Here is a 41,912-nt window from a genome sequence, read left to right as displayed (position 1 = left end):
CACTCCGCCAACAAGCCGTTCTGCGATGGCAGCCACAAGCGCGTGGGGTTTGTCGGGTAATTGCCAAGGTTGCGATCCGTCACACCCCCCTCTGTCCTGCCGGACATCTCCCCCTCAAGGGGGGAGATTGGCAGCTTCGCCGGCGGCCACCCTGTTTGCAGCGTTGAAAATTTGCGAGAGCGTGGGTGACACCCAATCTCCCCCCTTGAGAGGGAGATGTCCGGCAGGACAGAGGGGGGTGCTGTCCCGCCGGCATTGGGCGAGCCTGCAGCGTGTTCGCCCGTGGCCCAGCCATCGCGGCTTTATCGATCGGCCGGTATCCGCTAAGGGGCGGAGACGAATTCTCCGGACCCGCCAATGACCGCCAAGCTCAAACCCTCCCCCCTGTTCCTCGGCATAGACACCGGCGGCACCTACACCGACGCGGTGCTGTGGTCGGAGGCCGGCGGCCCCGGCGGAAAAGTTCTGGCCAAGGCCAAGGCGCTAACCACCCGTCACGACCTGGCGGTCGGCATATCGGGCGCGGTCGATGCGGTGCTGCAAAAAGCCGGCACCGACCCGGCGGCGATTAAGCTGGTGTCGATGTCGACGACGCTTGCCACCAATGCGCTGGTCGAGGGCCAGGGCGGCCGCGTAGCACTTGTGATGATCGGTTTTGCCGAGGGCGACCTTGCCCGCGACGGGCTGAAGGCGGCGCTCGGCACCGATCCGGTGGTGTTCTGCCCCGGCGGCCACGATGTCCACGGCAATGCGGCGAGCCTCGATCTGTCCGGGCTGGATGCAGCTTTGCCGGAATTGGAAAAGTCGGTGTCCGGCTTTGCCGTCTGCGCCTATTTTGCTACCCGCAACCCGGCGCACGAGCTTGCCGCCCGCGACCTGATCCGCGACATAACAGGCCTGCCGGTCACCGCCAGCCACGAGCTGTCGGCCAAGCTCGGCGGCCCGCGCCGGGCACTGACGACCTTGCTCAACGCCCGGCTGATCTCGATGATCGACCGGCTGGTCGCGGCAACCGAAGGTTTTTTGGCCGCGCGCAAGATCGCCGCCCCGCTGATGGTGGTGCGCGGCGACGGCGCGCTGGTCTCGGCCGCCTTTGCCCGCCAGCGGCCGATCGAGACGATCCTGTCCGGCCCGGCCGCCAGCCTTGTCGGCGCCCGCCACATGACCGGCCTCGACAATGCCGTGGTCTCCGATATCGGCGGCACCACCACCGACGTCGCGGTGTTGGACAAGGGCCGGCCGCGGCTCGATCCGGAAGGCGCCACCGTCGGCGGCTTCCGCACCATGGTCGAGGCCGTCGCCATGCGCACTTTTGGCCTCGGCGGCGATTCCGAAGTGGCGCTGGAGGACGGCGCGCTCAACCCGAAGATCCTGCTCGGGCCGCGCCGCCTGGTGCCGCTGGCGCTGGCCGGCATGATGCATGGCGACGCGGTCACATCAGAACTGGAACGCCAGCTGCGCGCACCCAATCCCGGCCGCATGGATGGCCGCCTCGCGGTGCGCACCGGCGTGCCGGAGCGGCTCGCGGCCGGACTGACCGGTGCCGAAGCCAAGCTTTACGAGCTGATCGGTGCCGTGCCGCAGGCTCTCGACAGATTGCTGACTTCGAATGCCCAGAACGCCACCTTGAACCGGCTGGTGTCGCGCGGGCTGGTGCATGTCGCCGGCTTCACGCCGTCGGATGCCGCGCATGTGCTGGGCAGGCAGGCCAATTGGGATCTGGCTGCGGCGCGTCTGGGTGCCGAGCTGTTCGCGCGCAGGCGTGACGGCCGCGGCCAGTTCATCGCCGCCTCGCCGGAGGCGATCTCGGAACGGGTGCTGACCACGCTGACCCGCCTGTCGGCGGAAGTCATCCTCGAGACCGCCTTCGCCGAGGATGGGCTGGATGGCGCGGCGACCGTCGCCCACGCGCTGGTCCAGCGCGCCGTCGACGCCCATCCCGGCATCGCCCGGCTCAGCGTCGCGCTCGACCGTCCGGTCATCGGCCTCGGCGCCTCGGCGCCGTTGCACTATGCCGGCCTGGCCGAGCTGGTCGGCAATGACTGCGTGGTGCCTGAGGATACCGATGTGGCCAATGCGCTCGGCGCCGTCGTCGGCCAGGTCCGGGTTTCGGCCGAGGCGCGGGTCAGCCAGCCCAAGGAAGGGCTGTTCCGTGTCGCCTCAGGCGAAAGCGTGCGCGATTTCAACGACGAGGCGGCGGCGATCGCCGCGGCGGAGAGAGATGTGCGCGCTATTGCCGCCGGGCGGGCGAAGGACGCCGGCACCGACAGCGCCGAGATCGAAATCGCCAGCGAGTTCCGCGTCTCCACCGTCGAGGGCCAGCGCATGTTCATCGAGGCGCATGTCGTGGCGGTCGCGTCGGGCAGGCCAAGGATGGCGGTGTGATTAGCCGATCTCCCCCCTCGAGGGGGAGATGTCCGGCAGGACAGAGGGGGGCGCTGTCCCGCCAACGTCTCAGTCTTTCGCGGTAACACCTCAGACTTGCGGCTGGTCGTAAATGGCAAGGTCGGCGATCCTTCACGCCCCCCTCTGCCCTGCCGGGCATCTCCCCCACAAGTGGGGAGATTGGCAGCTCCTGCAACGGCGAAAACGCCCTACCTTCACCTATGCCGAATTGACCCTGCAACCGCGACATGCCAAAGGCCCGGCCTAGCCTTTCGTCTGGAGAAGCCCTGATGATCGATCGCGTCGAGATCGCCGGATTGCGGATTGCCCGCGAGCTTCATGATTTTGTCGTGAACGAGGCGTTGCCGGGCACCGGCATTGAAGCGGAGGCATTCTGGAGCGGTTTTTCGGCGATCGTCCATGATCTCTCGCCAAAAAACCGGGCGCTGCTCGAAAAACGCGATGCCATGCAGAACAAGCTCGACCACTGGTACCGCGACAATGGCGCGCCCGTCGACATGGAGGCCTACAAGAGCTTCCTCCGCGAGATCGGCTATCTCCTGCCCGAGGGGCCGGCCTTCAGCGTGACGACCGAAAATGTCGACCCGGAAATCGCGCTGGTCGCCGGGCCGCAGTTGGTGGTGCCGGTGATGAATGCGCGTTATGCGCTGAATGCCGCCAATGCGCGCTGGGGCTCACTGTATGATGCGCTCTACGGCACCGACGCCATCCCGGAGACGGACGGCGCCGAGCGAGGCAACAAATTCAATCCGGCGCGCGGCGCCAAGGTCGTCGCCTGGGCGAAAAGCTTCTTCGACGAGGCGGTGCCGCTCACGACAGGCAAATGGGCCGGCGTGAACGGGCTTTCGGTCGCCAACGGCATGTTGCGGCTGGGCGAGGGCGGCGGCGCCACCACGCTTGCCGACCCCAAGCAGTTTGCCGGCTATCGCGGCGATGCCGCCGACCCCGAAGCCGTCTTGCTGGTCAGGAATGGCTTGCACATCGAAATCGCCATCGACCGCAACAACCAGATCGGCCGCACCGATCCGGCCGGCATTGCCGATGTCGTGCTGGAATCGGCGCTGACAACCATCCAGGACTGCGAGGATTCGGTGGCGGCCGTCGATGCCGAGGATAAGGTGCTGGTCTACCGCAACTGGCTCGGCCTGATGAAGGGCGACCTGGCTGAAGAGATCACCAAGGCCGGCAAGAGCTTTGTCCGAAGGCTCAACCCCGACCGCACCTATACCGCGCCCGATGGCGGCACGCTGACCGTGCCCGGCCGCTCGCTGATGCTGGTCAGGAACGTCGGCCACCTCATGACCAATCCGGCGATATCGGACCGCGACGGCAATGAGGTGCCGGAAGGCATCATGGATGCGGCGCTGACGGCGCTGATCGCGCTGCACGATGTTGGCCCCAACGGGCGCCGCGCCAATTCTCGCGCCGGCTCGATGTATATCGTAAAACCCAAGATGCATGGGCCGGAGGAAATTGCCTTTGCCGTCGAGATTTTCGACCGCGTCGAGGCGCTGCTCGGCATGGCGAAAAACACCATCAAGATGGGCATCATGGACGAGGAGCGGCGCACCACCGTCAACCTCAAGGAGGCGATCCGCGCCGCCAGGGACCGCGTCGTCTTCATCAACACCGGCTTCCTCGACCGCACCGGCGACGAGATACATACCTCGATGGAAGCCGGCCCGATGATCCGCAAGGGCGACATGAAGCAGGCCGCCTGGATTGCCGCCTATGAAGCCTGGAACGTCGATACCGGGCTCGAATGCGGGCTGGCCGGCCACGCCCAGATCGGCAAGGGCATGTGGGCGATGCCCGACCTGATGGCGGCGATGCTGGCCGAGAAAATCGCGCACCCTAAGGCCGGCGCCAACACCGCCTGGGTGCCGTCGCCGACGGCGGCAACCCTGCACGCCACGCACTACCACAAGGTCGATGTCCACGCCGTGCAGCAGGCGCTGAAAAGCCGGCCCAGGGCGAAGCTGGATGACATATTGTCGGTGCCGGTCGCAGTGCGGCCGAACTGGTCGCCTGAAGACATCCAGAAGGAACTCGACAACAACGCACAAGGCATTCTGGGCTACGTCGTGCGCTGGATCGACCAGGGCGTCGGCTGTTCGAAAGTGCCAGATATAAACAACGTCGGCCTGATGGAGGACCGTGCTACGCTGCGCATCTCTTCGCAGCACATCGCCAACTGGCTGCATCACGGCGTCTGCACGCCCGACCAGGTGATGGAAACGATGAAACGCATGGCGGCAATCGTCGACCGCCAAAACCATGGCGATCCGCTCTACCGGCTGATGGCGCCGGACTTCGACAAGTCCATCGCCTTCCTCGCCGCCTGCGACCTCGTCTTCAAAGGCCGCATCCAGCCCAACGGCTACACCGAGCCGGTCCTTCACGCGCGGCGGCTGGAACTGAAGGCGCGAGAGCGGAAGGGATAAAACCCTACGACAGTCGGGCTATGACCGGTCGCGCATCCTCAGGCATTAAATATTTGACCAATGTACTGTAGGGTGGGGGTGAGCGTGATTGGATACTGCCACGACAACGTGCGACGAATTTCTCAGGGGCCAAATGAGCAACAACAGGTCTGAACTAACCGTCAGAAAATTCTTTGCATCGATAATAGTCATTTGGGAAGCATTGCTATTCAATTCGCTGCCGACCCAGGCTGCAGAAGAGGTGCCGTTAGCTGTTCCTCTGATAAAATTGGAGTACCCGGGAAATCCACCCAATATCCGGATGTTGTATGTTAAGGTGCTGTCCCTCGGTAACAGAAAAATAAATCAACCGCTCTTATTGGATACCGGATCCAGTGGCATGACGATCGGCTGTGCTTCTGTGCTTCCCAAGAAGCTGTGTTCCGTCGAAGGAATAAAAATCACGAAAGATCTGGAACTGGATGGGATAACCGTTACCACCCAAAAAGCCGTCATGAATTACGGAACCTACGATGAGTACGGAAATGTTGCGTTGGCCCGGGTGACTTTCGGCTCCCGAGGCTCTTCCGTCTCCACCGAGGCATCCATCCCCTTCCTTGTTCGCTATAAGGAGGTCAGACGCAGCACAGGTGAAATCGTCGGCGGCCGGCTCTGGCCAAAAGGGATTTTTGGCATTTCCCCTATTGGGGGTGGTGGACCAAATCAAATGCTGAAATCCCCAATGGATGCCGTGAGTCCCAGAAATGGCTTGCGAAAGGGGTATTATCTTTCTCCGATAGGAACCGATTGGAGAGCTTGCACGAACGAGGAGGCGAATTGCCCGGCAGTTAAGGCACTTCACATTGGGATATCGGACAGCGTGAAAAGCGGCTTCAATATGGATAAGTGGAAAACCGCTAGCGAGCGCTATAACTTCCCAACCATAGGTTCATGTATCCTATTGAAAGAAAAAACAACTTGCCGGCCGACGCTTTACGACACGGGAAACTCCACGATCGTAATAGCGGACAGCCCGCCAAAAGATTCGGGCGGATCAATGGACGTCGGGACCAGAGTGGCGGTAAAAATCGCGATGCTGGGGGAGTGGAAGTTCGACACGTCATACGGGTCCGAGTTGGAATTCTCTCCAACGATCGGCCACAACATCATTGGCATACGATATTTTGAAACGAATAGTTTACTAGTTGACCTCGAAGCGAAAGAGATCGGAATCCGCATCGGGAATTGACCAGAACTCTTCATCGTGTTCGGCCGTAGGACGGGACGCTCCTACGCCGCCTGCGCCATCCGCTCCGAGCTCATGCGGTAGGAAATCGCTTCGGCCAGATGGATGCGGCCGACCGTCTCGCTGGCCTCGAGATCGGCCAGTGTCCGCGCCACCTTCAAGACGCGGTGGTAGGCTCGTGCGGAAAAGCCGAGCTTTTCGCTGGCATCCCTCAGCAGCGACAGGCCGGCGGCATCCGGCATGGCGATCTCCTCGATGAACGACGGCGAGCAATGCGCGTTGGTGGTGGCGGACGTTGCGCCGAGTCGTTCGAAACGCTCACGCTGGATCGTACGCGCACGCGCCACGCGTAGTGCTACCGCCGCGCTTTTCTCCGCCCGGTCCGGCCGGATCAGATCGCTGGCCGAGACCGCCGGCACCTCGATCCTGAGATCGATGCGATCGAGCAGCGGGCCGGAAATGCGCGCCTGGTAGTCGGTGCGGCAGCGGTCGCCGCGCAGGCAGCGATAGCCCGGCTCGCCGGCCATGCCGCAGCGGCACGGGTTCATCGCCGCGACCAGCTGGATGCGCGCCGGATAGGTGACGCGATGGTTGGCGCGCGCGATCATGCAGTCGCCGGTCTCCAGCGGCTGGCGCAGCGCATCGAGCGCCTGCGGCGAAAATTCCGGAAACTCGTCGAGGAACAGCACGCCGTGATGGGCAAGCGAGGCCTCGCCCGGCCGCACGCGCAGGCCGCCACCGACCATCGCCGCCATCGAGGCCGAATGGTGTGGTGCCCGGAACGGCCTCCGGTCGGTCAGCTTGCCTTCGCCGAGCTCGCCGGCCACCGAGGCGATCATCGAGACTTCGAGCAATTCCCTGGGCGCCAGCGGCGGCAGGATCGACGGCAGCCGCTGCGCCAGCATCGACTTTCCCGACCCCGGCGGCCCGACCATCAGCAGATTGTGGCCGCCGGCCGCCGCCACTTCCAGCGCCCGCTTGGCGGTCTCCTGGCCCTTGATGTCGGCAAGGTCGGGCAGGTCGCGCGCCGAGGCGTGGATGCCGGCTTCCGGCCGCGACAGAACCTGCGTGCCGCGAAAATGATTGGCGATGGCGATCAGGCTGCGCGGCGCCAATATGTCGAAATCCTTGCCGGCCCACGCCGCTTCCGGCCCGCAGGCAAACGGGCAGATCAGGCCCTTGCCTTCGGCATTGGCGCCGATCGCCGCCGGCAGCGCTCCGGCCACCGCGGCAATGGTGCCGTCAAGCGACAATTCGCCAAGCACGACATAGCCGGCCAGCATGTCGCCCGGAATGGCGCCGAGTGCTGCCATCAAACCGAGCGCGATCGGCAGATCGTAATGGCTGCCCTCCTTGGGCAGGTCGGCAGGCGCCAGATTGACGGTGACCTTCTTCGACGGCATCGACAGGCCGGATGCATGCAGCGCCGCCTGCACCCGCTCGCGGCTTTCGGCTACAGCCTTGTCGGCCAGGCCGACGATGTGCATGTTGACCTTGCCCGGCGCGATCATCACCTGCACGTCGACCGGCACGGCCTCGATGCCCTGGAAAGCAACCGTGCGAACCCGCGCCACCATGTCTTCACCCCGGCTGCAGGCTTGCCCCAAGCCCTTGCGATCATGCCGCGAACGGCGTCACCGGAGACAACCACAGATTTCCGGCGAGGGCAAGAACATTTGGGGAACGGCTGAACGCAGCGGCTCCAATGGGTTGCAACGCGGCCGCTCCGAAGCGAGACTAGTTACGCTTGCCCTCCACCGCATCCCAGAACAGGCTGGCGATGTCGGCGCCGCCGAAGCGCTTCACTTCGCGTATGCCGGTCGGTGAGGTCACGTTGATCTCGGTCATGTAGTCGCCGATGACGTCGATGCCGACGAGGATGAAGCCGCGCTCCCTCAGCCACGGGCCGATGCGGCCACATATCTCGCGTTCGCGCTCTGTCAGCTCGGTCTTTTCGGCGCGGCCGCCGACATGCATGTTGGAGCGCGAATCGTGCTCGGCCGGCACGCGGTTGATGGCGCCGACCGGCTCGCCGTCAATCAGGATGATGCGTTTGTCGCCGGCGCGCACCTCCTTGAGGTAGCGCTGCACGATGTAGGGTTCGCGGAACATCTGGCCGAACATTTCGAGCAGCGAGGCGAGGTTGCGGTCGGCCTCGTGCAGGTGGAAGATGCCGGCGCCGCCATTGCCGTAGAGCGGCTTGACGATGATGTCGCCAAACTCCTTGCGGAAGGCGGCGACTTCGAGCGGATCCTTGGTGATCAGCGTGTCCGGCATCAGGTCGGGAAATTCGGTGACGAAGATCTTTTCCGGGCTGTTGCGCACCCAGGCCGGGTCGTTGACCACCAGCGTCTTCGGATGGATGCGCTCGAGGATATGCGTGGTGGTGATGTAGTTCATGTCGAAGGGCGGATCCTGCCGCAAAAGGATGACGTCCATCTCCGAAAGATCGGTACGGATTTCTTCGCCCAGTGAATAATGGCTGCCCTTCTCGTCGCGGACCTGCATCGCCTCGATGCGGGCAAACACCTTGCCGTCGCGCAGCGACAGCCGGTCGGGCGTGTAGTGGAACAGCTGGTGGCCGCGCCGCTGCGCTTCCAGCGACAGCGCAAACGACGTGTCGCCGGCAATCGACACGGTGGAGATGTGGTCCATCTGGACGGCGACTTTCAGGGGCATGGCAGCTCTCCGGCGCACTTGCAGCGATCCACTTGGATGCACAAAGTACGCTCCAACACTTTTGAATCCATGCATCGTGCTGTCCGAAAATCGATTCCGATTTTCGCGCCGATGCATCGACGACAGCGATATAAGGAAATCGGCGGCTTCTGCCAATCGGCCAAGGTCATGATGAGGCTGCGCTTCGTTTGGCGCAGATCCCAATGCGATGTGCCGTCAGTGATCGAAGACCAGCTTGGAATAGCCGAGGAAGGACAGCGCCATGGCAATCAGCGAGGCGACCGCAAGGGCGATGAGCGGCGACACCGTCGGCAGCGCGAACAGGATGGCGCAATAGACGAGATAATTGACGACGCTGGTGGCAATGCCGACGCCGCCATAGCGTGCGCCCTCTTGCGCGATGCCGCGGCTGGAAGGCGAAAACGTCAGATGGCGGTTGATCAACCAGGTGACGGACAGGGCAAAACCGATCGAAATGATGCGAGCCGCGAATGGTCCGAGCGGCGCTATCGTCAGCACCAGCCAAAGCGCCGCCGCATCGGCGACGAAGCCGACGCCGCCGGCGAAAATGAAGCGGGCGAGGCGTCCCATTCAGGCTCTAGGCCGCGCGCGGGGTCTTGCCCGGTCCGGCCTTCAAAGTCGCGAGGGCGCTTGCACGTTCACGTTCGACGCGACCGGAAGGCATCGACAGATAGAAGATGCGCTTCTGCTCGGCCCGGCCGCGCGACACCGAATCGAGGATTACCCCGGTCACCGCCGCCAGCATCGACAGCAGCAGCAGCCCGACCGACAGCACCCAGGTCGGCATGCGCGGCACAAGCCCGGTTTCGGCGAACTCGATCAGCACCGGCGCCATCAGGAACAGGCTCGATGCCAGGAAGAACACCGAAAAAGCGCCGAAGAAACGCAGCGGCTGTGTCTCCTTCATCAGCATGGCGAACATCCACAGGATCTTCGCGCCGTCGCGAAAGGTCGACAGCTTCGACGAGGAGCCTTCCGGCCGGCGGCCATAGTCGAGCCCGATCTCGCTCACCGGCAATTTGAGCTGCGAGGCGTGCACCGACATTTCGGTCTCGATCTCGAAACCGCCGGAAACGGCGGGAAAGCTCTTGACGAAGCGCCTGGTGAAGGCGCGGTACCCCGAGAAGATATCGGTAAAGTCCGAGCCGAACAGCCGCTTGTAGAGGCTGTTGAAGATGCGGTTGCCGAAGGCATGGCCAGTCCTGCCGGCATCGTCGGCGACGCCGCGCCTGGTGCCCACCACCATGTCGGAGCGCTCGGTCAGCAGCGTGTTGATCAGTTGCGGCGCGTCCTCCGGCGCATAGGTGCCGTCGCCGTCGGCCATCAGATAGATGTCGGCCTCGATGTCGGCGAACATGCGGCGCACGACATTGCCTTTGCCCTGGCGCGGCTCGCGCACCACGATGGCGCCGGCGGCGCGGGCTCGGAGCGCCGTCAGATCGCGCGAATTGTTGTCGTAGACATATATCGCGGCGGCAGGCAGCGTCTCGCGAAAGCGCCGCACCACTTCGCCGATCGTCAGCTCCTCATTGTAGCAAGGCAGGAGCACGGCGATGCTCGGCTCATGGCGCACTTCTTGTGGCATTTTCGTCTCCGGATGCCCTGTGAGGTCCCTGACCGCTCAAACGCCGGCCTCGCTCGGGCGGCTTTACTATTTATTGAAGCTGTTAAGGCTAGGTTTAAACCGCCCCGTATTCCTTCCAAAGGTCCTGATATGAGCACAGCCGACGATGGCGCCTCCATTTGGAGGTCCGATATCGCGCTGGCGCTGCTTGCCACGCTGCTGGCGCTTGCCGTCAATGCCTTTGCCGGTTTCCCGGAACTGACCAATGCCGGCGGCGACAACGACAATCTGCTGCGCCTTGTCGAAGTTCGCGACATGCTGGCCGGCCAAAGCTGGTTCGATCTGCACCAGTACAGGATGGGCCTGGAAGGCGGCTTCGTCATGCACTGGTCGCGGCTGGTCGATGCGCCGATCGCCGCCATCACGGCCGTGTCGGCCCTGACCGGGAGCACGGTCTTTGCCGAGAATTTTGCGCAAGTGCTGTGGCCGGCGCTGCTCTTTTGCCTGACCGTATTTTTCACCGCTCGCACCGCGCGCAGCTTTGCTGGTGACGGCGCCGTGCTGCCCGCTGTCGTCGTCGGCGCCGCCGCACTGCACTTCCTCGGCATTTTTTCGCCTGGCGCGCTCGATCACCACAATGTCCAGCTGATGCTGAGCATGGCCAGCCTGAGCCTTCTGCTTGAAGCGCCCTTGCGCGGGCCGGCGGCACTACTCTCCGGCCTGTGCGCCGGATTGATGCTGGCCGTCGGCATGGAAACCGCGCCTTATGTCGCCACCATCGGCGCCTCTGTCGCCACGCTGTTTGCCCTCGACGCCGATGGCGAGAGGCCGATTGCCAGGGATTTCGGCCTCGGCTTTGCCGGCGTGTCCGCTCTCGTCTTTGTCGCCACCATCGCACCGTCCGCCTGGGGTCAGGCGCAATGCGACGCCTTCTCGACCGTGCAGTTCGTCGTCGCAGCGATTGCCGGAACCGGCCTTGCGGCGATAGCGTCGGTCGAGCCCGCTGGCCGCACGCGCCAACGGCGCATCGCCTCGCTTGGCCTGCTTGCCCTGATATTGGCCGCAGTCGTCGTCTTTTTGTTCCCGCAATGCCTGGCAGCGCCCTATGCCAACCTCGATCCGCGCCTCAAGGAGCTATGGCTTGATCACATCGACGAGGCGCAATCGCTGTTCAAGCTTCTCGCTGAAGATCCGGCCGGGGTGGTGGCGCGCTATGCTACGCCGCTCATCGCGCTCGTGCTGATGGCGCTTCGCCTTGGCCGTGGCGGCTGGCGGCGGCAGGACAGCCTTGTCGGCACGCTGCTTGTCGTGGCCTTCATCGTCAGTGCCTGGCAGGTGCGCGGTTCGACATTCTCGATCGCCTTCGCCGTCATCCCGCTTGCTGCCTGGATTGCCAAATGGCGTCAACGGGCCGAGGCCAGCCCGTCGCGCGGCGTGGCGCTGCGCATGGCCGCCGTCTGGCTGGTTTCGGTGAATGCCGTCTGGACTGGGGCTGCCGCGGCGACCTCGGTCGCCTTCGAGGACAGCAATACCGCCGCCGATAATGGCGACGGCGCCGATGTCGCTTGCCAGCGCATGGCCTCCTTTGCGGCGCTTGGCCGCCTGCCCGGCACCACGGTGCTGGCAATTTCCAATCTCGGATCGCCGATCCTGGCCTATTCCGGACACCGCGTCTTCGCCGGGCCTTATCATCGCAACGTCGCCGGCAACCTGCTGGCGCTCGATGCCTTCCTTGGGTCCGATGCCGATGCCAGGACAATCCTGGCGGATCATCACGTCGGCCTCGTCGCATTGTGCCCCGGCAGCCCCGAAAGCAAGCTCCTCGCCGCCAAGGCGCCGGCAGGTTTTCTCGCCGGGTTGATGCGCGGCAGCGTACCGGAATGGCTTGAGCCGGTTGCCGGGACCAGCGGAGCCGCCGTCGAATTGTACCACGTCCGGCTGGGCGGCTGATCGATCGGGGGCGCGTGCGGCCTTTTGTCGGACATAAGTCCCGACTATCCACTCTTTCGCCCTTGCCCGCCCGACATGGCTGGATAGGATGCGCGCCGGTCAGACCGAGATCGTTGGACCGGGAGAGAATTCATGATGCCATCGGCACACTTTGCCGACCTCGAAGGCGCTTCGGTGCTGATCACCGGTGGCGGCTCCGGCATTGGAGCCGCCTTGACCGAGGGATTTATCCGCCAGGGGGCAAAGGTCGCCTTTATCGATATCGCCGACCGTCCGAGCCTGGCGCTGGCCGATCGGTTAGACAAGGAGCTCGGCCGGCGGCCGCTCTATCTCAAGACCGATATACGCGATATCGAGGCATTGCGGTTATCAGTTGCCAAAGCCGCCGAGGCGCATGGCGACGTGACCGTGCTGGTCAACAATGCCGCGCAGGATGACCGTCATGCCGTCGAAGACGTCACGGTCGAGTTCTGGGACAACAATCATGCCATCAACCTGCGCCCGCATTTCTTCAGCGCACAGGCGGTGGCGCCGGGCATGAAGCGGGCCGGTGGCGGCTCGATCATCAATTTCACCTCGACCTCGTTTCTCATCAACCATCCCGATATGCCGGCCTATACCGCCGCCAAGGCCGGCATCGTCGGCCTCACCAAGGGTCTTGCCGGCAAGCTCGGCGTCGACGGCATTCGCGTCAACGCAATCGCGCCCGGCTGGGTGATCACCGAGCGACAGAGAAAGCTCTGGGTCACCGAACAGGCGCTCGCCGCCCACGTCGCCAAGCAGTGCATCAAAGAGGTGATGCAGCCGGAAGACCTTGTCGGCACCGTGCTGTTCCTGGCGTCGGATGCTTCACGCATGCTGACCGCGCAGATGCTGATCGTCGACGGGGGGTTCCTGTGATCTCATCGAGCAAGGCCCCTTCTGTCGCGGCCGTCGACTGGGGCACCACCCGGATGAGGGTGTGGCTGCTCGACGGCGCCGGCAAGGTTCTCGCCGAGCGGCGCGGCGATGACGGGCTGATCACCGCCCAGGCTAAAGGATTTTCGTCCGTTCTCGAAGGGCATCTGGCTGCCATGGGTGCCCCCGAGGCGCTGCCGGTCATCATTTGCGGGATGGCCGGTTCGCGCCAGGGCTGGCTGGAGGCGCCCTATGTCAGCGTGCCGGCGCCGATCGGCGCTATCCTCGCCGGCGCTGCCCGCATCCCCGGCCAGCGCCGCGACATCCGCATCGTGCCCGGCCTTGCCCAACGCCTTGCCGATGCGCCTGACGTCATGCGCGGCGAGGAAACGCAGCTTGCCGGCGCCGGTTTGCCGGCACAGGGACGCCACCTCGTCTGCATGCCCGGCACCCATTCGAAATGGGTGCTGGTCGAGGACGGTTCCATTGCCGGCTTCGGCACCTGGCCGACCGGCGAGCTGTTTTCGGTGCTGGCTGCGCACTCGATCCTGCGCCATTCGCTGGGCGAGCCGCCGCAGCCGGTTGCCGCCGAAAGTCCGTTTTTCCGGGACTGGTGCCTGAAGGCGTTGGCCGAGGGCGGTGACATCGTTTCAAGACTGTTCTCGATCCGCGCCGCCAGCCTGTTGCAGGACCTGAAGCCCGAAGATGCCGCAGCCTCTCTGTCCGGCCTGCTGATCGGCGGCGAGATCGCTTCGGCAAATAGCCGCTATGGGGCAAGCGCCGTGCCCGTCGTGCTGATCGCATCGGGCGCACTCGGCAGGCTCTATGCCGAGGCGCTCGGCCTTGCCGGGCTCGCTTTCAGGGCGGTCGACGCCGATGAGGCGGTGCGTGCCGGCCTTGCCGAAGCCGCGCGCGAAAATGGCATGATCGCCAAAAATGGAGTTGCCGCATGACCGAAACCGCACCTTTTCCAAAGCTCAAGCGGGGTCTGGTCGCGATCCTGCGTGGCCTCAAGCCAAGCGAGGCGGTGGCGATCGGCCAGGCGATCTTCGGCGCCGGCATCGAAGCAATCGAGGTGCCGCTCAACTCGCCCGAGCCTTTTGTTTCCATCGCCAGTATTGTCGAAGCGCTTCCTCCGACGGCGCTGGTCGGCGCCGGCACGGTGCTCACCGCCGCCGATGTCGACGGTCTGCACAAGGCCGGCGGGCGGCTGCTGGTCAGCCCCAATATCGATGCCGAGGTCATGGGCCGTGCCATGCAGTACGGCATGGTGACGATGCCCGGCGTGTTCACGCCGACCGAGGCATTTCAAGCAATCCGGCTCGGCGCCTCGGCATTGAAATTCTTCCCGGCGAGCGTGCTTGGCGCGGCGGGCATTTCGGCGATGCGCGCGGTGCTGCCAGCCAGTGTGCTGGTCGGCGCCGTCGGCGGCGTTTCGGACAAGGACTTTGCCGGCTACAAAGCGGCCGGCGTCACCGTCTTCGGTCTTGGCTCCAGCCTGTTCAAGCCGGGCATGAGCATCGACGAAGTGGCAGCACGGGCGAAGGCTGCGGTCGTGGCCTGGGACGCGGCGTTTGGAGCGGCATGATGAGCGAGACCATCGTTTCGGTTTTTTCCGACCATGTCTGCCAACTCGGCGAGGGGCCAAGCTATGACCCTGCCACGGACACGCTCTATTGGTTCGACATCGTCAACGGCCAGCTCCTGGAACAGCGCTTGTCCGGCGGTGCGGTCAAAATCCACGAGCTCGGTCAGATGGCCAGCGCCATCGCCATCGTCGACGACCAACGCCAGCTGATCGCCACCGAGACCGGCCTGCATGTCCGCGATGTCGCGACCGGCAAGCTGACGCTGCACACGCCGATCGAGGCCGATAATACGGTCACCCGCTCGAACGATTCCCGCGTTCACCCTTGCGGCGCCCTCTGGGTCGGCACCATGGGTAAGGGCGAGGAGAAGGCCGCCGGTTCTATCTACTGGTTCTTCAAGGGCGAGCTGCGCCGGCTCTATGCGGATCTCACGGTGCCCAATTCGATCTGCTTTTCCGAAGATGGGACCATCGCCCATTATACCGACACCAGCACCGGGCTGTTGATGCGCGTCGGCTGCGATCCTGCGACCGGCCTGCCGGTTGGCGAACCGAAGGTCTTCGTCGATCACCGTTCGGCCAAGGGCTATATCGATGGTTCGGTGCTCGACCGCGACGGCATATTGTGGAACGCTTGCTGGGGCGGCAGCGTCGTCGAAGCCTATGGACCCGACGGCAAGCTTGTCCGTTCGGTGGCGATGCCGGCGACGCAGCCGTCCTGTCCGGCTTTTGTCGGCAGGAATGCCGACCGGATCGCGGTCACCTCCGCCTGGTCCGGCAAGAGCGAGAAGCAGCGCCTGCTCGACCCGCAAGCCGGCATGACGTTTATGCTCGACATTCCAGTCAATGGTCGCTTCGAGCCGCGCGTGCTGATTGGCTAGACCATGGTCCCGAACCTTTGGTACGGAAAAGATCATGGTCAAACAAGAAGATGGTGCGCTTGCTGTCGTGCAGGCGTCCGATCAACGTCGGTTCCGCGCAAGCCGAATGCGTTCCCCGTGCGATGGTAGGCAATCGTGCTGCCAGGAGCCGTTCCACCCATGTCAAGCCGCAAGCCGAAGCTGATCCTTGTCTACGAGCCGGAAAAGGCCTGCTTCGATCGGCTGGTCGCCGATAACCACGTGCCGGAGCGTGCCGTCGAAATCGCCTCCTATCTGGCGCAATCGACCGACATCGCTGCTGAATTCGACGCACTTGCCGCCGCTTGCCAGAAGCGCGGCTTGTCGTTTGCGCCGGTGACACTCGACGACGCCGCAAGCGTTCTCGCCGGCGAGGACCCGAAGACCACGCTCGTCTGGACGCTGACCGACGGCATCGCCTATTTCCGCGGCGGCGCGGCACCAGCTCTGGCACGGCTGAACGGCCTGAAGGCGATCGGCGCCGACGATGCGCTTTTTGCGCTCTGTCAGGATAAGTTCCGTTCCGGCGCCGTGCTCGGCGCGCTTGGCTTGCCGGTGCCGCGGGCGGGCCTTGCCCGTGACGGAGCCTGGCTGGTCGCGCCGCCGGACTCGCCCGCCGGCTGGTTCGTCAAGCCGAACCGGCTCGGCGCCAAGATCGGCATCTGGCCGGATTCGCGCTGCCACGATCTCGGCCACGCGCTGGAGCTTAGCCGGCGCGTCTTCGCCGCCTATCGCGACGATGTCGTGGTCCAGCCCTATGTCGCCGGCCGCAACGCGCGCGCCAGTTTTCTCGGATTGAAGCCGGATACCGGCGCCGAGGCGCTCGGCATCGCCCTTGTCGATTCGGGCAGCGATTTCCAGACCATGCAGGACAGCCTGGCGCTTTACGGCGATACCGGTGTAGCGGCGAAAGCCGCGGGAAATTACGCTGAGCCGTTGCTGCTTCCCGTTGGCGCCAGCCAGCCTCGAGCCGATGCAAGAATCCGTCGCATCGCCGAAAGCCTGATGGTCGGGCTTGGCCTGCGGGATGTGTTTTCCATCGACTTCCGGGTCGAAGCCGACGACAGCGTACACCTCATCGAGTTCGAGGTCTGCCCCGGCCTGCCCTGCTTCGATTTCCGCGATTACTGTCGCCGGCAATGGGGCCTGAGCCTCGCCGATGCGATGGCTGAAACCGCGACGAACCGGATTCTCGCCTAAATCCCCTCGACCAGAACGATTTCGCCGTCAGCCACCTTCTGGCGGATCGCGACCGCGCGCTGGTATTCGGGCGAGTGGTAGCAGTCATGCGCCGCCGCAAGCGACGGAAACTCGATGATCACATTGCGGTCGCGGCCCGGCCCCTCGGCCTTCTCATGCGCGCCGCCGCGCGCCAGGAACTTGGCGCCGAAGCGGTCGAAGGCCAGCTTGGCGGCTGCGACATAGTCCTTGTAGCCTTCCGCATCGCGCACGTCGACGCGAGCGATCCAGTATCCCTTGGGCATCGGTTTCTCCTGGTTTTTGGTCCTTATGCCGAGCGCATTTCATCGAGGATGGCTTCAGCTGCCGCCCGCCGGTCGGCCGCGCCGACGATCGGCCGGCCGACCACGAGGTGGCTGGAGCCGTTGCGGATCGCCTGCGCCGGCGTCACCACCCGCTTCTGGTCGCCATGGTCGCTGCCCGTGGGCCGGATCCCCGGCGTCACGACGGCCAGGTCGGGGCCGACGATGCGGCGCACCGCCTCCGCTTCCTCGGCCGAGCAGACGATGCCGCCCATGCCGGCATGTAGCGCCTGCTCGGAGCGCCTCAGCACCAGCGTATGCGGATCATATTCATAGCCGGCGTCGATCACGTCCTGCTCGTCCATCGAGGTCAGCACGGTGACCCCGAGCAGGCAAAGGTCGCTGCCCTTCGCAGCCTCGACCGCCGCCTTCATCGTCTTCGGATAGGCATGGATGGTCAGCATGCTCATGCCCATCCTGACGATGTTGTCGACCCCCTTGGCCACCGTGTTGTCGATGTCGAGCAGCTTCATGTCGAGAAAGATCCTGGTGCCGCCGCTGGCCAGCTCGCGGGCGAAGTCGAGCCCGCCGGCAAAGGCGAGCTGGTAACCGATCTTGTAGAAGGAGACGATCCCGTCGAGCTCGCGCACCGCTTTCTCGGCTTCCTTCAGCGTCGGCAGGTCGAGGCCGACGATCAGCCTTTCCTGCATCGTGTCGGCATGCGCGGCGTCCGGGATCATGCCTCGATCCGCGTCGACAGCATGCGCGAGGTTTCGATCAGCGTTCGGCATAGGTGCTCCATCGATTGGCGTAGCCTCTCGTCCCTGAAGTTGCCCTCGTCGTCGAAGGCGTTGCCGCCCTCCGGCACCGAGCATTCCGGTGTCACCACCTCCATCCGGCAGCGCACCAGAACGGCGCGCAGATGGTTGATGCAGCGTATCCCGCCGAAGGGTCCGTTGGAAGACGAGCAGAGGCCGGCAACCTTGCCGGCAAGCGGCCTGAACGTCCGGCCGCCATCCTTGCGCAGCTGGCTTACCCAGTCGATGGTGTTCTTGAGCAGCGGTGGAATGGAGCCGTTATATTCGGGCGTCGCGATCAGCAGCCCGTCATGGGCGGCGATCATCCGGCCGAGCTTGACGGCGTTTTCGGGAATGCCTTCTTCCTTTTCCAGATCCTGGTCGAGGATCGGCAACGGATAGTCGGCGAGCGAGATGCGGGTCACCTCCGCGCCCTGCATGGCAAGTTCCTTCTGCGCCACGTCGGCGGTCCTGCCGCTATAGGCGCCGCTGCGCACCGAACCGGCGACGACGAGAATTTTCGGGATCACAGCCATGGGGTCTGCCTTGTCACCCGATGGATATAAGACAAGTGCTATTCAAACCCAACGCTGCAATTCAGGCGGCCCCGCGTCGGTAGATCCAAAGCTGCGTCGGCGGAATGTTGCGGATGACGAAATGGAAATGCTCGACCGTATAGTCGCCGCGGCCCGGCGGGATCGGCGACAGCGGCCCGTAAGTCAGCTGCACGATCGGCCGGCCCGCCGGGATGCGGTCGAGCAGGCTCTCGACATAGGCGATGCGCTGGGCGACCGGGAAGTTGAGCAGCGGCACGCCCGATATCACCGAATCGAAGACCAGATCGCGCTTGTCACCGAGCGTCGCGTCGAGATTGAAGGCGTCGCCCTCGATGACGTTGACGCCTGGATAAAGCTGGCGCAGATGGCGCACGAAATCAGTGGAATATTCGACCGCGTAGAGATTTTCAGGCTTTATGCCCTGAGCGAGGATGGCGCGCGTGATGACGCCTGTGCCGGGCCCGACCTCGAGCACCGGCAGGCCGGATTTCGGATCGACGATCGAGGCCATCTTGCGCGCGGTGATGGAACTGGTCGGGACGATCGAACCGACCGCCTTCGGCTTGTCGATCCAGCCCTTGAAGAACTTCAGCTCGTCATCGAACTTTTCCGCCAGCGTCTTTCGCAGTCCGGGACTACGCGTCATCGAAAGTCCTCCTCAACGCTCCCTCGCATGCTACTTATCAGCTACGAGGTGCAAGACAAGGCGAATCCCCGGATAAGGTGTTGATGACGCTCGGGAAGCGTTTCCAGGGATGAGCTTCAATGCTCGCCGAACGTTTCGAAAAAGTCCTTCATGCGGGCGAAAAATCCGCTCGATTGGGGCGAATTGTCCTTTGAGGAAAGCTGTTCGAATTCCTCCAGCAATTCGCGCTGGCGGCGCGAAAGGTTCTGCGGCGTCTCGACTACGGTCTGGATGTAGAGGTCGCCGATATTAGGTTGGCGCAGCACCGGCATGCCCTTGCCCTTGAGGCGGAACTGGCGGCCGTTCTGAGTGCCTTCCGGCACCTTCACCTTCGTCTGGGTACCGTCCAATGTCGTCACCTCGAAGGAGCCGCCAAGCGCTGCGGTCGTCATCGAGATCGGCACCTTGCAATAAAGATCGGCGCCGTCGCGCTGGAAGAACTCGTGCGGCTTGACCGCGAGGAAGATGTAGAGATCGCCCGATGGGCCGCCGCGCAGGCCGGCCTCGCCCTCATTGGCAAGCCGGATGCGGGTGCCGTCCTCGATGCCGGCCGGGATGTTCACCGACAGCGAGCGCTCCTCGGTGACGCGGCCCTGGCCGGCGCATTTCGGGCATGGGTCCTTGATGGTCTGGCCGCGCCCCTGGCATTGCGGGCAGGTGCGCTCGATCGAGAAGAATCCTTGCGTGGCGCGCACCTTGCCGTGGCCGTTGCACATCGAGCAGGTGACGGGCTGGGTCCCGGGCTTGGCGCCGCTGCCCGAGCATTCCGAGCAGGAGATCGAGGCCGGCACGCGGATCTGCGCGGTCTTGCCGGAAAATGCCTCTTCCAGCGTGATTTCCATATTATAGCGCAGGTCGGCGCCGCGCTCGCGGCCGCCGGACGAGCGGCGCTGGCGCCCGCCCATCATGTCGCCGAAAATGTCCTCGAAAATGTCGGCGAAGCCGCCGGCGCCAAAGCCTTGCGCCCCGCCATTCATGCCGCCGTGCTCGAAGGCGGCGTGGCCGAAGCGATCGTAGGCGGCGCGCTTCTGTGGGTCCTTCAGCGTTTCGTAGGCTTCGTTGATTTCCTTGAATTTGTGCTCGCAGGCATGGTCGCCTGGGTTGCGGTCGGGATGGAACTGCATGGCCAGCTTGCGGAAAGCGCTCTTGAGCTCCTTCTCGTCGGCGCCTTTTTGCACGCCCAGCGTTTCGTAAAAATCAGCTTTCATGTTTTCCCGCAGTCCGGATAGTCAACGTCTTGAAGTATCGTTGCGTCGTTTGCCGGCACGCTGTTCCGATTTAGGTGTGATGGAGCCGGGATGCCAGTGTCTACGAGGCTTTGTCCGCATTTTTTCGGGTAGCTCGGCGTTTTTCCGGCAAAGGGTTGCAAAAAAGCCCGGCTGTGCGCCGGGCTTTTTGCTTACCTGTACCGTCAGGCGGTTCAGGCCGACTTCTTCTTCTCGTCGTCTTCGTCGATTTCCTCGAAATCGGCATCGACCACATCGCTGTCCTTGGCGGCATCAGCCTTGGCGTCGGCCTCGGCGGCTTCTTTCTGCGAAGCCTCGTACATCGCCTGGCCGAGCTTCATCGAGACTTCGGCGAGCGTCTGCGTCTTGGCCTCGATCTCGGTCACATCATCGCCTTCGGCAGCGGTCTTCAACGCCGCGATCGCATCGGCAATCGCCGTGCGGTCGGTCTCCGAGACCTTATCGCCATAGTCCTTCAGCGACTTCTCCGAGGAATGCACCAGAGCCTCGGCCTGGTTGCGGGCCTCGACCAGTGCGCGACGTTTCTTGTCGACTTCGGCATTGGCCTCGGCATCCTTGACCATCTTCTCGATGTCAGCGTCCGAAAGGCCGCCAGACGCCTGGATGCGGATCTGGTGCTCCTTGCCGGTGCCCTTATCCTTGGCCGAAACGTTGACGATGCCGTTCGCGTCGATGTCGAACGTGACCTCGATCTGCGGCACGCCACGCGGCGCAGGCGGGATGCCGACCAGGTCGAACTGGCCGAGCGCCTTGTTGTCGGCGGCCATTTCACGCTCACCCTGGAAGACGCGGATGGTCACCGCCGACTGCGAATCCTCAGCCGTCGAGAACACCTGGCTCTTCTTCGTCGGAATCGTCGTGTTGCGCTCGATCAGCCGCGTGAATACGCCGCCCAGCGTCTCGATGCCGAGCGACAGCGGCGTCACGTCGAGCAACAGCACGTCCTTGACGTCGCCCTGCAGCACGCCGGCCTGGATGGCAGCGCCAAGTGCGACGACCTCATCCGGGTTGACGCCCTTGTGCGGTTCCTTGCCGAAGAACTGCTTCACGATCTCCTGTATCTTGGGCATACGGGTCATGCCGCCGACCAGAACGACCTCGTCGATCTCAGCGGCCTTGAGGCCGGCATCCTTGAGCGCCGCCTTGCAGGGCTCGATGGTGCGCTGGACGAGATCTTCGACAAGGCTCTCGAACTTCGCACGCGTCAGCTTTAGCGTCAGGTGCTTAGGGCCGCTGGCATCGGCGGTGATGAAGGGCAGGTTGATCTCGGTCTGCGTGGTGGACGACAGCTCGATCTTGGCCTTTTCAGCCGCTTCCTTGAGGCGCTGCAGGGCGAGCTTGTCGTTCCGCAGGTCGATACCCTGTTCCTTCTTGAACTCGGCCGCCAGATATTCGACCAAACGCATGTCGAAATCCTCGCCGCCGAGGAAGGTGTCGCCATTGGTCGACTTCACTTCGAACACGCCGTCGCCGATTTCGAGCACCGAAATGTCGAACGTGCCGCCGCCAAGGTCATAGACGGCAATCGTCTTGCCTTCCTTCTTGTCCAAGCCATAGGCAAGTGCTGCCGCCGTCGGCTCGTTGATGATGCGCAGCACTTCCAGGCCGGCGATCTTGCCTGCATCCTTGGTGGCTTGGCGCTGGGCGTCGTTGAAATAGGCCGGAACGGTAATGACCGCCTTCTCGACCTTTTCGCCGAGATAGGCTTCCGCCGTTTCCTTCATCTTCTGCAGGATCATCGCCGAGATCTGGCTGGGCGACTGGTTCTTGCCGCCGGCCTCGACCCAGGCATCGCCATTGTCGCCCTTGACGATCTTGTAGGGGACAAGCTTCTTGTCCTTCTCCGTCACCGGATCGTCATAGCGGCGGCCGATCAGGCGCTTGACCGCGAAAATAGTGTTTTCAGGATTGGTGACCGCCTGGCGCTTGGCCGGCTGGCCGACGAGGCGCTCGCCGTCGCTGTTGATGGCGACGATCGAAGGGGTCGTGCGCGCGCCTTCCGCATTCTCGATGACCTTGGATTCCTTGCCGTCCATGATGGCGACACAGGAGTTGGTTGTTCCCAGATCGATACCGATTACTTTTGCCATTTCTCTAATCTCTCCGCTAAGCAGGCTCTCAGGACCCGTACAGGCGTTCCGACGAAAGCCCCTGTTCACAAGAAATTCCGCTCCGGCAACCGGCATTCGGCGCTGGACGGCTTGGCGCGTATATAAGAACAGGCTGCGTGGCGCGCAAGCATTCTGCGCAAGGCGTTCACCATTCATCGCGGTTGATCGGATTCGGGACCGGCAGGCCCGTATTTTCCGGCCGTGATCCAGCCGGCCCGGCCCCGGTCCATGAACCTTTCCGCCTCACCTCGCGACTGACGCTCAGGTGCCGCGTGGTGCGGCCCCGGAAAGGAAAGCCCCATGACCACAGATCCAGAGGCTCGATGGTCTCCGGGAACAGCAGGAACTCAGCGCGACAGTCGCCTTCGGGACCGGGTCGATGCGCTGGGCTTTCCGCTGGTTCCGTTGACCCTGCGCGGACGCCGGCGTATCATGACGGTGAGGAAAGCAGACAATTCGATCAGGGATGAACGTGCCGGAACGCCGCGCCTTGCCCTGATTTGCGCGCCGAGACCGGATGTTTCTCCCATGACCTGTGGGGGGAGATCCATGTCTTGCGACCATGGCGCGTCCGTGCGCTCTCGTGCCGGCCATTTGCGCCGCGCAATCCAGGCTGCCAGCGGATTATCGGCCTTGGCACTCGCCGCTGGGCTCTGGCTCGGCGGCTCGGCACAGGCCCAGGAAACCCAGATCATCTATCCCGGCTCGATGGCAGTGACCGGATTCTCTGGCACCATCATCCCCAATTTCGAGGAAGGCCTGCCGCCGGGCGTCGATCCGGTCGACGAGACCTTCATCGACACGGCGCGCGCAACCTTGCGCGTCTTCGACGTTTCAAGGCTGGGCGGGCCGGCGTCTGGCCAATTGGTCTTCACCCCGCCACCCTTCGAGGTCACGGCCGAGCAAATCGGCCAGGTGTTCGGCATCACTTATGACGACGGCGTGCGCGACGGCGTTCCCTCGGCCATTCCAAACCTCTATGCCGGCGTCACCTCGCTGCACGGCATCCGCATCGTCACACCAGACGGCGATGCCGACGGCCGGCCGGAGCGGCAGCGCCGCGGCACGGCTGACGCGGTCTTCATGGACGGCCAGTTCGGCACCGAAAACGGCGGCGGCCCCGGAACGATCTGGAAGATCGATGGCATCACCGGCGCCGTCTCGAAATTCGCCGATATCGACGCCAATAGCGGTCCCGGCATCGGCGACGTCACTTTCGACAATATCCACCGCCAGTTCTTCGCCAGCGATCTTGACACCGGCCTTATCCACCGCATCGACGCCAATGGCGCGCTAGTCGACACGTTCGAGCACGGCGTCGCCGGCCGCCCGGCGCACGGGCTGCCCCCAGTCGCCGACGACGGCTCGGTGATGGACATCCAGGGTGCTGCCTTCGACAGCGAGGACCCCGATAGCTGGGGCTACACACAGGACGAGCGCCGCGTCTGGTCGGTCGCCTATCGTGGCGGCCGGCTCTATTACTCGGTCGGGGAAAAGGCGGAGATCTGGTCGGTGGGCATTGCCGGCGACGGCAGCTTCGGCGACCCGCGCTGGGAGCTGACCGTCAAGGCCGACAAGGATTACGCGGTCACCGACATCGCCTTTGACAACAAGGGCTTCATGTATCTGGCTCAGCGCGGCCCGGTGGAAAACCGCTACGACTACAGCCAGTTCGCCGATTCCGGCAAGGGTGAGGTCATCCGCTACTGGCGCGAAAATCCGGACGATCCGGCAACGGAATCGGTCTGGGTGGAAGTGCCGCAGGAATATGCGGTCGGCTTCCCGCAAGACAACCGGCAGTCGGCCGGCGGCCTCGACCTGCAATATGGCTACGATTCCGAAGGCAATCTCGATACCGGCATCTGCACCGACACGCTGGTCGATACCGGCGACAAGTTGCGCGACAACCCGGCGCTCGCCGAACAGCTCGCAGCCGGGGGGCCGCTTGCCGTGCACGGCGTGCAGATCACGCCGACGGCGCTGGTCAGGCCGGCCAACGTGCCGCCTTTCGGCTCGTGGTTCGTCGATTTCGACACTTATTTCGAAGACCCGGAAGTGGAAGGCCATGTCGGCGACGTCGAGGTCTGGCGCCCCTGCGAAGGCCGTGCCGGCTATTACGAGCAGGTGCCGGGCGGCTATCTGCCACCGTTCTATCCGCCGGACTTCCCGCCCCCCGGCAATCTGCCTCCTTGCCTTGATGTCGAGGATGTCGAGTATTTCTGCACGCCCTCCGGCCTCGAGGCCGATCTCTATCTTCATGACCATACCGGCTTCGGCGGCGATTCGATCAAGGCTCTGTCCAGGACGCCTGGCGTCGGGGTGACTTCGCCCCTGTCGCATGCGCCCGGCGCGCCATTCACGATCGGTATCACCGGCCATTATCCTGGCGACAGGGTCGATGTCGGGCTCTGCTTCTACAGGCAGTCCGACCGCGACAAGGGTGGCTACTACCCTTGCTGCAAGATGACCTTGCCGCTCAGAACCCCAGCCGTCAGCTGCGAACCGTGAGAAGGGGAAGATGAGCAATCTTGCACAGTCCCCGCTTGCGACGAGCAGCCAATCAACCGGCAAACAATCATTCGTCATGGAGACCATCATGAAACCCCTGTCACTCGCCAGGCGCGGCGCGCGCTGGCTGATGGCGGCCGGTATCGCGGTCGCCATGCTGAGCCCGCTGCAAGGCTTCGCTGAAGACCTTGCTCCGGCCAAGGCCAAGCCTGCCGATGCAGGCACTGTCATTCCAGATCCCAAGCTCGATTTCGACAATCCTCGCATCGTCAACCCGGAGCCGGGCCGGATCGTGCCCTTCTTCACCAAGAAAGGCGGCCAGAGAGGCTGCGACTATGTCGTATACTCGCTGAGCTTTGGCTTGCGCGGCAATCCGCAGGGTTTTGCCGGCCCGGGCCTCGCGGCCATGCTGAAAAAGGTCAGGCTCGACTTCAGGGACCAACTCCCGCACGGCCTGCGGATTGTCGGCGTGCATGTGACCGGCGACGGCACCGACGCATCCGGCGGACCGCTGCCCGGCGCTGCGATCAGCAGTTCGGCTGGCCCGGACGATACGGCGACGGTGTCCGATTTCCGGATTTCCGCCAGCGACCTCGACGGCATCGGCGCTGCGAACGAGCGCGCCATCACCTTCCAGATCACCGCCAAGATCGACCATGCGGCGTTTCCGTCGCCGGCAATCGTCGATAACCAGGGGCTGATCAAGGTGAGCCGCGGCGACCGCGGTGCTGGCGTCGAAATTCCGTCGCAGGACCCGGGCAAGCCGGACGACGGCAACTATCTCACGGGTGCAAAGACGTCGATCAAGATCGACGTCACCGAGTGCAACCCACCGCCTCCACCTCCTGGCAATCGTGAATGCTTCAAGGTGGAGCGAGGCACGGTCGATTGCGTGCCCGGCGGCGGCGCCTTCATCTACCATATGCCGGTCGGCCCAGAGATGGCTGGCAAATGGGTGCAGCTTTCGACGACGACACCCGGCATCACAATCATTCCCGACACCCAATTGGTGCCGGCCGGCGGCGGTGTGCTCAACTGGAAGATCGTCGGTGCTTCACCCGGCGACGTTATCCACATCATCGTCACCGGTATCGAAACCTATGCCGGCCCGAAGGAGGGCTGGGGCCTGTGCTGCACGCAGACCGTCGACATCGTCATCCCGCGTGATCAGCGCTGCCCGCCGAAGGACAAGGAACCGGATCTGAAAGTCGAAAAGCGCGCCGACGTGCAACGTTGCACGATGGGCGGCGGCTGCGACTTCACCATCAGGGTCACCAATGTCGGCGATGCGCCCTACCACGGCAAGATCGTGCTCGACGAAGTCACCCTGCCGGCCGGCTCCACCCTCGGTTCAGGGCCGAACCCGCCCTGGGTCTGCGCGCCTGGAATCACCCCGACGATTTGCACCCATCCGGTGACCACGCTCAATCCGGGTGCCTCTGTCGACCTCAAGCTCGGCTTCAAGCCGGCCGCAGGCTGGCAAGGCAGCGTTTTGCGCAACTGCGCCACCTACAATTACGGCGCCAGCGGCAAGCCGCTTTTCGGCAGCCAGCTAAACGACCGCGGCTGTGCGTCGATCCCGGTCTGCCGCCGTGGCGATCGTGACCGCGACTGCCGGCCACCGGTGGAGAAGAAGGTCGACCTGATCCTGAAGAAGCGCGCCCGCACCGAATTCTGTTCGGCCGATGGCGTCTGCACCTTCGTGATCGACATCATCAACAATGGCAGCGTCCCCTACAATGGGCCGCTGACGGTCGTCGATAGCTATCCGGGCGGCGCGCCGGCATCCTCGACCTTCGGCCCGACGCCGCCATGGACGTGCGGACCGAACGGTTCCGGCAAGTTCCGCTGCGACAATCCCGGCATCGCGCTTATGCCGGGCGCCTCGACGCCGATCTTCGTCAGGGCGGTGATGCCGGCCAACTTCCGGCCCGATAGTGTCGAGAACTGCGCCGAGGTGAAGGCCATTCCCGGTGAGAACGACATCACCAACAACAGGGCCTGCGCCAAGGAACGCATCCGTCATCCGAATGGCGGGCAGCCGGCCATGCGCATCACCAAGGTGTGCAATGGCTCGCTGGCCGGTGCTGCGGTCGTTTCCTGCCGCATTACCGTCATCAGCCTCGGCGCCACAGCCCCGACCGGTCCGGTGCGGGTCAACGATGCCGCGACGCTGATAGCCGGCGGAGCGCCGGTCCAGATCCAGAGCGTCACCCCAGACGGCGCGGAATGGGCTTGCGGACCGGTTCCGGCCAATGCGCTGTCGTGCCAGATTCCCGGCGCCGTTATGACGCCTGGAACCAGCCGCCATTTCGACGTGACGGTTGCCGCGAACGGCGAATTCGAGAACTGCGCACGCGGCTCCTACGGCCCGGCTCCGGGAGACGATATCGTCTATCCGATCGGCCAGGCCTGCGCCAAGGGCGGCGGCGCCTCGACCATCCGCGTCGAGAAGACTGGCGACGCCGAGTGCAAGCCCGGCCAGCCCTGCTCGTTCAAGATCACCATCACGAACGATGGGACGAGCGCCTTCTCCGGTCCGGTTCGCATCGGCGATGCGATCGGCGTCGAAGGCCTCGGCCGGCTGGAAGGCGTTGCGATCACCTCGATCGATCCGCCCTTCGGCTGCTCGCAGGAGCCGGCAACCTTGCCTCTGTCCTGCATCGCCCAACTGACGCTCGGCGCCGGGGAAAGCCATGTGCACAATGTGACCGTGATCATTCCCGACGATGGCCGTCTGACCAATCTGCAGGGCACTGTCAACGGCCAGAACTGCGTCGGCGTGCTGTCTCCGAAGACGCCGGTGCAAGGCGGTGGCGACGTGTTGTCTCGTGGTGCCGCCAATGTGCAGGGCGATCGCGGCAAGGCCTATGCCTGCCATCCCTTCATCATCACGCATGAGGTGAAGAAGGAATGCTTGCAAGGCTTCGTCATGAACGACGCCGGCAACTGCGTCTGCCCGCCAGGCACGACCTTCCGTAACGGCCAATGCTCGTCCGGCGGAGGCACGGTCATCGTGCCGAAGCCAAAACCTTGCGTCCTGCTCAAAGGCCAGATCCGTACCGATGACGGACGCTGCGTCTGCCCGCGCGGGACCGAGCTGGAGAACGGCGCTTGCGTGGGCAACAAGCCGCAGCCCGAGCAATGCATCATTCGGGGTCAGATCCACAACGCCGCTGGCGATTGCGTCTGCCCGAGAGGTACGGAAGTCAGGGGCAATGCCTGCCGGCCAATCCAGCCAAAGCCCGAACAGTGCACCATTCGGGGCCAGATCCATAACGCCGCTGGCGATTGCATCTGCCCGAGGGGCACGGAAGTCAGGGGCAATGCCTGCCGGCCAATTCGGCCGCAGCCCAAGCAGTGCACGATCCGTGGTCAGATCCACGACGCCAACGGCGATTGCGTCTGCCCCCGGGGCACGGAACTGCAGGGCAATGCCTGCAGGCGCAAGAAGCCGGTTGTGGTGGAGTGCCCGATACCTGGCCAGATCCACAACAAGCGCGGCGCCTGCGTCTGTCCGCGTGGGACAGAGCTGCGCGACGGCGCCTGCCGCAAACCACGGCTGGAATGCGCACCGGGCGCGCGGCCGATCAATGGCCAGTGCCAGCCGATCATCAAGCGGCGCTGCCCTATCGGAACGGTCGGACGATATCCGGACTGCGTCCCGGTCCGCAGGAAATCGACGCTTGAGCCGAACCTGCTGCTGAATCCGAATGTTCCTCAGCAGGTCGTGCCAAGGCGCAAGCCGCAGCCGGAGCAATAGGATACGGCGCGGGAAATCCAGAACTTCAAACAGTGACCGTACTCGTCACCCAATACCCGCCGGAGCGATCCGGCGGGGTTTTTCTTCAGCGGGCAGATGAGAAGGCAGCGCAAACCTGAAGCCGCTGCATCGGCGGAAGGACAAACCGGCTTCCACTTTCCGGACTCATGGTCTAGGCAGTCGATACAGACAGAGGGTCCGCAAACCGGGGCGTACGGGAAGGCCGCATCATGAGCAAAAAAACCCTGATCGCGCCATCGGTGCTTGCTTCCGATTTCTCGAAGCTCGGCGACGAGGTCGAGGCGGTGACGGCCGCCGGCGCCGACTGGATCCACCTCGACGTCATGGACGGGCATTTCGTCCCGAACATCACGTTTGGGCCACCGGTGATCAAGGCGATCCGCAACCGCACCGAGGCGTTTTTCGACTGCCATCTGATGATCGCGCCGGCCGACCCCTATCTGGCCGCCTTCGCCGAGGCCGGCTGCGACGGCATCACGGTGCACGCCGAAGCCGGGCCACATCTCGACCGCTCGCTGCAGACGATCAAAAACCTTGGCAAGAAGGCCGGCGTGTCACTCAACCCGGCGACACCGGAAACGATGATCGAATACGTGCTCGACCGGCTTGATCTGGTCCTGATCATGACGGTCAATCCGGGGTTCGGCGGCCAGGCTTTCATTCCAGCGATCGTCGACAAGGTGAAGCGGGTGAAGGCGCTGATCGGCAACCGGCCGATCCGGATCGAGATCGACGGCGGCATTTCGCCTGAAACTGCGCCCCTTGTCACCGCGGCCGGCGCCAGCGTGCTGGTCGCCGGCGCGGCTATCTTCAAGGGCGGCAGCGTCGACGCCTACCGGGCAAACATCGAGGCAATCAGGGCAGCGGCGGACAAGGCGGCCGGCTGACCGCTGCCGTCCGGCCGGACCAGCCGCTCGGGGGGAAATATGAGCAACCATCTGTTCGATGCTTTCCGTGCCCGGATGCCCGCGCCCGAACGCCTTTTGATGGAGACAGAGGATGGGCGCTCGATCAGCTATGGCGAGACGCTGGCGCGCTCCGCTCAACTGGCGCATGCGCTGTCGCAGCTGGGCGTCGAAGCCGGCGACCGCGTCGCCGTTCAGGTCGAGAAGAGCCCGGAGGCCATTTTCCTTTATCTCGCCTGCCTGCGTGCCGGCGCGATCTTCCTGCCGCTCAATACCGCCTATACGCTGACCGAGCTCGACTATTTCTTCAGGGATGCCGAGCCGCGACTGGTCGTCTGCGACCCGGCGCGAGCGGGCGAGATCGGCGCTTTGGCGCAGACCTCGGGCGCTGCGGTCGCGACACTCGGCAGCAAGGGCGAGGGTTCGTTGACTGATCGAGCCTCTGAGGCGGCCGTGGACTTCCACGATGTGGCGCGCGGACCGGACGACCTTGCCGCGATCCTCTACACGTCCGGCACCACCGGCCGTTCGAAAGGCGCCATGCTCAGCCACGAAAACCTCGCCTCGAATGCGCGGGTGCTGGTCGACCTCTGGCGCTTCACTGCCGCAGACGTGCTGATTCACGCGCTGCCGGTTTTCCACACGCATGGCCTTTTCGTCGCCACCAATGTCGTCCTGATGGCCGGCGCCTCGATGCTGTTCGAAACCAAATTCGACCCGACCCGCATCGTCTCGCTACTGCCGCGCGCCACCGCGCTGATGGGCGTGCCGACCTTCTACGTCCGCCTGCTGCAGCAGGACGGTTTGAACCGGCAAGCGGCGAAAAACATCCGGGTGTTCATTTCCGGCTCGGCACCGCTTTTGGCCGAGACGCACAGAGCGTGGCGCGAGCGCACCGGCCACGCCATCCTCGAGCGCTACGGCATGACCGAGACCAACATGAACACGTCGAACCCGTACGAGGGCGAGCGGCGTGCCGGCACGGTCGGCTTCCCTTTGCCCGGCGTCTGCCTGCGCATCTCCGATCCCGATGGCGGCGAAACACTTGCCCGGGGCGAGGTCGGCATGATCGAGGTCAAGGGCCCGAACGTCTTTTGCGGCTACTGGCGCATGCCGGAAAAGACCAGGGCGGAATTCCGCGACGACGGCTACTTCATCACCGGCGATCTCGGGCTGATCGATGCCGACGGCTATGTCCACATCGTCGGCCGCGGCAAGGACCTGATCATTTCCGGCGGCTACAATATCTACCCGAAGGAAGTGGAGAGCGAGATCGACGCTCTTGCCGGTGTTGCCGAAAGCGCTGTCATCGGCGTTGTCCATCCGGATTTCGGCGAGGGTGTCACGGCGATCGTGGTGAGGGCGCCGGGCTCGACGATCAGCGCCGCCGCGATCATCGAGGCCATCGCTGGGCACCTCGCCAGGTACAAGCATCCGAAACAGGTGATCTTCGTCGACGAACTGCCGCGCAACACGATGGGCAAGGTGCAGAAGAACCTGCTGCGCGAAGCCTACAAAGACCTCTATACGTCCAAAGCCGGCTAACCCTAACAAGCAGGGCTGGCTGCAAAAACCCTGGCGCCGTCGATCCAGACGCTTTTCATGTCCAGATCGTCCGACAACGAAACGATGTTGGCGGCGGTTCCCCTGGCGAAGCGCCCGAGCCGGTGCGACTGGCCGATCGCCTGCGCCGGATAGAGCGAGGCCATGCGCAAGGCTTCGTCGAGGTCGAGACCGACCACGCGATGCACGAAGCGCACCGCGGAAATCATGTCGAGATCCGCGCCCGCCAGCGTGCCGTCGGCAAGTGTCAGCCTGCCATCCTTGCGGTGGATGGTGCGACCGTTCAGCGTGAACGAGGTCATGTCGGTGCCGATCGTCGCCATGGCGTCGGTGACGAGCAGGATCTTGCCCGGCCCCTGCTTGGCGCGCAAGGCGATGGCCATGGTGGCCGGATCGACATGGATACCGTCGGCGATGATGCCGGCATAGAATGTGCCGGTATCGATTGCCGCGCCCGCCAGCCCCGGCTCGCGATTGCCGATCTGGCTCATCGCGTTGAAAAGATGGGTGACCACCGTTGCGCCGGCCTCGGAAAAGGTGCGGGCCGTGGCATAGTCGGTATCGGAATGGCCGATGCTGACGATGACGCCGGCATTGCTGAGCGCCGATACCTGGTCGGGCTCGACGGATTCGGGCGCCACCGTAGTCAGCAGCACCGGCAGGTTTTTCCGCGTCGCGATCAGCATCGCCTGGTCGGGATCTAGCATCGGCCGGATCAAGGCCGGGTCATGTGCGCCCTTGCGGGCGATCGACAGATGCGGGCCTTCGAGATGCAGGCCTAGGAAGCCCGGCACCTTCCGTTGTGCGGCCTCTGCTCCGGCGGCAACCGCCGCGGCGGTGATCTCGGACGTGTCGGTGATCAGCGTCGGCAATAGCGCCGTCGTGCCGAAGGGCGCGTGCGCCCGGCAGATGGTCTCGATCGAGGGGACGTCGGGATGGTCGTTGAGCATGACGCCGCCACCGCCATTGACCTGCAAATCCACGAAACCCGGAACCAGCATACCGCCGCCGGTCTCGATAGGCGCAACACCGGATGGGACGGCGCCGGCGGCAACGATGGCCTCGACGAGGCCGTCGCGCACGACAAGCGCCGCATTGTCGTGCCAGTCATCGCCATCGAATATCCGGGCGCCGGTCAGCGCAAAGCGATCGCTCATAGCGTTTCCGTCACCTTGCGCAGATTGGGCGGCGTGTCTGGGTCGAGGCCGCGATGGCGGGCAAAAGCCTCGACGAAACCATAGAACGACACGATCAGTGTCAGCGGGTCGGTCAGCGGATGACCGGTGGCGACATGCGGCAGAGGCTGCGCCTTCTTTGCCTTGTCCGAAGTCACAAAGACAGCGGCGCCCTTGCCGGCCAGGCTGTCGGCGGCCTCGGCGACGGATGGTTCGGACGCATCGCGGGCAGCCAGCGCCAGCACTGGGAAGCCGGGACCGACTAGCGCCAGCGGGCCGTGCATGACTTCGGCGGCACTATAGGCTTCCGCATGCATGGCGCAGGTTTCCTTGAATTTCAGCGCCGCCTCGTTGGCGATCGCCGCCGACGGGCCCCGGCCAAGGATGAACAGCGAGTTCGGCGTCTCGAGTGCCCCGGCCAGCGCCATCCAGTCGCAAGCGATCGCCTTCCGAAAATGCTCCGGCAAGCGGGCAAGTGCTGCCAGAAGTTTGTCGTCGCCGGTGCAATGCGCCATCAGAGCGAGCCCTGCGACCGCCGAATTGACGAAGGTCTTCGTCGCTGCGACGCTGCGCTCCGGTCCGGCAAGGATGTCGATCGCGTAGTCCGAAGCCCGCGCGAGCGGCGAATCGGCGGTGTTGGTGATGGCGACGGTCAGCGAACCGCCGGCCCGCGCCGCTCGCGCCATCGCAACGATGTCCGGGCTCTTGCCCGACTGCGAGATCGCCAGGCAGGCCGAGCCGCCCAGCTTCAGCTTGGCGCCATAGATCGAGGCGATCGACGGGCCGACCGATGCGACCGCCAGCCCGGCGGTCAGCTCCACGGCATATTTCATGAAGGTCGCGGCATGGTCGGACGAGCCGCGCGCCACTGTGACGATGAAATTCGGATCGCGCTCGCGAATGCCGCGCCCGGCTTCCGTCAGCACCGCGGCCGAGCCGTCGAGCAGGCGGGCGGTGGCCTCGGGGATCTCCTCGATCTCGCGCCGCATATGGGTCATTGTTGCGGTCATGGCCTGCCCTCTTCGCCCGGCCCGCTCAGCCGGAGTTCGGCGACAAAATCATAAGCGTCGCCCCTGTAGATGGAGCGGGTGAACTCGATCACCTTGCCGCTCGCCAGATAGGAGATACGCTCGATGTGCAGGCCGGCAATGCCCGGCGGCACTTCCAGCAGATGCGCGTCGCCATCGCCGAGATTGGTGGCGGAAATGCGCTGCACCGCCCGCACCGGCCTGTTGCCGGTCTTTTCCAGCGCCGCGTAGAGCGACGAACCGATCGCCGCCGGATCGGGCAGCACGCTTGTCGATAGTGAGGCGCGCTCGATCGCCAGCGGCGTGTCGTTGGCAATGCGCAGGCGCGCGACGCGCGCCACCAATTCGTTCGACGCCAGGCCGAGCACCATCATCTCGTCGGGCGATGGCGGATAGAGGCCGCGGTCGAGCCAGGCCGAACGCACCGCCATGCCGCGCCGTGCCATGTCCTCGGTAAACGAGGTCAGCATCGACAGGGACTGCTCGACGCGCTCCATGCGCGGCGCAACGAAGGTGCCGGAACCATGACGCTGGACGAGGATGCCGCCCTTGACCAGGTCCTGCACCGCCTTGCGCACGGTGACGCGCGAAATATCGGCCTTGCTGGCGATGTCGCGCTCGGAAGGCAGCGCATCGCCCGGTCCGATCAGCCCGCGTTTGACGGCGTCCTCGATGCTTTTCCTCAGCTGCAGATAGAGTGGCGCCCCACTCTGCGACGATTGTCTCAGCGCCGCGAAAATCTGGTCGGCGGCGTCGCTCATCGCGCCGCCTCCGCCGCCTTCGTAAAAATCCGAACCGCCATCTGAACCGCGCCGCCCAGCGCGTCGTCGAGCGGCGGCTTCAGCAGCGCCCGGTAGCGCGCCGACAGGCGCGGCGCGTAAAGCGGCGCCAGGCCGCCGAGCAGGCAAAGCGGATCGTCGCCACCAAGGTCGAGCACGCCAAGTGCTGCCTCGACATCGGCCACCGCCTTGTCGAGGATCCAGATAGCGACGACGTCGCCTTTTTCGGCATGTTCGAACACCTTGGGTGCGAAGCCGCCGAAATCGCCGGGCTTGGCATTGGTGGTGAATTCGACCACATCCTCGGGATTGTTGCGGAAGATGGCGAGCATGGCCTGCGTCAGTGGCGATCCTTCGCGGATGCCGTCATAGGCGAGCAGCGTCTGCTCGAGCAGGTCGCGGCCGATGCGGGCGCCGCTGCCCTGGTCGCCGACCTGGAACCCCCAGCCGCCGATGGCACGCGATCGGCCGTTCTTGCGCGCCATATAGGCGGTGCCGGTGCCGAGTATGGCCATGGCGCCGTCACCAGAGCCGACCGCGCCTTCCAGCGCGATCTCGGCGTCGGTCTCGACACGGCTGATGCGGAACGGCAAGATCGCTTCGAGCTGCTGCCTGTAGGTGCCGACATTGGCGCCGGCTAGGCCGAGAATGGCCGGAGTTTGCGGGATCAGTCCGGGATCTCTGCCCGCGGCGACAAAGGCCTGCTGCGCCGCGTCGACGATGTTGGCCCTGGCGCCGGTGAGATCGGTTCGGATGTTGGCGGCGCCGCTTTTGGCGCGGCCGAGGACGCTGCCATCGGCCGTCGCAAGGGCCGCCCTGCAGCTGGTGCCGCCGCCATCGATGCCGAGCACGAATTTCACGCGATTTCTCCTCCAGACGGATAATACCAATAAAATACCAATAGCCAAGGATTAATTTCCGTTTCAAAAAAGTTAAGGCGTAGTTTGTTGGAAAATCAGCTGATTTCGTCCGCAAGCCTGCGCCACCGCAAGGATTTGATTAATGCGTGTGGACAAGTGGTATTTTTTTGGTATGGTTTTCTCGATTGGAGGAAAGCGGATGGCCGAAACGCGCACCGAAGCGCTTCACCACAATGCCGAGGGACTGGATATCCAGGCCCCGGAAGCCGTCCTTTCCTCTTTGGCCAACGCGCAGATCGAGGCCGCCAAGGCCGTTCACGGCGCCATTCCTGCCATTGCCGCGGCAGCCGAAATCATCGCAAGCAGACTGAAAAGCGGCGGCAAGCTCGCCTATGCGGCCGCCGGCAGCTCGGGCCTGATGGCATTGGCCGATGCGCTGGAGCTGCCGGGCACTTTCGGCATCCAGCGCGACCGTATCGCCATCCTGATCGCTGGCGGCGACGAAGCTTTCAAGACACTGGCCGGCGGGCCGGAGGATGACACTGACGAAGCTTCGGCAGCGGTCGCCGCCGCCGGCGTTGGCAAGGGCGACTGCCTGATCGCCGTCTCGGCCAGCGGCTCGACGCCTTATGCTGTCAGGGCGATCGAGGATGCCAGGCGCCGCGGCGCGGCGACCATTGCTGTCGCCAACAACGGGGATGCGCTGCTGCTGCGGCTGGCCGACATCGCCATCCTGCTCGAAACGCCGCCCGAGCTGATTGCCGGCTCGACGCGCATGGGTGCCGGTACCGCCCAGAAGATCGCACTCAACATGCTGTCGACGCTGGCAGCCATCCATCTCGGCCATGTCCATGATGGCTACATGGTCAACCTCACGGCCGACAACATCAAGCTGCGCGACCGCGCCGCACGCATCGTTGCCGCCGTCAGCGGGCGCGACAAGGACGAGGCGGCGCGCCTGCTCGATAAGAGCGGCGGCGTCGTCAAGACCGCTATTCTGCTCGCCGCCGGCGCCGCCAGCGCCGATGCGGCCGAGAAGATACTGGAAGGGACCGGCCACAAGCTGCGGCCAGCCCTTTCCGCGATCGAGGGGAGCAAGGGGCGCAATGCCTCCGTTCTCATCAAAACCGAACCTGAAAAAGGTCAACAGGGAGACTGAGCATGACAACGAAGCTACTGACGGCACTTCTTCTCGGCACCAGCATTCTCGGCACCGCCGGGGTGGCTTATGCCGACGACGTAACGCTCAACATCGAAAGCTGGCGCGGCGACGACCTTGCCATCTGGAAGGACAAGCTGATCCCGGCTTTCGAGGCCAAGAACCCCGGCATCAAGGTGGTGTTCGCACCGTCGGCGCCGACCGAATATGACGCCGCCCTCGGCGCCAAGCTCGCCGCCGGCTCGGCCGGCGACCTGATCACCTGCCGCCCGTTCGACAAATCGCTGGAACTCTTCAAGAAGGGCAATCTCGCCGATATCTCGACGCTGCCCGGCATGGAGAACTTCTCCGATGTTGCCAAGGCCGCCTGGCAGACCGACGACGGCAAGTCGAGCTTCTGCGTGCCGATGGCCTCGGTCATCCATGGCTTCATCTACAACAAGGACGCCTTCGACAAGCTCGGCATCAAGGTGCCGACGACCAATGAGGAGTTCTACGCCGCGCTCGACAAGATCAAGGCCGACGGCACCTACATCCCGATGGCGATGGGCACCAAGGATCTCTGGGAAGCCGCGACCATGGGCTACCAGAACATCGGCCCGAATTACTGGAAGGGCGAGGAAGGCCGCCTGGCGCTGATCAAGGGCGAGCAGAAGCTGACCGATCCGCAGTGGGTCGAGCCCTACAAGGAACTGGCCAAGTGGAAGGACTATCTCGGCGACGGCTTCGAGGCGCAGACCTATCCGGACAGCCAGAACCTGTTCACGCTCGGCCGCGCCGCCATCTACCCGGCCGGCTCGTGGGAAATTGGCCTGTTCAACACGCAGGCGCAATTCAAGATGGGCGCCTTCCCGCCGCCGGTGCAGAAGGCCGGCGACACCTGCTACATCTCCGACCACACCGATATCGGCATGGGCCTCAATGCGGCCTCGAAGAACGCGGATGCGGCCAAGACCTTCCTGTCCTGGGTGGCCTCGCCGGATTTCGCTACCATCTACGCCAACGCGCTGCCCGGCTTCTTCAGCCTGAACAACACGCCGGTGAAGATGGAAGACCCGCTGGCCCAGGAATTCGTCTCTTGGCGCGGCAAGTGCAAGTCGACGATCCGCTCGACCTACCAGATCCTGTCGCGCGGCACGCCGAACCTCGAAAACGAGACGTGGGTTGAATCGGCCAACGTCATCAACGGCACCGACACGCCGGAAGCTGCCGCCAAGAAGCTGCAGGACGGCCTCGACAGCTGGTACAAGCCGGCGAAGTAAGGCGCGGCGAAGCGATATCTCCCCCCTTGAAGGGGAGATGTCGCCAAAGGCGACAGAGGGGGTCGGTCGAGGCAGGCGGCAGCTTGATCGTTGCTGGAAAGCACGGTCGAACGACGATGGCGCGCTGCCTCGGCCGACCCCACCCGCCTCGCTTCGCGAGGCACCCTCCCCTCGAGGGGGAGGGAGGCGCCGTGGCTTTTGACGGCAATAGCAAGACCTGATCGGCGGGGACCGAACGCATGGCCGCAGCACCGAAAAGACCGTTCCGCTGGCATATCGGCGTTTTCCTGGCACCGGCGTTGCTGGTCTACACGGCGATCATGATCTTGCCGCTGGCCGGCACGCTGCAGCTGTCGCTGTTCCGCAACATCAACCAGTCGCAGGTGTTCGTCGGACTGGAAAATTTCCGCATGCTGTTCGGTGATCCCAACTGGTCGGTCAATTTCTGGAACGCGCTGCGGAACAATGTCTGGTTCTTCATCATCCACATGCTGGTGCAGAACCCGATCGGCGTCCTTTTGGCAGCACTTCTGTCCAGCCCCCGATTGCGGTTTTCCGCCTTCTACCGCACGGCAATCTTCGTGCCGACGATCCTGTCCTTCGTTATCGTCGGCTTCGCCTGGAAGCTGATACTGTCGCCGCTATGGGGCGTGGCGCCGCATATGATGGACCTTGTCGGCCTGAAAAGCCTGTTCACGCCCTGGCTCGGCAAGGCGCAATATGCACTGACCGCGCTCAGCCTGATCTCAGTGTGGCAGTTCGTCGGCATCCCGATGATGCTGATCTATGCGGCACTGCTGTCCATCCCCGAAGAGGTGATCGAGGCCGCCGAATGCGACGGCATCACCGGCATGGCGCAATTCTGGAAGATCAAGCTGCCGCTCATCCTGCCGTCGATCGGCATTATCTCGATCCTGACCTTTGTCGGCAATTTCAACGCTTTCGACCTGATCTACACGGCGCAAGGCGCCTTGGCCGGGCCGAACTATTCGACCGATATCCTCGGCACCTTCCTCTACCGCGCCTTCTTCGGTTTCCAGCTGCAGGTCGGCGACCCCAATATGGGCGCGGCGATCGCCACGATGATGTTCCTGATCATCCTCGGCGGCGTCTGCGTCTACCTATTCCTCGTGCAGACGCGCTTGCGTCGCTACCAGTTTTAGGGGAGCGTGACCATGAGCACCGCAACCCGTTCGCTGCCCCGCACCATCGGCGCGCATGCGATCCTTCTGACCTACACCGCGATCGCGCTGTTTCCGGTGATCCTCGTGATCATGAATTCGTTCAAATCACGTGCCGGTATCTTCGGCGCGCCGCTGACGCCGCCGACGCCAGGGACCTTCGACTTGATCGGCTACACCACGGTGATCGGCCAGGGCGACTTCATCCACTATTTCCAGAATAGCCTTGTCGTCACCGTCGCCTCGCTGTTCTTCGTGCTTCTGTTCGGCGCCATGGCGGCTTTCGCGCTGTCGGAATACCGCTTCCGCGGCAATTCGCTGATGGGGCTTTACCTGGCGCTCGGCATCATGATCCCGATCCGCCTCGGCACCGTCGCCATCCTGCAGCTGATGGTGGCGAGCGGGCTGGTCAACACGCTGACGGCGCTGATCCTGGTCTACACGGCGCAAGGCCTGCCGCTCGCCGTCTTCATCCTGTCGGAATTCATGAAGCAAGTCTCCGACGATCTGAAGAATGCCGGCAGGATCGACGGCCTGTCCGAATACACCATCTTCTTCCGGCTGGTGCTGCCGCTTGTGCGGCCATCGATGGCGACGGTCGCGGTCTTCACCATGATCCCGATCTGGAACGACCTGTGGTTCCCGCTGATCCTGGCGCCGTCGGAGGAGACCAAGACGGTGACGCTCGGCGCGCAGCTGTTCCTCGGCCAGTTTGTCACCAACTGGAACGCCATTCTGGCCGCACTGTCGCTGGCGATCATGCCGGTGCTGATCCTCTACGTCATCTTCTCGCGGCAGCTGATCCGCGGCATCACTTCGGGAGCGGTCAAGTGAGTTCGCAAACACCCCTTCGCGTCGTCGTCGCCGGGCTCGGCAATATGGGGCGCAGCCATGCGCTGGCCTATCACACCAACCCGGGCTTCCAGATTACCGCACTGGTCAACCGCTCGGATGTGCCGCTGCCGGAAGGGCTTTCGAGCTATGGCATCCGGCGTTCATTCGACGAGGCGCTGCGTGACGAACGGCCTGACGTCGCCTGCATCGCCACCTATTCCGACAGCCATGCCGATTATTCGGTCAAGGCATTCGAGGCTGGCTGCCACGTCTTTGTCGAAAAGCCGCTGGCAACGACGGTCGCGGACGCAGAACGCGTCGTAGCCGCGGCCAAGGCCAACGGCAAGAAACTGGTGATCGGCTACATCCTGCGCCACCACCCGTCCTGGATCAGGCTGATCGCCGAGGCGCGGAAGCTCGGCGGCCCGTACGTGTTCCGCATGAATCTCAACCAGCAATCCTCCGGACACAGCTGGGAGACGCACAAGCAGCTGATGCAAACGACGTCGCCGATCGTCGACTGCGGCGTGCATTATCTCGACGTGATGCTGCAGATCACCGACGCCAGGCCGGTCGAGGTGCGCGGTATGGGGCTGCGGCTGAGCGACGAGATTGCGCCCACGATGTACAATTACGGCCACCTGCAGGTGCTGTTCGACGACGGTTCGGTCGGCTGGTACGAGGCCGGCTGGGGGCCGATGATTTCGGAGACGGCTTTCTTCGTCAAAGACGTGATCTCGCCCAACGGCTGCGTGTCGATCGTCATGAAGGAGGGCGTCAGGTCCGACGACATCGACACCCACACCAAGACCTCGACCATCCGCCTGCACAGTGCTGCAACCGGCGCGGACGGCAAGTTCGCCAAACCGGACGAGATGCTGTCGATGGAAGGCGAGCCCGGCCATCAGGACCTCTGTGACCTCGAACAGGCGTTTGTGCTGAAGGCGATCCGCGAGGACCTCGATCTTGGCCGCCACATGGACGACGCGGTGAAGTCGCTCGCCGTCTGCCTTGCCGCCGACGAGAGCGTGCGCAGCGGCCTCGCCGTGAAACTCTAGAACAGGGACGAAGCCGTGGGCTCGCTGAACATCGAGAACGTGAAAAAGGCCTTTGGGCCGGTCGAGGTGCTGAAGGGCATCAACCTCGAGGTGACGGATGGCGAGTTCGTCGTCTTCGTCGGTCCATCCGGCTGCGGAAAGTCGACGCTGCTCAGGGTCATTGCCGGGCTGGAGGACTCGACCTCGGGCCGCGTGGTCATCGACGGGGCGGACGTTTCCGCCACGCCGCCGGCCAAGCGCGGCATCGCCATGGTGTTCCAGACCTATGCGCTCTACCCGCATCTGACGGTGAAGAACAATATGGGCCTCGGCCTCAAGCAGGCGGGCACGCCGGCGGCCGAGATCGACCGCCGCATCGGCATCGCCTCGTCGATGCTGTCGCTGGAGCCCTACCTCGAAAGGCGCCCGGCCGAATTGTCCGGCGGCCAGCGTCAACGCGTCGCCATCGGCCGCGCCGTGGTGCGCGAACCCAAGCTTTTTCTGTTCGACGAGCCGCTGTCGAACCTCGATGCCGCACTGCGCGTCAACACCAGGCTGGAGATCGCCCAGCTGCACCGTCGGCTGAAGGCGACGATGATCTATGTCACCCACGACCAGGTCGAGGCGATGACGCTGGCCGACAAGATTGTGGTCCTCAACGCAGGCAAGATCGAGCAGATCGGCGGCCCGATGGAGCTTTACAATTCGCCGGCAAATGAATTCGTCGCCGGCTTCATCGGCTCACCGAAGATGAATTTCGTCGACGGCACCAGGCTTGGCGAAACGGCAAAGACCATCGGCGTCCGGCCCGAACATTTGACCGTCGATCCCAAATCCGGCGCCTGGAAAGGCACGGTCGTGCATGCCGAGCACCTCGGCGCCGACACCAACCTCTATCTCGACTGCGAGAAGGCCGGCTTGATCACCGTGCGCATTTTTGGCGTCTACAATGCCGAACCCGGCACCACGCTCTATGCGACGCCGGATCCGGTAAAGACCTATCGGTTTGGAGCGGATGGCAAGGTGATGAAGTAGCGCCCCTCTTCCTTCTCCCCTTGCGGGAGAAGGTGGCCGAGCGAAGCTCGGTCAGATGAGAGGTGCTAGACGGAATGAGGCGTTGGAGTTCCTTCCAACACCCCTCAATCGTCTCGGCGCTGCGCGCCGATCCACCTTCTCCCACAAGGGGCCTGTTGCGTAATTCGCTGATTGTGATTCTCTGAGGTGGACGGTCTGAGGGAATCGCGATGGCAGTGAAGCAGACGGGCCAGTTGAGCTTGGCGGAGGCT

The 41,912-nt window shown here is 64.0% G+C and carries 33 protein-coding genes; 19 read left to right on the top strand and 14 right to left on the bottom strand.

What is annotated here, in order from left to right; all coding sequences use genetic code 11:
• Positions 1–357: 357 nt before the first annotated feature.
• The 3 genes from NKI22_RS30210 to NKI22_RS30200 all read left to right on the top strand — a co-directional run bounded on the left by NKI22_RS30210 (position 358) and on the right by NKI22_RS30200 (position 6,078).
• Positions 358–2,385: a hydantoinase/oxoprolinase N-terminal domain-containing protein gene (locus tag NKI22_RS30210; RefSeq protein ID WP_352815859.1), complete on the top strand. Its 2,028-nt coding sequence runs from the start codon at positions 358–360 to the stop codon at positions 2,383–2,385.
• Between the two features lie 290 nt (positions 2,386–2,675).
• A complete protein-coding gene (locus tag NKI22_RS30205) occupies positions 2,676–4,850 on the top strand; it encodes a malate synthase G (protein WP_023718896.1) in 2,175 nt (724 codons plus the stop codon).
• Between the two features lie 133 nt (positions 4,851–4,983).
• The gene (locus NKI22_RS30200; RefSeq protein WP_023718897.1) at positions 4,984–6,078 is read left to right on the top strand and encodes a hypothetical protein; all 1,095 of its coding nucleotides are present in this window, start codon (positions 4,984–4,986) and stop codon (positions 6,076–6,078) included.
• 41 nt (positions 6,079–6,119) lie between these two features.
• Here the strand turns inward: NKI22_RS30200 and NKI22_RS30195 are convergent, their stop codons facing one another.
• The 4 genes from NKI22_RS30195 to NKI22_RS30180 form a co-directional block, all read right to left on the bottom strand.
• Entirely contained in the window at positions 6,120–7,652 is a 1,533-nt protein-coding gene (locus tag NKI22_RS30195) for a YifB family Mg chelatase-like AAA ATPase (RefSeq protein WP_023718898.1), read from the bottom strand.
• A 160-nt stretch (positions 7,653–7,812) separates the two neighbouring features.
• The gene (gene gshB, locus NKI22_RS30190) at positions 7,813–8,754 is read right to left on the bottom strand and encodes a glutathione synthase (protein ID WP_023718899.1); all 942 of its coding nucleotides are present in this window, start codon (positions 8,752–8,754) and stop codon (positions 7,813–7,815) included.
• Between the two features lie 216 nt (positions 8,755–8,970).
• Positions 8,971–9,345, bottom strand: a complete 375-nt coding sequence (locus tag NKI22_RS30185) for a GtrA family protein (RefSeq protein WP_023718900.1) — start codon at positions 9,343–9,345, stop codon at positions 8,971–8,973.
• Between the two features lie 7 nt (positions 9,346–9,352).
• The gene (locus NKI22_RS30180) at positions 9,353–10,360 is read right to left on the bottom strand and encodes a glycosyltransferase (RefSeq protein WP_023718901.1); all 1,008 of its coding nucleotides are present in this window, start codon (positions 10,358–10,360) and stop codon (positions 9,353–9,355) included.
• A 129-nt stretch (positions 10,361–10,489) separates the two neighbouring features.
• On the opposite strand from NKI22_RS30180, the gene NKI22_RS30175 reads away from it, so the two are divergent.
• From NKI22_RS30175 to NKI22_RS30150, 6 genes are all read left to right on the top strand, one after another.
• Entirely contained in the window at positions 10,490–12,289 is a 1,800-nt protein-coding gene (locus NKI22_RS30175; RefSeq protein WP_352815855.1) for a GtrA family protein, read from the top strand.
• Positions 12,290–12,421: 132 nt separating this feature from the next.
• Positions 12,422–13,189 carry an SDR family NAD(P)-dependent oxidoreductase gene (locus tag NKI22_RS30170; RefSeq protein ID WP_023718903.1) on the top strand — a complete coding sequence of 256 codons (768 nt, stop codon included), beginning with the start codon at positions 12,422–12,424 and terminating at the stop codon, positions 13,187–13,189.
• A complete protein-coding gene (locus NKI22_RS30165; RefSeq protein WP_031193988.1) occupies positions 13,189–14,139 on the top strand; it encodes a 2-dehydro-3-deoxygalactonokinase in 951 nt (316 codons plus the stop codon). The genes NKI22_RS30170 and NKI22_RS30165 overlap by 1 nt, the downstream gene beginning before the upstream one ends.
• On the top strand, positions 14,136–14,774 hold the full coding sequence (locus tag NKI22_RS30160) for a 2-dehydro-3-deoxy-6-phosphogalactonate aldolase (RefSeq protein ID WP_023718905.1): 639 nt from the start codon (positions 14,136–14,138) through the stop codon (positions 14,772–14,774). The genes NKI22_RS30165 and NKI22_RS30160 overlap by 4 nt, the downstream gene beginning before the upstream one ends.
• Positions 14,774–15,655, top strand: a complete 882-nt coding sequence (locus tag NKI22_RS30155) for an SMP-30/gluconolactonase/LRE family protein (protein ID WP_352481401.1) — start codon at positions 14,774–14,776, stop codon at positions 15,653–15,655. The genes NKI22_RS30160 and NKI22_RS30155 overlap by 1 nt, the downstream gene beginning before the upstream one ends.
• A gap of 159 nt (positions 15,656–15,814) precedes the next feature.
• On the top strand, positions 15,815–16,873 hold the full coding sequence (locus tag NKI22_RS30150; RefSeq protein WP_352549618.1) for a D-alanine--D-alanine ligase family protein: 1,059 nt from the start codon (positions 15,815–15,817) through the stop codon (positions 16,871–16,873).
• Here NKI22_RS30150 and NKI22_RS30145 read toward each other — a convergent pair.
• The 6 genes from NKI22_RS30145 to dnaK form a co-directional block, all read right to left on the bottom strand.
• The gene (locus NKI22_RS30145) at positions 16,870–17,157 is read right to left on the bottom strand and encodes a DUF1330 domain-containing protein (RefSeq protein WP_023718908.1); all 288 of its coding nucleotides are present in this window, start codon (positions 17,155–17,157) and stop codon (positions 16,870–16,872) included. The two genes, NKI22_RS30150 and NKI22_RS30145, sit on opposite strands and share 4 nt — an antisense overlap.
• Before the next feature lie 23 nt (positions 17,158–17,180).
• Entirely contained in the window at positions 17,181–17,894 is a 714-nt protein-coding gene (pyrF, locus tag NKI22_RS30140; RefSeq protein WP_023718909.1) for an orotidine-5'-phosphate decarboxylase, read from the bottom strand.
• Positions 17,891–18,487, bottom strand: coding sequence for an NADPH-dependent FMN reductase (locus tag NKI22_RS30135; RefSeq protein ID WP_023718910.1), 597 nt, complete (start codon positions 18,485–18,487; stop codon positions 17,891–17,893). The genes pyrF and NKI22_RS30135 overlap by 4 nt, the downstream gene beginning before the upstream one ends.
• 61 nt (positions 18,488–18,548) lie before the next feature.
• The gene (gene pmtA / locus NKI22_RS30130; RefSeq protein WP_023718911.1) at positions 18,549–19,154 is read right to left on the bottom strand and encodes a phospholipid N-methyltransferase PmtA; all 606 of its coding nucleotides are present in this window, start codon (positions 19,152–19,154) and stop codon (positions 18,549–18,551) included.
• Positions 19,155–19,270: 116 nt separating this feature from the next.
• A complete protein-coding gene (dnaJ, locus tag NKI22_RS30125; RefSeq protein ID WP_023679852.1) occupies positions 19,271–20,401 on the bottom strand; it encodes a molecular chaperone DnaJ in 1,131 nt (376 codons plus the stop codon).
• Positions 20,402–20,613: 212 nt separating this feature from the next.
• Positions 20,614–22,530: a molecular chaperone DnaK gene (gene dnaK / locus NKI22_RS30120; protein WP_023718912.1), complete on the bottom strand. Its 1,917-nt coding sequence runs from the start codon at positions 22,528–22,530 to the stop codon at positions 20,614–20,616.
• A 321-nt stretch (positions 22,531–22,851) separates the two neighbouring features.
• Here dnaK and NKI22_RS30115 point away from each other — a divergent pair, with 321 nt between their 5' ends.
• The 4 genes from NKI22_RS30115 to NKI22_RS30100 all read left to right on the top strand — a co-directional run bounded on the left by NKI22_RS30115 (position 22,852) and on the right by NKI22_RS30100 (position 31,293).
• Entirely contained in the window at positions 22,852–25,059 is a 2,208-nt protein-coding gene (locus NKI22_RS30115; protein ID WP_502897727.1) for a hypothetical protein, read from the top strand.
• A gap of 10 nt (positions 25,060–25,069) precedes the next feature.
• Complete coding sequence (locus tag NKI22_RS30110) at positions 25,070–28,822, top strand: DUF7929 domain-containing protein (RefSeq protein WP_352851463.1); 3,753 nt, start codon at positions 25,070–25,072, stop codon at positions 28,820–28,822.
• 230 nt (positions 28,823–29,052) lie between these two features.
• Positions 29,053–29,730, top strand: a complete 678-nt coding sequence (rpe, locus tag NKI22_RS30105) for a ribulose-phosphate 3-epimerase (RefSeq protein ID WP_023718915.1) — start codon at positions 29,053–29,055, stop codon at positions 29,728–29,730.
• 39 nt (positions 29,731–29,769) lie between these two features.
• Positions 29,770–31,293: a malonate--CoA ligase gene (locus NKI22_RS30100; RefSeq protein WP_352549622.1), complete on the top strand. Its 1,524-nt coding sequence runs from the start codon at positions 29,770–29,772 to the stop codon at positions 31,291–31,293.
• 2 nt (positions 31,294–31,295) lie between these two features.
• Here the strand turns inward: NKI22_RS30100 and nagA are convergent, their stop codons facing one another.
• From nagA to NKI22_RS30080, 4 genes are read right to left on the bottom strand one after another with little or no spacing between them, the layout of a single operon-like run.
• Positions 31,296–32,468, bottom strand: a complete 1,173-nt coding sequence (gene nagA, locus NKI22_RS30095) for an N-acetylglucosamine-6-phosphate deacetylase (protein WP_023718916.1) — start codon at positions 32,466–32,468, stop codon at positions 31,296–31,298.
• On the bottom strand, positions 32,465–33,496 hold the full coding sequence (locus NKI22_RS30090; protein WP_352495468.1) for an SIS domain-containing protein: 1,032 nt from the start codon (positions 33,494–33,496) through the stop codon (positions 32,465–32,467). The genes nagA and NKI22_RS30090 overlap by 4 nt, the downstream gene beginning before the upstream one ends.
• Positions 33,493–34,275, bottom strand: coding sequence for a GntR family transcriptional regulator (locus NKI22_RS30085; protein ID WP_023718918.1), 783 nt, complete (start codon positions 34,273–34,275; stop codon positions 33,493–33,495). The genes NKI22_RS30090 and NKI22_RS30085 overlap by 4 nt, the downstream gene beginning before the upstream one ends.
• On the bottom strand, positions 34,272–35,153 hold the full coding sequence (locus NKI22_RS30080; RefSeq protein ID WP_023718919.1) for a glucosamine kinase nucleotide-binding domain-containing protein: 882 nt from the start codon (positions 35,151–35,153) through the stop codon (positions 34,272–34,274). Before NKI22_RS30080 ends, NKI22_RS30085 begins: the two co-directional genes overlap by 4 nt.
• Before the next feature lie 199 nt (positions 35,154–35,352).
• On the opposite strand from NKI22_RS30080, the gene NKI22_RS30075 reads away from it, so the two are divergent.
• From NKI22_RS30075 to NKI22_RS30050, 6 genes are all read left to right on the top strand, one after another.
• On the top strand, positions 35,353–36,312 hold the full coding sequence (locus NKI22_RS30075) for an N-acetylmuramic acid 6-phosphate etherase (protein WP_023718920.1): 960 nt from the start codon (positions 35,353–35,355) through the stop codon (positions 36,310–36,312).
• A gap of 2 nt (positions 36,313–36,314) precedes the next feature.
• On the top strand, positions 36,315–37,574 hold the full coding sequence (locus NKI22_RS30070) for an ABC transporter substrate-binding protein (RefSeq protein ID WP_023718921.1): 1,260 nt from the start codon (positions 36,315–36,317) through the stop codon (positions 37,572–37,574).
• A gap of 239 nt (positions 37,575–37,813) precedes the next feature.
• A complete protein-coding gene (locus NKI22_RS30065) occupies positions 37,814–38,737 on the top strand; it encodes a carbohydrate ABC transporter permease (protein ID WP_023718922.1) in 924 nt (307 codons plus the stop codon).
• Between the two features lie 12 nt (positions 38,738–38,749).
• Complete coding sequence (locus NKI22_RS30060) at positions 38,750–39,589, top strand: carbohydrate ABC transporter permease (protein WP_023718923.1); 840 nt, start codon at positions 38,750–38,752, stop codon at positions 39,587–39,589.
• Entirely contained in the window at positions 39,586–40,647 is a 1,062-nt protein-coding gene (locus NKI22_RS30055) for a Gfo/Idh/MocA family protein (RefSeq protein WP_352815846.1), read from the top strand. Before NKI22_RS30060 ends, NKI22_RS30055 begins: the two co-directional genes overlap by 4 nt.
• Before the next feature lie 15 nt (positions 40,648–40,662).
• On the top strand, positions 40,663–41,661 hold the full coding sequence (locus NKI22_RS30050) for an ABC transporter ATP-binding protein (protein ID WP_023718925.1): 999 nt from the start codon (positions 40,663–40,665) through the stop codon (positions 41,659–41,661).
• Positions 41,662–41,912: the final 251 nt, after the last annotated feature.

Origin of the sequence: Mesorhizobium sp. M0778, assembly GCF_040320105.1 — a bacterium.
In the GTDB taxonomy this organism is placed as follows: Bacteria; Pseudomonadota; Alphaproteobacteria; order Rhizobiales; family Rhizobiaceae; genus Mesorhizobium.
This window is presented reverse-complemented; position numbering and strand designations above follow the sequence as displayed.

Coding starts and splice junctions, on each gene's coding strand:
- NKI22_RS30210 (WP_352815859.1), top strand. CDS start 358: ATGACCGCCAAGCTCAAACCCTCCCCCCTGTTCCTCGGCATAGACACC.
- NKI22_RS30205 (WP_023718896.1), top strand. CDS start 2,676: ATGATCGATCGCGTCGAGATCGCCGGATTGCGGATTGCCCGCGAGCTT.
- NKI22_RS30200 (WP_023718897.1), top strand. CDS start 4,984: ATGAGCAACAACAGGTCTGAACTAACCGTCAGAAAATTCTTTGCATCG.
- NKI22_RS30195 (WP_023718898.1), bottom strand. CDS start 7,652: ATGGTGGCGCGGGTTCGCACGGTTGCTTTCCAGGGCATCGAGGCCGTG.
- gshB (WP_023718899.1), bottom strand. CDS start 8,754: ATGCCCCTGAAAGTCGCCGTCCAGATGGACCACATCTCCACCGTGTCG.
- NKI22_RS30185 (WP_023718900.1), bottom strand. CDS start 9,345: ATGGGACGCCTCGCCCGCTTCATTTTCGCCGGCGGCGTCGGCTTCGTC.
- NKI22_RS30180 (WP_023718901.1), bottom strand. CDS start 10,360: ATGCCACAAGAAGTGCGCCATGAGCCGAGCATCGCCGTGCTCCTGCCT.
- NKI22_RS30175 (WP_352815855.1), top strand. CDS start 10,490: ATGAGCACAGCCGACGATGGCGCCTCCATTTGGAGGTCCGATATCGCG.
- NKI22_RS30170 (WP_023718903.1), top strand. CDS start 12,422: ATGATGCCATCGGCACACTTTGCCGACCTCGAAGGCGCTTCGGTGCTG.
- NKI22_RS30160 (WP_023718905.1), top strand. CDS start 14,136: ATGACCGAAACCGCACCTTTTCCAAAGCTCAAGCGGGGTCTGGTCGCG.
- NKI22_RS30155 (WP_352481401.1), top strand. CDS start 14,774: ATGAGCGAGACCATCGTTTCGGTTTTTTCCGACCATGTCTGCCAACTC.
- NKI22_RS30150 (WP_352549618.1), top strand. CDS start 15,815: ATGTCAAGCCGCAAGCCGAAGCTGATCCTTGTCTACGAGCCGGAAAAG.
- NKI22_RS30145 (WP_023718908.1), bottom strand. CDS start 17,157: ATGCCCAAGGGATACTGGATCGCTCGCGTCGACGTGCGCGATGCGGAA.
- pyrF (WP_023718909.1), bottom strand. CDS start 17,894: ATGATCCCGGACGCCGCGCATGCCGACACGATGCAGGAAAGGCTGATC.
- NKI22_RS30135 (WP_023718910.1), bottom strand. CDS start 18,487: ATGGCTGTGATCCCGAAAATTCTCGTCGTCGCCGGTTCGGTGCGCAGC.
- pmtA (WP_023718911.1), bottom strand. CDS start 19,154: ATGACGCGTAGTCCCGGACTGCGAAAGACGCTGGCGGAAAAGTTCGAT.
- dnaJ (WP_023679852.1), bottom strand. CDS start 20,401: ATGAAAGCTGATTTTTACGAAACGCTGGGCGTGCAAAAAGGCGCCGAC.
- dnaK (WP_023718912.1), bottom strand. CDS start 22,530: ATGGCAAAAGTAATCGGTATCGATCTGGGAACAACCAACTCCTGTGTC.
- NKI22_RS30115 (WP_502897727.1), top strand. CDS start 22,852: ATGACCACAGATCCAGAGGCTCGATGGTCTCCGGGAACAGCAGGAACT.
- NKI22_RS30110 (WP_352851463.1), top strand. CDS start 25,070: ATGAGCAATCTTGCACAGTCCCCGCTTGCGACGAGCAGCCAATCAACC.
- rpe (WP_023718915.1), top strand. CDS start 29,053: ATGAGCAAAAAAACCCTGATCGCGCCATCGGTGCTTGCTTCCGATTTC.
- NKI22_RS30100 (WP_352549622.1), top strand. CDS start 29,770: ATGAGCAACCATCTGTTCGATGCTTTCCGTGCCCGGATGCCCGCGCCC.
- nagA (WP_023718916.1), bottom strand. CDS start 32,468: ATGAGCGATCGCTTTGCGCTGACCGGCGCCCGGATATTCGATGGCGAT.
- NKI22_RS30090 (WP_352495468.1), bottom strand. CDS start 33,496: ATGACCGCAACAATGACCCATATGCGGCGCGAGATCGAGGAGATCCCC.
- NKI22_RS30085 (WP_023718918.1), bottom strand. CDS start 34,275: ATGAGCGACGCCGCCGACCAGATTTTCGCGGCGCTGAGACAATCGTCG.
- NKI22_RS30075 (WP_023718920.1), top strand. CDS start 35,353: ATGGCCGAAACGCGCACCGAAGCGCTTCACCACAATGCCGAGGGACTG.
- NKI22_RS30070 (WP_023718921.1), top strand. CDS start 36,315: ATGACAACGAAGCTACTGACGGCACTTCTTCTCGGCACCAGCATTCTC.
- NKI22_RS30065 (WP_023718922.1), top strand. CDS start 37,814: ATGGCCGCAGCACCGAAAAGACCGTTCCGCTGGCATATCGGCGTTTTC.
- NKI22_RS30060 (WP_023718923.1), top strand. CDS start 38,750: ATGAGCACCGCAACCCGTTCGCTGCCCCGCACCATCGGCGCGCATGCG.